This window comes from Candidatus Yanofskybacteria bacterium, assembly GCA_003514055.1.
Classification (GTDB): Bacteria; Patescibacteriota; Minisyncoccia; order 2-02-FULL-40-12; family GWA2-44-9; genus UBA12115.
The window spans coordinates 55,667-110,461 of the sequence record DOSG01000008.1 but is presented as its reverse complement, the minus strand read 5'-3'; the positions used below and the strand labels follow the sequence as shown (position 1 = coordinate 110,461).

Genomic DNA, 54,795 nt, shown 5'->3' with positions numbered 1-54,795 from the left:
CAATCATAAAGCCAGCGTGCTGCAGCTTATATATGACAAGTCCGATTTGGGCCGAGCTGCTTCTTGGTATTTTTTGGAACTAAAGACTGGTCTTATCGGTAGATTAACTGAACAAAAAAATAATCCGTCGGCTGATCAGATAAAATTATTGCTGACCGACACGAGAACGGCGTTGAATGGCGTCAAATCTGCCATGGATTCCATATATTCGAGAATGAATGGCGTCTCTACTACTGATAGTGAAAAAAATAAAATTATTTCTGCGAGGAGTAATGTCATATCGCAAATTTCTTCCATAACTGCCCAAGAGCAAGCAGTTGTGAGCGCTGAGAGCGTTTTCAATAATGCCAAAGCCCAACTAGACCTTAAAAAAGCTCCAACTACCACATATGACGTGGAGATAGTTAGGGCTCAACTTAAGCAGGCTGAAGCTAGCTTAGCCATGGTCAATGCTCAGATATCTAGAAATATAATTTATTCTCCGATTAATGGCATAGTCTCGCTGGTGGACATTCAGAGAGGCGAGATAGTATCGCCAGGCAAGACATCGATTTCAGTTCTAGGCAACTCAAATTATGAAATAACCTCTAATATACCAGAGGCTGACATATCTAAGGTTAATGTAGGTAATACAGCCAAGGTGACCTTAGATGCTTTTGGTCAAGATTTTTCTTGGGAGGCTAAGGTTACAAGCATATACCCAGCCGAAAAGATGATTGATGGAGTTCCGACATATGAGACTAAGTTGCAGTTTGTCGAAAGCGATGAGAGGATTCGTTCGGGCTTAACTGCTAATATGGACATACTCAATGATATGAGAGACGGGGTTCTAGTAATTCCGACCAGAGCTATTTATCAAAGAGATGGCCAGAAATATGTAAAAATCGTGGTGGCTAATCAAGACGATGCTTCCAACACAAGATTTGCTAATTTATCAGTAGCTACAAGAGATGACGTCGCTGTTGTATATGAAATGCCAATTACGACAGGACTGAAGGGGTCAGACGGAAAAACGGAGATCGTTAGTGGCCTCGTGGCCGGAGATAAAATTCTAATCCAATAGAAGGTGCGTCGAGAGGTCGCAGATATTAACTTTTCGAGCACGGGTTGTATTTCTCTGCTGAGAAATCACCCTCTCGCTCGAGCCCAGTCGGCTCTGCGCGGGTCTCTCAAAATTAACATCTGCGCCCTTAACTCGATAATTATTTATGGCTCTTATTGAAGTTAAATCACTAGAGAAGATATATGTGGATGGTGACGTAAGAACGCCCGGATTGAATGGCGTTGATTTGGCTATCAACGAAGGCGAGTTTGTCGCCATCATCGGTCCATCTGGTTCCGGAAAATCTACTCTTCTTCAAATTCTCGGAGTGCTTGATAGGCCATCAGGTGGCGAATATATATTTAATGGGCACAATATAACCGAGTATTCAGACGACCAGTTGGCGCATATTAGAAACAAAGAGATGGGCTTCGTGTTTCAGGCTTTTAATCTTCTACCCAAATTGACGGTATTGGAAAATGTTAAATTGCCCTTAATCTATGCTAGGTTATCCGAGGAAGAAAGAGACAAGCGAGCGAGAGACATGGTCAGCTTGGTGGACCTAAATGACAGGGTAGATTTCAAGACTACGAAGCTATCTGGAGGCCAAAAGCAAAGAGTAGCTATCGCCCGTGCTCTAGTTAATAATCCTAAGGTTATTTTCGCTGATGAGCCAACGGGAAGCTTGGATTCTAAGTCTGGTGAGATTATTATGTCATTTTTGCAAGATTTACATTCCCAGGGAAATACAATAATTTTGGTAACTCACGAATCGTATGTCGCTGAATGCGCTGAAAGGATATTACATATCAAAGATGGGTTAATTGATAGAGACGAGAAGGTTCAGAATCGTCGATTAATCGCTAAGCAGGGATTCTTTAAATAATCGGAATGAAGATTAGAGATACCGTACAAATGGCGATAACAGGATTATCCACGAACAAGACTCGTTCAGCTTTAACTATTCTCGGGATTGTTATCGGTATATCTTCTATCATTCTGGTTATGTCCATAGGTCAGAGCGCTCAAAAACTTATCGTCGATCAGGTCCAGGGATTGGGCTCAACTAATGTCTTCATCATACCTGGTCGTCAGCCCGAAGGATTCTCTGATGGTTCTAGCACTTTGCTAGCCGACTCGCTGAAAGAAAGGGATCTAAAGGATTTAACCAAGAAGAGTAATGTCCCGAATGCAGCCAAGATTACGGGAATGGTCTTTACTCCGGCGAGCGTTAATTATGATTCTGAGACTTACAACGCTACTGTTCTGGGCGCTGATCCGAGGCTTTTCGATTTATTCCAAGTTGATATCGCAAGGGGAACAAATATAACTGACGAAGATGTCGCTCAAAAAAGCGATGTAATAGTTATTGGGACGACGGTGGCTGAAAAATTATTTGGCCTTGCTGATCCAATTGGTGAGAAGATAAAAATAAAAGATAAATATTTTAGAGTTGTTGGTCTTATGGCGGAAAAAGGACAAGCCGTATTTGTTAACTTTGACGAGGCAGTCGTGGCCCCAGTTTCTACTATTCAGCAGTATGTCTTGGGTATAAAATATTATCACCGCGTAGTTGTAGTTGCCGATACGGTTGAGAATATCCCAGATGTGGTCAGCGATATTAAGGCCGTATTGAGATCGAATCATAATATTACTGATCCAGACAAGGACGACTTTTTTATACAGACCCAGGCCGATTTAGTAGACACGGTAAGCTTAATCACGAACATTCTCACTATACTATTGAGCTCTGTTGCGGCGATTTCATTGGTTGTAGGAGGTATCGGAATTATGAATATTATGTTCGTCTCTGTTACCGAAAGAACTAGGGAAATAGGTCTGAGAAAAGCTCTAGGAGCTACCAACAAAGATATTCTTACTCAATTCTTAGTCGAGGCAATCATATTTACGGTCAGCGGGGGATTGGTTGGAATATTTTTAGGGACAGCGTTGGCTTATGCGGCCACCTTCTCTATCAATCATCTGACAACGACTAACTTCCCATTTGCTTTTTCTTATCTTGGAGCGTTCTTGGGAGTATTCGTTTCTAGTGCGATAGGATTTATTTTCGGCATATTCCCGGCACGAAAAGCGGCGCAAAAGAGTCCGATTGAGGCGTTGAGATATGAATAGCCGCTTCGCTCAGCTAGTTTTCTCATCGTGTCCTCGCCTGTATCATGTATTCTCGGGATAGATAGTAAAGAATACAACCAAAAAGACAGGTAACCCTCGCACTATTATTTAAAGAAGGCCTCCGCAAAGCGGAGGCCTTCTTTCTTAGTGATTGTATCGCCCTCGACCTATCTTTTTGGATTCTTTATCTACCTACCCTCTAATACATGACTTGTCTGTGAATGATGAGAAAACTAGCCGAGCTTCGCTTGAATTGAGCTAACTGATCGAAGCGAAGGCCCAAGCCTAGACTTTTTGCTAGATGGGTTTTTTTCGAGCCGTTGAGACATGATGCTCTACTTGACATATGCCGCTTGGGCGTGGTATATTCACCTCAGTTCTCTTGAAAGGAAGCGTGTCATGTGCGACTTCATCTCTTGGAAGAAGGATATTAAAGGGAATATCTACTTTCTGACGGACAAAGATGTATTTTCTCCTCATGGGAGAGAGACTCTACGAGGTACGATGCATAACGACATATTGGGGCACAGTGCTATTGATGCTTTCTATGGCCCAGTGACAGAAAGTTTGCCTCAATTCGAAAACAGGGATTTTTGGGATAAAACTCAATTCCCACCTGAAATTGCCATTCATCTTGAATCCCCCGAAACTCTTTTTGATACTTGGAGCAAAATGCTCAAACGATCTCTTCAGCCAGACGATGCCAGTTACATTCTCATAAGAGCTCCCGAGCTCTGGAGATCGGCCTTCATGGATATCTGTATTCCTCGTGTAGCTGAAGACGTGACCGATGCGTCTTCTGTCCTTTGCGAGGTAGGCGATCTGCCCGAGACTCAAAAAGATATCTTGATTGAGGGCGTGGCCAAGAGTGCAGAATATGCATCTGACGTTCTTCGTGACGTGAAGAACCTGACCAACACTCAGAAAGGCATTCTAGTCAGGGGTTTGGCCAAAAACCCAGAACATGCGCATGACGTTCTTTACGAGGTAGGCGGCCTGACCAGAATTCAGAAAGATGTCTTAATTAAAGTAGTGACCAAAGAAGTAAGATATGCATATCGTACTCTTCGCGACATGAAGGGTCTAACCAGAGTTCAGAAAGATGTTCTGGTTAAGGCAGTAGCCAAGAATGCAGAATATTCAAATTACGCTCTTTACGACGTGAAGAACCTGACCAAGACTCAGCAGGCCTTGTTGAGGAGGAGTCAGTAATATATAGCCGAGCAACGCTCGGCTTTTTCTTATGCTTCGTTTGTGCCGAGCCAATTGATCGAAGCGAAGGCCCAAGCTTTATTTCAATTTATGGATCGCAGACCATTTTACACTGAGGCGGTATGTAGGTAGTCTCTGGCGGGTTATTGTTCGTTGTCGCGTTATTGATACTCGATGTGCCGATTCCAATTACTTTATCAACTATTTTGCTGACTAATCCTTGGCTTTCTTCGCTTTTGAGTTTTGTCTCTATCTTCGCATTTAGGTCTTTTGATTCGACGAAAGCCTGGATGGATTTTTTGAGCGCCTCTTTATCTTCAGTTGATACGTCTTTCGCCGAAAGAATTTGATTCGCAGAATTATTAAAGAAATCTTCCAAGGTTCGGCTGGTCGAATTTATACTTTCTATTATTATCTCATTTTCACTCTTCGGTATCAGATCTTTGAATCCCTCGCCAATATTGCTTATTAATCCATCTTTAAGTGTATTGGAAAGGCCAGGACCAGCGTAGGTTCCTAATATTATAGTGGCTATGACTAATATAATGGCCGCGTATCCCATAGGTACTGATTATTCTAAAAGTGTAATCTATTAGAAATTTACGTGGATATTCCCTCCGGTAGCATTGGCAGGAATACATGCTGGCACGTATTCATCTAGAAAAGATACCACGCTAGCTTCTTTTGCTGCCTGGTAGAAGAATTTATAACAAGAACCGTGCGGAGATACGTTGAAGTCGGCACATGTCCCAGCATTGGCAGATCCTGGCTTGTGGCATCCAGATATACTCGGTCCGCCTGGGCCTTGGATTGTCGAAGATATTCGTAGAGAACAACTACCACCTGACAGGGCATTGAATCGTGAAACGAGAGTCTGTATCTTTTGGGCTGCCTGAGATGATGCGTAACATTTGCCACCATTACTTTCGCAGCCATGGGTAGGGGTGTAGTTAGATATGTCGACGCAGGTTGCTTGAGTACAGCCAGAAGATGCTGTCCCGCCTACATTTTGTTTGCAAGCTTCGGGTGGAGTTCCGGACGATGTTGGTGTAGGCGGTGTCGATGGGCTAGTGCTTGGACTTGCTGTTGGTGCCGTATTCCCTCCTGTTATGCCTGGCAGTTCGAATGTGCCTTGAACTAAGTCGGGATTGATAGTGTATAGAATAAGATAGGCTGATAAAAGCATAATGGCTCCGATGATGGCATTTTGTATCTTAGTCTTAACTCCAGTCCACATCGATGGATTGCCTTGATTAAAGAACCATTCTGCGCCAGCTAAGAAGACCACAATAAATATGGATATGCCTAATAATCTAATAGACCATGTTAATATCATGCCCAACAGGCCACCCATTTCTGGATATCCAGTCGGAGTGGCTGGCAATGTGCGGCCGGCGAAGTCTGGGCCGCCAGCTGTGATGACCAGCTTTTGATTGGCTGTAGCGCTTCCATTTATTCCAACTACTGAAAGAGTGTATGATCCATCTTCTACTGATGGATCAACTGTAAATGTCGTTCCCGTGAAAGTCGAATTAACGTGGCTAGCGAGGGTGTATTTTTGCGAGGAAGACTGAAGCTCAATCTTGTCTGGCAGGTGAGTGCCTTCGATGTACACTTCTGTACCGATCGTTGCCTTTGTCGGAGTGAAAGAGGTAATCGTGGGTGGGCCTATCTCTCCCATAAACATCGCGCATGAATTATTTTCTCCATCTTCTGCTGTTTGGCAGACACAGCTAATTCCTTTTCTATCGGGCAAACAAGAACTCCAGACTACCTCAAGGGCTGCTAATATCTTATCGGCGTTTGCCACGTTGTCTCCATCACAGGCCCTAACGACTTTCTCAATTTGGTTTTCGCTCCATGTCTTCCACTGATTTGCGGGTGTCCCTCTAAATATAAAGTCTGACGAACAGGACAATGCTATATTGGTATTTCTTTGGAACCAGACGGCACTGCGGCATTCTGCTCCGATGGCAATTGGATCTTTTGCTCTAGCGCCAGCCTGATAAACATCAACAGCACACTGTCTGGATGCATTTTGTTCGGAGGTACCGCAACTACATTCCTTGCCTCCTCCGCTACTTGTACAATTAAGAGGTATTAAGCCGACGAATTGAGTGGTTACTGCGGATTCTATCGTTCTATCTCCCGCACCAACGGCCGCTATCACGTCGTAGCGCTCCATCTTAGCATCCCCCTTTTTCCATATTGCTAATAGATCTCCACTATTAGGATTGCCGTTTCCATTTAAGACCTGATCTGTTACATTGAATCCCGTCGGCGGCTTTTTTGCTACCAAGCTTATGAAGTCGAAACTATTTTCTTCTGTATTGGTTGAATTGGCAAGACTCGGATTTGCTTTTAGAATGGCATCCATGGCGCCTCTTAGCTTGTCTGCATAATTTCCACTTGCTGGACATTCTTCTGCTTTAGCTGAAGATGTAAATAATCCAAAGCCGACCGTAAAGGCGAGAATAAATAATGATATCTTTTTGATCATTAATATTAGTATATAGGATTTATCGTCTCAAGTCAGGCAGAATATCCACTTATTAGTTTTGAGCGTGTTGGGCATGGGCAGTGTTTAAATTATGCTATAATGGACTAAGATGATAAGACTACGCGATCACAACAAGTTAAGGTTGGGACTAGTCATTTTAATCGCGATTACTGCCATGTTTTTTGCCAATGGCGTTTTTGCCGCCAGCACACAAGACGATATAAACCTGAAACAAAAGCAGATAGACGAAATCCAAGCCCAAATTAATGAATATCAGAAGCAAATAGATCAAAATCGTTCTAAGTCAGCTACCTTGCAGGGCGAGATCTCAAGATTAAATGGCCAGATGAACCAAATTCAATTAGAAATACGAAGCATAGAGCTTCAGATCAATAAGGCCGCCCTACAGATAGGTGATACTGAGATACAAATATCTAATGCTCTTGACGATATAGGCAAACATAAGAATGCCTTGGTTCAATATCTAAAGATTGCCTATGAGAACGATCAGAAAACTCTAACCGAAATACTTCTTAAAAATGGGGCTTTGTCAGATTTTTTTAATGAGCTGAATAATGTTAGAACTACTCAGGAAAATCTTCAAAATACGATTGATAGCATAAGATCTATCAAATCTGGCTTGGAAATTAAAAAGATTGACCTTGAAGACAAAAAAGATGAGATGCTTCAGCTTAAGACAATCCAAGAATTAGAGAAAAAAAATCTGGTGCAGAATAAGAGCACTAAAGACAAAATATTGCGAGATACGAAGGGCCAGGAGTCAAAATTCCAAGAGTTGGTTAAAAAGTCCCAGAAAGATATCCAGATGATTAAAGAACAGATCACCTATCTAGAGCAGAACGGTGTTTCTGTGGAGGATGCCATTAAATTTGGACAATTGGCCGCCATTGCGGCAGGTATCAGGCCGGCTTTTCTAATAGCTATTCTAGAGATAGAATCAAGGCTTGGTAAAAATGTTGGCACGGGAACATGGATTGACGATATGTATGGTTGCTATAAGCGTTTGGGCAAGCCTCAGCGAGCAGAACAGGAAAAGGCAGCTTTCATGAAGATAGTAAATAGCCTAGGTATGAATCCGGATACGGTCAAAGTATCCAGAGAGCCAAATTATGGTTGCGGAGGAGCTCTAGGGCCAGCTCAATTTTTGCCAACTACTTGGCTGGGATATGTCGATAAGGTAGCCGCTTTAACGGGCCATAATCCTCCTAATCCTTGGAATATCGAAGATGCATTTATGGCCTCGGCTATCAAGTTAGCCGCAGGCGGCGCCAATAGTAAAACTCAAGCAGGAGAGATAAGAGCAGCAAAGGCTTATGTGAGTGGCAATCCAAATTGTACTCAGGCAATTTGCTATTCGTATTCAAGCATGGTTATTAGAAAGGCTGCTGAGATAGAGCCAAATCTATGATAAATACGAAAAAAGTCCAATGGGCACTTGGTATTGTAATAGTCGTATCACTGTTTTTGACTTGGACTTACGTTTCAGCCAAGATAACGTTGAAGAAGAACAATATAGAGATTGGGCCGACCATGATCGTCGAGCAGTCGCCAACTCCCTCTACGTGGAATTTTTCTAGTAAAATTTCAGAGGCGCGTTTGTTGCTAAAAGATATTGAGCTCAAGGTGGGCACGAAAGATATTCCCTACACAGAGAAAAGAATTTCAATCAATGGTGGTCAGATTAAAATATCTGATAAATCATTAAAAGATCCGGAAAGAGAAATCGCCTTGGTAGTCATGGATAAAATCTCTGGCGCATTGGAGGTTGTGAAAATAATTAAAAGAGGAGGAGATTTAATTGCTCCACTTGGTTATCAGATAGAGGTTGTAGAGAGGTCCAATGGCATACGCTGGAATTATTGGGCAACTCAGTATAAGGTAACTCAGCCGGCAAATGCCATGGTCTTATTCAATAAATGGCCCGAGCCCGAGAATGTGAAGATAAAGAAGCCGGTGACTTTGAAAAATGGTAAAAAAAGTTTCGTATATGAGAATAAGGTTAACATAAAATATGTAACTTATGCTCCGTATAGTGAGGATTACCACACTCAAGAGATGATAGCCTTGGGTAACCAATACGTCAGAGATATGGTTGATCAGGCCTATGCTACGTTAAAATCTAAGGGCGTATTATCTAGGGCTTATCCCAAGATTTTGGTATCCGATGTATCGGTTTTAAGAAAAGATTACTTTATCAAAATTCCCATAACTGAGCACAGCGATTTAGGAGAATTTACTCTTGATCCAACTAAAACTTCCGAAAGAGTTAAGATTATAATAGGAGCTAATGGAGCTGGGGCTTACGCTGATAATTGTAATTATGCGGCGGCGTGTGGCTGGGTGCAATTTACGCCGAGAACTTATAAAGAGCTAGCAAAAATATATTCCAAAGCCGGACTAATTAGTGACTTTGAAAAAGGCGCGGCTAACCATCTGAATTCTATGATGGCAGCTGTGCTTTTGTATGATTATAATTTAGCAGGCCTAATGAAAGTCCATGGAAGTAGAATAGTTGACGACCCTAAACTCGAAGAATATCTAGCAGCTGGATACAACGGCTCACCGGCGCGAGTTAATAGCTCGTTGAAGGCCGCCATAGCCGGCGGTTTCAGTGATTGGCTTGGCAAGTTACTCCCAGAAACAAAGGGCTACCTAGCCAAGATTCGTTTTTTACAGAAATACGATTAGTACTGAGTATCTATGGACGAGCTCAAAAAACTAAAGCAAAACGAGCCTTTTAGCAGTTTGTCCCATTTTCTGGGGACTATTTTGTCCTTGGTCGGACTCATTCTGCTCGTAGTTTTGGCTGCTATTAAGGGTAATGCTTGGAAGGTCGTCGGCTTCTCAATCTATGGTATAAGCTTAGTTCTATTATATGGCGCAAGTGCACTTTATCATTTCATCTCTTCGGAGAATAACAGAAAAAAACTTTTTCAAAAATTCGATCACGCTTTAATCTACGTACTTATAGCTGGCACTTATACGCCTATTTGCCTTATCGTGTTGAGGGGTGGTTGGGGCTGGAGCATATTTGGCATAGTTTGGAGTCTAGCTATCGCTGGAATATTAATAAAATTCTTAGAGTTAAAGATCAAGTCGTGGCTTTCTACGGTGTTGTATATATTAATGGGCTGGGTTGCAGTCGTGGCCATCTCTCCGCTTTCTAAATCTTTGCCAGATGGGGGATTGGTGTGGCTTTTTACTGGTGGGCTATTTTACACTGTCGGCACGATATTTTTTGGTCTAGAAAGATACATACCTCGAAAACGTTGGTTTGGAATGCATGAAATATTTCATATCTTTGTTTTGGCGGGTAGTTTTTGCCATTTTTGGCTGATGTTGAAATACGTGCTTTAGTTGAGCGCAAGGCCTCCCTCCTATATATTTATTTTATTGAAGTTTATCGCTACAATGTGTACATGAAAGTCTTAATGCAACTCTTATAAAAACATGATTAAGCATGCAGTAGTAGGATTAATATCAAAAAAAGAAGACGGTATCGAAAAATTTCTACTCGTTAGATCTGACTTTTACGAGGATTTTAAAGACTGCTACTACCCACCCGGAGGTCACCTTGAAGAAGGCGAAGATGAGGCGACCGCACTAAAGAGGGAAATAAAAGAAGAGTTGGGAATAGAGGTGTTTCCTTTGAAGGAAGTCGCGTCTGGCTTCGGCGATGTGAAGGATAGATTTATACACTACTGGACTTGTGATTACAATGACCAGCCTTTTATTATACAAGAGAGCGAGATTGTCGATGCTGGATTTTTTAGTCAGGAGGAAATGAGTAGGATGAGGCTATGGCCGGCAACAAAGAAATTTTTTGATAAATATGTTTTCAATAGTACGCCGATCAAGTAATCTCAATGATTTTGTTGCGAGAGGTGGCACCGAAGACGATTCTTATACGTATTGCTGAAATATCAAAATATTTCGCCAATGTTTCGATTATGGCCTTATTGGCTCGGCCCTGAATGGGCGGCTCTTTTACTGAAACAATAAAATTGGTTTCATCAATTTTCTCAACCTTTTCTTCGCGACTGGCCGGTTTAGCTTTTACGTTTATTCTCATCTCGAAAGTATAAAACAAAAGACTCGCATATGCGAGTCCGTATTATTTTTTCCACATTTTACCGAGGAATAGATATCCTATTGCCCTTCCAAAGAAATTAATTACGTGTCTGAAGAGAGCAATGGAGCGCATGGCTTCAAACAATTTTGCGAAAATCCACACTAATGCGTATATTATGGCAATGATGGCGATGAATAATATGGCGAAGGGCCACATTAGCGCCCACGCATATCTCATGTCTTCTTCAAAAAAAGCTCCGGAAGGCCAATTTCTAAATACTAAACTTCCAAATTTCCTGATGCCGAACCCCATATTTAGGTAGAAAGATGAAACAAGGACGCATAGCAATACCACCACGAGCAAGTTCATGATGACCCACCCCTCTTGTAAAACGGCTGCCAAGATAATATAATTATTTGACTATTATGTCAAGATTAGCAGAGAACAACAAAAAGCTGGTTTATGTGGCCATGAGCGGTGGAGTGGATAGTTCTGTGGCTGCGGCACTGCTCAAGCAAGAAGGCCATAAAGTGGTCGGAGTTTTTATGAAACAATGGCAACCCGATGTCGGTGATTTTTGTATATGGAAAGAAGAACGCGAAGAAGCCGCGAAGGCCGCGGCTAGTCTGAATATACCATTTAAGACCTGGGATTTTACTAAGGAATATAAAAAACAAGTTGCCGATTACATGATCAGAGAATATAAGCTTGGTCGGACTCCGAATCCTGACGTAATGTGCAACAAGGAGATTAAATTCGGCTTATTCTTGAAAAGAGCATTGAGTGAGGGCGCGGATTTCATCGCTACCGGACACTATGTAAGAAAAATCACAAAGGGCGCCTTTGGGGCCAAAAAGGCGCCCTTTGTTTCTTGCGGTTCTTATCTTTATCAGGGCAAAGATAAGAACAAGGACCAGTCTTATTTTTTATGGACTCTGAAAGAAAAAGAGATAGAAAGGTGCTTATTCCCGGTGGGAGGATATACTAAGCCAGAAATAAGGAAACTAGCCAAAAAATTTAAATTGCCGAATGCGGGGAAGAAGGATAGCCAAGGAGTCTGTTTCATCGGACCATTAAACGTGAAAGATTTCTTGCTGAAAAGAATAAAATCGAAAAAAGGCGAGATAATAAAAGATGGCCAAGCCATTGGAACTCACGATGGTGTTTTCTACTATACTATCGGCCAGCGTCATGGGTTAGATATTAAATCTGGAGATGGTCCATTTTATGTAATCGGAAAAGACGTAGAGAAAAATATTATTTACGTTGGAAGCGAGAAAGATCTCAAGTCAACGAAGACGGTCGTGAGCAATCTCAGCTGGGTCAATGGTCCAATTAAATTACCAGCACGAATTGACGTTAAAATAAGATACAGAACTAAATCGGAAAAAGCCATTTTATCTGATGATGGTAATTTAGAATTCGATAAACCAGTTAGAGCTATAACTTCGGGCCAGTCGGCAGTTTTTTACAGGGGACAACTTCTTCTTGGCGGAGGAGTAATAAAGTGATATTTTAAATTTACGTTCTTTGAGTGGTTAGTCGGAAGGGGTCTCGGACATGCAGAGCAACCTAAGTAAAAAGGCTCGCGAAGAGATTGCCTTTTTCTTGGCGTATGAGCAAAAGATCAAGATGAGGAGATCTCGTCTCCTTAATCTTCTGAGGGCCGTTAGGATATTAATCGAAGAGGGTCGCCTTGTTTCCTTGGAGCCGGTCAATAATCTATGGCCGCTTCTGCATCGAGCCGAGAATCCATTAGATAGAAAAGAGACTATCGATCACACCGTTGCCCTAAACTGCTTTGCCGATCTATTTAGGGAAGGGGTGATAGCTAATAGCCATAAGATTAGCGATTTGCGAACGATGCTGATTGATGAGCTAAGGGAGATAGAATTGAAATCTTTGCTTGAGAGGAGAGTTGAAGAGGACGCACCTGGCATAGATTAATTGAGCAGTGTTTCTAGTAGGCTATCGCCGGTCATCTCGACCGGCTTTTGAATGCCTAAAAGATCTATCACGGTCGGAGCTATGTCCGAAAGAAAGCCACCTGGACTAGACTCTGATCGAATGATTTCCTCTGGGGTTCGAGCTCTCTCGTACTCCCTGGCTATCAAATATAGCGGGATTGGATTCGGGTTGTGCTTTGTTTCGGAATCCCCAGTGCCTTTGTATGTTAATGATTCGGCATTGCCATGGTCTGATGCGATAATTAAATATCCATTTTTAGCCAAGACGACTTCTCTTAGCTTTCCTAGTAGTCTATCTAGCGTTTCTACGCCCTCAACAACTTGATTGAATTCACCCATGTGAGACAGCATATCGGCGTTAGCAAAATTGACCAGTATGAATGAATTTATATCATTCTCTAGATCTTTAATAACTGCTTCACATATTTCGTTAGCCTTCATGGCCGAATCTTCTGTGGCCACTCTGTCTGACTTGATCAAAGTATCAGTTTCGCCATCAAATGGCTGTCGCCTGAGAGCATTAAAAAAGAAAGTCACATGAGCGTACTTTTCCGTCTCAGCGATGTGCAATTGCCTAAGTCCATTTGTACTGATTACTTCGGATAAGCAGTTGTTAATTTGTGTCGCCGGAAAGGCAACATGGAGGTTAGAATTTTCGAAGTACTGAGTCATACATATAGTCAGGAGATTTGGCATCTCAATCGTCTCAAATTTATCAAACTTCTCTTGAGTGAAGGCTTGGGCTATTTGCTTCATGCGATCTTCTCTAAAATTGAAGAAAATTAGAGCATCTCCGTCCCTGATCGTGCCATCCGCATCGAATAACATAGGAGGCATATTTATGTCGGTTAGTCCTTTTTCGTAACGACTATTCAATGCCTCATATGGGTCTGTAGCCGATTCGGCCTCGCCCTTAACCATGAGTTGATACGTTTGATCAGTGAGATCCCAGTTCTCATTTCGATCCATAGCTATATCTCTGCCTATCATAGAAGCTAATTTCCCAACACCAGAAGTTTTCATAAACTCATCGATCTTCTTATATATAGATGGAGCTTCTTTTAAGCCAGAGTCTTTGCCATCCGTGTAAAGGTGGAGATAAACATTATTTATGCCGTTTCGTTTTGCTAAATCAATGAGAGCTAGAATGTGATCGGTATAGGCATGCACCGAATTGGAGGTTAATAGCCCAGCCAAGTGCAGAGAGGAGTGGTTGTTTTTCGCATGATCAATGGCTTGCATCAGCTCGGGGTTAGTAAAAAAACTGCCATTTTCTATAGCCTTATTTATCCGACTGAGATATTGAAAGATTATCCTGCCTGCACCAATAGTCAGGTGGCCAACTTCGCTATTGCCCGATTCACCCCAAGATAAGCCGACGGCAACGCCGGAAGCCTGAAGCAAAAGGGATGGGTAGTTATTTTTTATGAAGTCGATGTTTGGAGTTTCGGCGGTCGAAATAGCGTTGCCGAGCTTTTGCTTGGAAAATCCCCAGCCATCGAGTATGCACAGTACGACGGGTCTCATGAGATTAATTATATCAGACTATCAATGAAATGCATTTCTGATGAGCGTAATTGGGCCGCCACCTTAGGGCTATTGTTGCTAATTTGGGCCTTGGGTGATATAATAATATGGTAATTACTTAACATTTGAGTTTTGGAATCTGTAAGTTTACGTCATCTAAAGATGATTATGACCACAGACATAACTTCACAATCGCATGATATTAGGAATGAATCCGCTTTTAGCGGCATTTTTGGCTTTAGTCTTAGGTACTATCGTTGGTTACGTTCTTCGTCAGATCTTAGCTAGTGCTAGGATTAGCTCGGCCGAATCTAGGGCCCACACAGTCCTGAACGAGGCAAAATCTAAATCTCAAGATATCCTCCTTGAAGCTAAAAACAAGGCTATTAAGCTTTTGGAAGATGCCAAAAAAGAGGAGAAAGACAGGAATGCTCAGCTGACTAGAATCGAAAATCTTCTTACTAAAAAGGAAGACGAACTGGACCAAAAAAGCAAGGAGCTTCTGGCTGAGAGAGATTTCCTTAAATCTAGGGCCGCTGAACTTACTCTAATCAAGGCCGACCTTGAGCAGGGGAAAGAGAGACAGATGAAAGAATTGGAAAGGATAACCGATCTTACACGTGATGCGGCTAAAATCGAATTAATCGCAAAGATTGAGCAGGAGTATAAGGATGAGCTTTATACTAAGATAAGAAAGCTTGAGCTTGAGGGTAAAGAAGAGGTAGACAAGAGAGCTAGGGAATTAATGATTATGACTATCCAGAGATATGCCTCATCTCAGATCGCCGATGCTACGACTACGGTAGTTAACCTGCCTTCCGATGAAGTCAAGGGTAAGATCATAGGCAAAGAAGGCAGAAACATTAAGACTATCGAAAGATTGACTGGCGTCGATATTATTATTGACGATACGCCGGAGGCATTGGTTGTCTCAGGTTTCGATCCGGTCCGAAGACAGGTAGCTAGATTAGCCATCGAGAAGTTGATTGCTGACGGCAGGATACATCCGGCTAAGATCGAAGAGATGGTAGACAAAGCCAAAGCCGAGATAAATGACAAAATTAAAGAAGCTGGCGAAGCGGCTCTATTTGAGGTAGGTGTCGGCCCAATTGACCCTAAGCTCACATACTTATTAGGTAGATTAGCTTTTAGAACTAGCTTCGGTCAAAACGTATTGCTGCACTCTATCGAGATGTCCCATATTGCGGCCATGCTAGCCTCAGAATTAGGCGCAGACGTAAGCGTTGCCAGGAAGGCGGCATTGTTCCATGACATAGGTAAGGCCGTTGATCACGAGGTTCAGGGCACTCACGTCGAAATTGGAAGAAAGATTTTGGCTAAATTCGGAATAGATAAGAAAGTAATCGAAGGCATGGAGGCTCATCATGAGGAATATCCATATTCTTCGATTGAGTCTAGAATTGTTCAAGCTGCTGATGCCATATCTGGCGCCAGACCTGGGGCCAGAAAAGATACTGTTGAGATATATCTCAAGAGATTAGAAGAGTTAGAAAAAATTGCTACGTCATTTGAGGGCGTTGAGAAATCATATGCCGTTCAGGCCGGTAGGGAATTGAGGATATTCGTAATGCCCACGAAAATTGATGACCTAGGAGCTATTAAGCTAGCTAAGGATGTTGCTAAAAAAGTTGAAGAAGACATGAAATATCCTGGAGAAATCAGGGTTAATGTAATAAGGGAAACTAGAGCCGTAGAATACGCGAGATAGGCAGTTGTTCCAAAAATCTAGTATTTATGCTAGTATTTTGATTGAGTACTATACAAGTACAATAATTAAAACAGAAAGGGGGTGTGCGTATGCCAGTCAAAAAGAGTCAATTAGCTCAAAATTTAGCTGAGAAAATGAATGTTTCTAAGAAGCAGTCATTAGAGTGGATCGATGCTTTTACAGATGAGATCACGAAAGTATTGAAAACCGGCGATAAGGTCAACATAACCGGTTTCGGTATCTTCAAGGTTTCAGATAGAAAAGCTAGAGAAGGAGTCAACCCGAGAACAGGAGAGAAAATCCAAATCAAAGCTTCCAAAAAGCCAAGATTTACACCGGGTAAACTTTTGAAAGAAGCTATTCTATAATCTAGGTATTTTGGATCCAAAATACTTTTTAGCAAAACCGCCCCATTGGGGCGGTTTTGCTAATGGACTATTTCAATAGTTATCTAATGTTTTAACGAAAACCTATGTCGTCTAGTCTAGGCTCATCATTGACCGGCAATCTATTCTTCTTCGTCTTCGGTAGCCAGATGAACGGTCGTAATGCTCTTAGTATAGGGTAACTATATTTTTTTGTATTTCTTCACAAATGCATAGTGACGCTAATGGTTGAAAATAGACTATATTTTTGATACTATGCTTTTATCAAGACGCAGCTCTTATGTAGACGTATTTAAGTAATCTGCAAGATATTGCGGGTATCGTATAATGGTTATTACGACAGTTTTCCAAACTGTGAATAGGGGTTCGATTCCCCTTACCCGCTCAAATTGTGATGACATGAACTCATTCAATCCAATAAAACAACCCCGCCTAGGCGGGGTTGTTTTATTGCGAGCAAATGATTTAATAGAGTTAACGTGGTCTTTGAAAAGAGGCGAGAATGCTAGACTGGCGAATAATTCAAGGAGGCATGGGGGCTTACATATCCCATCCTTTCCTTGCTAAAGAAGTCTCACTCGTATCTAAGGGCTCGGCCCTTGGCACTATATCTGGTATCGCCGCTGACAGGATTCTATCTCGTATTCTGCAAAAAGGCGATCCTGGCGGGCACTATCGAAGGGCTCTGGCCCACTTTCCATTCCAAGAAGCAGTTAAAGATATTGTAGATTATTACTTTGTTGAAGGTGGTATCCCAGAGGGAGCAGAATATAAGACCGTAATTCCACTTAGCTTTAAGCCGTCGTGGAGAACTATCAATCTCTTTGTGTGTGCGAGTTTCGCTTTTGTCTGGCTTGCCAAAGAGGGTCACGATTATCCGATTAGCATTAACTATCTTGAGAAAATACAAATGCCTCACGTTTATAGTCTCGCCGGTGCTATGATAGCCGGAGTTGATTGCGTGACCATGGGTGCAGGGATTCCTACTCAAATTCCTGGAGTCATGGACGCGTTGTCTCGCGGCGAGGATGCGATCTATAAGGTTAGCGTGACAAATGCTATCGGTGGGCACAAGGCTATATTATTCAACTTCGGGAAGCATTTTGGCGCTGATCTGGGAACATTAAAGCGTCCAGTCTTCTTGCCCATTATCTCTTCTAATCTTATGGCTAAGATAATGTTGACTAGGTCGTCGGGGAGTATCGAAGGCTTTGTTATTGAAACGCCTACCGCTGGCGGGCATAATGCTCCGCCGCGAGAAAAGCACTCCGAAGAGTATGGCGGAAAAGATAGAGTGGATTTTGAGAAAATCGTTGAGCTGGGATTACCATTTTGGATTGGCGGGTCATATGCTTCACCGGCTGGATTAGCCGAGGCGATATCGGCTGGTGCAAAGGGTATACAAGTTGGATCTATATTTGCCCTAAGCCAACAATCAGGTATGAAAGATAGCTTGAGGCGAGAGATTCGAAGAAGAGGATTCCTGAAAGCTACTGGAGTCGACACCAATTTTAGCATTAGAACTGATTTTAGAGTATCTCCAACGGGCTTCCCATTTAAAGTTGTCGAATTACCAGGAACTCTTTCTGATTCTGCAGTTTATGATAATCGAACAAGATATTGTGCCTTGCGTTATTTGGCCACGCCAGTAGAAAAAGATGGAAAGATTATTTATCTTTGCGCGTCTGAAGATGTCGATCAGTATGTCCGCAAAGGCGGGAAGATTGAGGATACGGTAGGCAGGGCTTGTCTTTGCCAAGGCTTGCTTGCCACGGCCGATCTAGGCACCCCTGGTGAGCCTGAAATTGCTACTCTGGGAGATGACGTCAACTTCTTGGAGCATCTGATGGGTGGGCCAGATGATACTTATACAGTAGCCGACGTTATCGGCTATCTTCTGTCGGCATAGGCACGCCCCAAGGGGCGTGCTTTTTTGATTGCCTTGAGACGTTCTCGGGCCTTCTTATTTTTATTGACACTGCTATCACGAAGTGGTTCACTAGCCTTAGGTTCCGTTCGTTCAAAAAAGGAGACCCTTGTGACATACAAACGCTTACGTCATGGTAAGCATGGCTTATCGCTAGTCGAAGTGACCATAATATTGGCTACATTGATGCTTTTGGCTGGTGTATTGGCTCCTTCGATCATGGATTTCGTCCGAGATGCTCGTTTTGTAAAGGTTAAAGAAGATTGTGAGGCAATTGGAGTGTCGTTGTCTAGGATGTTGGTGGATACGGGTCCATGTATTAGATTAGACGGTCGTCTCCCATGCTCGAGAAACAATCGTGTGAATCTGCTTGTTAGCGAAGGTAACGCCATTAGAACTCGTGGCTTGGGTGCTCAGCTCTTTGATTATGGATCATATTCATATGAAGCAAACTACACGCGAATGTCATCTCGTGAGTCAATCAGCTACTCTCAACGAATCGTAGCAACGAATATGACTTGGATAAATGCGACGCATTTAGGAGGCGCTACCGCATTTACATCAGAAATCAAATCAGACATTGATTTGAGATCGGCGGCAGAGAAACATGCGGCAGATTTCCGCGAGCTATTAGTTAAGGCCGAGATTGATTCCCCAGAGATTGTAATTAGTAGGATCTCTAACGCTAAAGAGGTGAAGGGCTCTATGACGTCTTGTAGCGAGGTAATATTGCCTCAAAGTGGCATAGTTAAATGTAGAATGAATCCTGGGATAAGAATGCTGTGGATGGCGTATCGTCCAAAGGCAGCAGTTAACGATCGCGCCGTCGATCTGCTGAAAAATGTTCAGTGGTCCGGAGAGTCACTTAATGCCTTCATGTTCCAGGTCGAGACTCCTAAGGCCAGATATATATTTCTAGTTCCAGAAGCTTGTGGAAATCTGGCGCTATTTAGCGTCTCAGATCGTCAGTCATCATTTATTGTCGAGAGTAAGCTTGAGAGACAGATGTTGGTGAAGCGCAAGACGATTGGGTGGGCCTATGAATCGGAGAATAGTCTGGTGGTTGATATAATGGAAAATCACTTGGTTCAGAATCTGCCGAGAGGCAGAATTGAAAACGCATATCTATATCCAGATGTAATGCGACTAAGCTATAGCTCATCGATTGGTATGGGCTGGAGAGGAGCTTATCTATCTGCTATCGGCCCAGATCCCTGGGGGAATAGGTACATGGTTAACAGTATATTCTTCTTTGATGATGAGCTCAGGTGGCCGTACAATTCAATGTGTTTATCGGCTGGACCTGATGGAGTCGTAGAAACGCCCTTTGCTAGGGCCGGCGTTAGAAGAGAAGGGGATGATTTCACATATGTCATCTCGGGAGGATCGCGCTAGATCGAAAGCGTATGCTATCGATAATGTTCTTTTATTAGCACGGGCACGTCACTTAGGGGCGTGCTTTTTTCATAGTGTTTAAGATATATCTTGGGATAATGCCTAGTTTTAGGTATCTATCGAGGATTTTCTTAGGTAGTTTGTCGATGCTTCTTATAATTTTACGACACTCCTTCTCTCCGCAGTTACATTTCATGGTCCAGGCGTCATCGGCACCAATTATGGTTGAGTAATCGATAAGTGTTTCTTGGCCACGTTTAATGTCATTTATGGCTATCCAGAATAATTTGCCTTTATTTTTTATAACTCCTGAATTTGGATTGCATGAATGATTTGAATAATCTCCAAGCTCTCCTTCTGGGCTTAGGTATCTTGTCCCACAATAACGAAATAAGTTTTCGGCTTTTCTGGCATTCTCATCCCAAAGCTTGCTCGCCCTTTCGTGATGTACGAGTTTCCCGCTGATAGTCTCAATTATTTCTCCTTGCTTGAATGCTTTTGCGGCGAAAATGCCCTTGCCGTTTCTAGCCATTTTTATGATTAATTTTTTAGGCATAATTTTAATAGATTGATGCGTCTTAATTACAGTCAATCTTTTTATTAGTCAATTAGAACATTTTTGCCTGAGATTTCAAAGTATGCTTGCATTATCCTCGGCAAAGAGCATGCTTGAGGGGGTCGACTATTAACTAGTAATATCAGTGATATACCTATGACAGACGAAAAAAAATGTTTGAAATGTATGCATGAGCACACAAAGGAGGATGGTACCTGCACGTGTGGATGCGAGGATGGTAAGAAGGAAGAGGTTGCAAAGGAAGAGGCCCTGAAGCAAGAATAAATATGATTACCATATATTAAAACCCGTCAGCCATTGGCTGACGGGTTTTAAGTTGGGACGACTTAAGGTACGAAAAAGCCCCATGCTACTGGGGCAACGCAATGTATCGCCTTCTAGTTAGAACGTTGAGATTAGAAGACATTCTAAGAGTTTGCCTAGTTTAGGCAGTGACTCCAGATTCTCTCGTTCTCCCTGCGTGCTTGCTAACCCATTTTTGATCTTGAATTGGGAGTTGTCGCATGTATTTTCCCCACATAAGACATCTACCAAAAACACTATTCAAGAGCGCGATATTCCTGTCTCTCGCTGCCTGAAGAAATAATTTCCCCAATGGCTCGGGAGCGTCGGGCATTGTTTGGCACATTGACCTCTCCTCAAAGAACGTGAACTTAGAATACCATGCGGGCGATATTTGTCAACTTCGGCGTATCAAAAAAGCCGACGTCAGTCGGCGAATGATCTATGCGGCATTGCTGGAGCCTGGAGTGCCATCGTCTGGCGGTTCTTGATCTCCATAGCCCGTACCATCACAATGTGGGCATTGCTCTAGCACCAGTCTTGAAGTATTTAGTAAAAAGTTATGTCCATTACAAAACTTGCAGATATTAGAATAATGCGCCCATCTCCTCTTTCTAATCTTCTGCTCTGACATGATTAACCTCCGTAATCCAGAACGAACTGAGAGTAAAATATCACTTGTATGGCACTTGTCAATGCTGAATATGGGTACTAACGAAATTTTAGAAAAAGTATAAGTATACTAAAACGCGCCAAGTAGGCGCGTTTTAGTATACTTTGTTGGTACCCCCGGCAGGAATCGAACCCACATCAAAGCCTTAGAAGAGCTCTGCTCTATCCATTGAGCTACGGGGGCGTATTTATTTACCTCCTTTTAATTGTAAATACGTTTTCTTGCGATGACAATTTGCACACCTTACTTCGCATTTATGTATTTCCACCTGTAACGATTCCCAGGAATAATGACCTGAGCGCATTCTTGATATCGATTTGAGCTTATTCTTCTGATCGATATGATCAAAATCTAATACTCTAAAATCTTTTTCGCCACAATCGGTGCAGGCTCTCGTCTTTAGAAAGTCTAATAGATTTTTTCGTATCTTGACCCTATGCCGTTTTTGAGCCTTGTATAAATCCTCTTTATGTTTGTAGGGCATACAGGGATTATACTACAAACTTCTAACCCTGGACAATCCTAGGCTCTGTAACCCTTAGTAATTATAGATCAAAAATACCAAAAAGTAAAGAAAAAAGCGGCCTCCGGCCGCTTGGAAATTAACGTATTTCTCTGATGGACATGTCCCAATGAGAGTAGCGAATAATCTTGAACAGATCTCGCGCCCATCGGAGAATTACCAGTCGACCACTATCGATTAGTGGCGTAATCTCGTATCTATTATCTATGGGTATCGTGTCGGTGGCGTAGATTCTATCTATGGGACAGTTGACGTCTGCGAGAGCACTAACGCAATTTCCGCAGCCGATAAAGTGAATGACTGTGGCCCAAAAGGCCTTGATATCGCTAAAGCTTCTGAAGGCCTTGGCGGTTTTGATATTTGTATTTCCAGTTGCTATCTCGTCATCTACGGATATGACGATTGACCCATCCAGTTTATCCAGATCGCCAGAGAATCCAGCTAACGTTATGTCATCGCTGCTTTTCCTTCTTTTTCTACCGCATATGATGTGGAAAGTCCGAGACATTTCCCTCTCTATCTCTACGATCTCGCGTTCGACTCTCTTTAAAGCACTCTCGTCTGGGAATAGCAGGCAGATATTTCTATCGGGAAATTGTTTGATTGCGTCTTTGATAGCTTTTTTAATAACCCTTCTCGCTAGAGATATTTCGGTGATCAGCCCAGGTCGTCCAGCGGCAACTCCGCCCGGGGAATGTAGATTCGCGACTATCATGCGTTCAAGCTTCTGGTATGATGCCGCCCAAAACATATCAATAATAATGCGATTAAGCGCTAAAACTTTAAGTCCGTCATCCTTATCTGACCTAGAAAGGGGACTATACCCAGATACTAAGGTTATGCGTTTAGCTTTTCTGCCTACGAGGTAGGCCAGGGCTATCTGGGTTTGAGCCAGCATGAGTTCTGTGCCTGGACCGCTCGTGAGTAGGAAACAATCGTGTCCGCCAATATGATCTTTTGGTAATTCAATAAACGGTTCACCGCTTTTATGATGATCAACTCTCGGCGTGGCAATGTCAACTTTATCGGGATAGTTCTTCTCAATTAAAGTTTTTGTCTCTAGGGCTAGGCTCTCAAATCCTGGCATGGGAATTAAAGCTAGGCCACCATTTTGATTTCTTTCGACTCGTGCATTGTTCTGGGCATCCATGGGGCGCTCCTTTTTTCAAGGATCTTTATTGCCATTCTGCCACAATTACCCTTATTGTCAATTGCCATTATTTGATAAAATATGTTTTTTTCGATATGATAATTTAGAAATAACGGGCTGTAGTGTAACGGTAGCACGAGACGTTTGGGACGTTTTAGTCCGGGTTCAAATCCCGGCAGCCCGACATCGGAAATTAAAACAGGGTTAAAAACCCTGTTTTAATTTACCGTATATGAGGGCAAGAGGCAGTGACCGAGCGTGAGCGAGGAAATACTGAGCGCACCAGCGCGAATGTGCCCGACCATTTGAAGGAAAAGGCCGTTTGGCAATTAAGTCGAACGGCCTTTTCCATGTAATGATTAGATTCTCTTCATTGAGTTCGAGGTTTGCCACCATAGAAATGATAAGTCTGTGTTTGTTGATCGGATCTGCAATCTCATCACAATTAGGTCATGAATTTAGGCAACCTGATTGTTGTTTTTATTATGACTCCTTTGGCTTGAAAAACCAATGGAATAGAGCATAATGAATCAAATAAAGAATCTCTAATATGGAATATTGGTATTATACATTAAGTGCCATACCTCAGACCCTAGCTACTATGATAGCGCTAGTAGCAACATTTGGTGCTGTTAATCTTAATATGCTATCCAGTAAGATTACAGAGATAAGAAAAGATCCTAGAATTAGAAGATTCATACTTCTAGGCACATCTCAACTTGACAAAGAAATTCATGCAACGGAGATTCATCAGATTGATGCATTAACAAACAACGATTACCTAAGCTTATTTCAGAAATGCCTAGATCGCCTGGATCCTAGAAGTGAAACATTAGGATTAGAAGGCAAGATCTTTGAAAAATATAAAGCAGAGATGCTTGAGGTTATACATTCTGAATGGCATAGTTTTTATGGACCCGACCCAGATAGAATCTACGGCTATTTATCAATGAAGAGGGATGTCCTAAAAATGTCGGTATTGGATAAGAAAAAAATTATTAATAATTTAGGATTAAGTCTAAGTTTAGCCGTATTGACTATTGTAATTTCCTTATTAGCATTACCAAATTATGATTATTTTTGTGGGTCAACCTTATTGGTTAGCAGTGTTGTAATTCTAGCTGTATTAAGTGTTGCTTTGACAGGATGGGGAGTCTGGATTGTTGCAAACCTAGAATCAAGAAATTAATAACGTTAGCTCAATGTAAGTAATGGATTTCTCATCAAATACTGGCATGATTCAATCATAAGAGTATGCCCCTCCTTCGCTAAAGCTACGGAAGAGCAGGGCAGTTGTTTCTGCGCACTCAACAAATATAATGAAAATATATGGATACTCAAGAACCAATACAATCGACTGGATGTTGCGAACCGTTTAATCCTGAGCTCTGGCAGAATAAGGAGATAATTTGGAAAGATAAACTTTTTGTGAAAGATCATATTACTAGTTTTTTACATATGCCGATTAATATGGGAGCTAGAGTTATTAAAAACTTGGATCTCATTGAAAAGGCGGGCGCTAAGGCGTCTCACCAATTAATGTTAACGGATGAGAAATCTCTTTGGGGCGCAGATATTTATGTCGACGTTTCTAAAGATGTGCCGGGAGCGCAGATGGCTACGCTTTCAGGAACATTTCTAACGAAAGTTTTCGAGGGGCCATATCAAAATGCTGGTAAGTGGGCCAAGGAGATGAGGGACTACATCAAATCTAAGGGTTCCGACATAATGAATTTATATTTCTCGTATACCACTTGTCCGAAATGTGCCAAGGCATATGGTAAAAACTACGTGGTATTATTCGCACAAATAGATCGATAATTTACATAAGGAAGCATGGTGGAGCAAAATACTATTAATAACCAAGAATCTATTACTAATCCTGAAGGATATGAGAGGATGCGTTTTTTACTTACAGAGGTTGGCCTAGATATAGCGAAGATAAGGCCGGATATTGTTAGTCGCTTGATCTTATTAGCGGAATTAACTAAAACCGTCGAAGACGAGCATAACGCCATTCACTTAGCCAGGGCTGTGTTCGCTTGGTATGAGAATAATAGACCAGAGGAACGGTGGACCGAACGAGAGCAAAAAACAGTAATTATCGGTACGACTTTTTCGGACGTCGGTAAAACTGGACCAAGGGTAGCAAATTTCGAGCAGCAAAAGATGATCGCGACTATATACTCAATCGACAGTAAGGATTGGGGTGGTGGCGAAGATAAGCTTTCTGTGGCAAAATATCTAGAAAAATATTTTCCAGATGATCATACAGAGAGAGTTGGTGTCTACGTGAGTATGGGATTAGATCCAGAAATGGTGATGAGAAAATTCTGGGATATGCATGCCGAGTGGACACTCCAGATAATAAGCGGCGATGGGGTTCCGGCAGAAGCAGTCGTCGCCGCAGCAAGTCATCACTTTATTCAGGGTATTAATCCCGAAGGTATTATCGCCGCCGACGGAAGATTTACAAAATATTTTGGCGAAAATTTATCATTCGATAGGCCCGAGAAATTAATTTGCGTATTGGATGTATACGATGCTTTTAGAAGGAGAGGCCATATGACCCATGAGCAGGCGATTGTAGCTCTCAGAAAAAAGATAGACTCGAGCACGTCTTTCTCTGGAGATAAAGGATTTCATGAGCTTATTGACGCGGTTGATTTTACGAATCGGCAGTAATCGTGGTATAATTTTCGGGTTGTTATGGCGCCTGTAGTTCAATGGTAGAACGCCGCTCTGTGGAAGCGGTCACGAGGGTTCGATTCCCTTCAGGCGCCCAGAATGATTTAAATTGGAATCGAACGCCGGAGCGTTGTCTTGCGAGCAATGGGCGAGCGAGATCACGAGGTGGTGGCTAGACCGAGTCGTCGGAAGGCGACGAGAGTCGAAGCCGATTCCCTTCAGGCGCCCCCCAGATGTTAGAAATATTAATACCCCTAGCTATATTTGTTTTGTTTTTCGTTGCGGAGTCTATTAATAAGCTGAGCGAAATCCAGTTTACCGTATTCGCCATATTTTCGGTTGTTCTCATATGGTTATTTAAATATAACTCTGGAGAGTTTTATTTGTATTTTGTGGGAGTTATATTGGGAGTAGTTATCGAGATAGGTATGCGCACATTAGGTTATCAGCAGATTTGGCCTAAGGCGCATCTTTTCGGTGTGCCTTACTGGCTCCCACTTATTTGGGGAGTAGGATTTGTTGTTATAGCTAGAATAGGAATATTTTTAAGAACCATATAAATTTATGATAATGCCCGGGCACTTAGCGGCTGGATATTTGATGACTGTCGGAATAATCAAATTCTTTAAGCCGGAGCTTGATGCTAGTCAACTTAATTGGTTGCTCATTTGGGGAACTTTTTTTGGTATGATCCCAGACCTGGATGCTTTCTACGTATTTTTCAAGAATAGGGAGATGACGTTCAAGAGAGAGGAAGTTGACCATAGAATGTTCATCTCTCACGCGCCGCTTCTTTGGTTGGTTCTGTGTGGGCTGGTAATATTTATTAGCCAAGATCTATTTATACGATATTTAGGCATCGTTCTTCTTGCTGGGGTGTTCTCCCACTTCATTCTAGATTCCTTACAATATGGAGTTATGTGGCTATGGCCATTTAAAAAAGATCACTACTCGATTAAGAATACAGATCTAAAACTGGGGCTAGTCAATGATAGATTTTTTAATTACTGGTTTAGATTTATTAGATGTTATTACGATAAATTTACTTTAACTTTTTGGTGCGAGATTGTGGTGACCGCTGTTGGCATGATTGTGTTTCTGAAGACATATTTATTTTAGCATGCCTTAAGAAAGCCGCCCTTCCTGGGCGGCTTTCTTTGTATTAGTAAATGTATTCCCAGCTGTGCATCTTGTCTCGATCTTCGGCCCAAGTAGCGCCGATGTCTGTGCGGTAGAACATGTTTAGAATCATAATGTTGTCGATCCTGTTGTAGGTCATACGGCGAGCATCTTCCATCGTCGTGCCCGATCCCGTAACAACCAAATCGTATCCGCAAGTGCCATCTATCTTCCAATCACCATCGACTATTTTTACATCGCCTAGATGGACGCCTTCATAATTGGGCTTTTTAAATAGAATAGATGTGTCGTTGTAAATCGCCAACTCGGACTTATCGTCATACGGAAATGGTGGAGTGGCAACCACGACGCCGACTTGGAATCCTTTTCTTGTGCGCAATTCATAGGATTTATGGTTGGCAATGGCATGAAAAAATTCTCCCCAATCGTTCAGTATCCCTTCTTGCTGAATGGAGATCGTAGGGTAACCGAAACGGCAGGTGAACTCTAGCGGATAAATGCCACGAGCGTTTACTATGCAATTAATATCAATGTATCCGACATATCCAGAGGCGCGCAGAGGTTCGAGCATTTTTTCAAGAGTTGATCGGAAAAAATTATTTGGACCGCACCAGAACATCGAAGTACCCATTTCGCCAGTCATGGGGCCAATCTCTCCGGGGAAAAGTCTTTTGTGCTCAAAGGCGATGTTTAGGGGCATTATAAAATCTTGACCATTAAAAAACGCAGCACAACCGACCTCGACTCCAGAAGCATATTTCTGTAGCTGAAAAGATTTTATTTTTTTACCTAGTACGGTTTTATTGCTGGATAGAATTTGATGTAAATCCTTGCCATCTTCTTCTTTGCCTATAAATAGAAGGCCTTTCCAATCGGAAGAGACGTCAAGAGAAGGCTTGTAAACATAGCGGCCTGGGTTCTCGGAAATAAATTTCAGGGCCTCGTCGTAGTCACTAAAATCCCAATGCGGAAGAATATTCATGCCCATTCTTTTCATCTCTGATTGTCCGAACTCTCGATCGTCTTCTAATCTATCGGTATAGGAGCTGCCACCGATTACAGCTTTTCCTGCCTTTCTTAACTTGTCAGCTTGATCGCCAAACCAGATGTCATCAAAGACAATAACGTCAGCCCAATCTACGAAAGATTTCCAGTCGTCTACTTTTTCTAAGATACCATCGTAGACATTAGTTCCGCCGAGATCTTTTATGTAGCATTTGACTTCATGGCCTTCTTTCTTTATTTGCCAGGCCAAATCTCCACTCAAGCTTTCCCAGCTTATAAAAAGAAATTTATATTTGGGTTTTTCAGGATGCCCGTTTACTGTTTCGCCGCGAGGCGAGCCGTTGCCATTTCCATTTCCGTTCGATCCATTTTGTTTTACCTCTCCGTTGGACATGTTCTTAGTTTCTAATTTAGAAAAATTTTTGAAATAAAATTTTTAATTTCGAAAATTATTATTGAACAATTAAATATTATTCCTTTGAAAAAATATTACAAGAAAAATTGTGGTTAAAAAAATATTTTGTTACTCTTGGGACGTGAGGATAATAGATAACGTAGAAGAAGAAAGAGAACTTATCGAATCTTCGATAAGTAAATTTGGATATTCGCCTGATCACAATTTTGATTGGTTAAAGAGCTGTTCGAACGATGGTAGCCCCGCCTTCGTCGTCTGGAAAGACGGCGAAGGCGTTTGGTTTTATGTAAACAAAAAGACTAATCAGCACGTGATAGTAGCCGATCCCATCGCTCCAACGAATGTCCAGGACAAAATTTTGAAAGAATTGTGCGATTATGTTTTAGGTCAGAGTATGACGATATATTTTCTTGATGTTCGTGAGTCCGTGCAAGATTTCGCGATCAAAAATTACAGAGATAAGTTTAAACCAGACTATGAAATTGTTTGGCCGGTAGTAGATATGGCCACTTGGAATCCAGAATTACCGGGGAGTCATTTTAAAGAACTACGAAATGCTCTTAGCAAATTTAATCGTGAGCATGCGGTCAAAATCTCGGAAACGAGCGAGTTATCCAAAAAAGATTTGCACGACATAGTCGATCGATGGTTCGCTAGCCGTGCCAGAGTAGGCATAGCGGTTCTCCCTGAGCGTTATCATGACATGATAGATAATAATTTTGGCGGTACGAAAAGTTCGAGAGTTATGATCGTCGATAACAAGCCGGTAGGATTTAATGCTGGTTGGGAGACGTCGAATAACCCGAGCGAATGGTCAGCGAGTATCGGTATTCACGATTACTCAATTAAAGATTTGGGAGTGGCTCTTTTATATGAAGATTTAGTTTGGATAAAAAATGCCGGATACAAGAGTTGTGATCTTGAGGGTAGCGATTCTCAAGCGCTAAGATTTAAGACTCAATTTTTCAATAAATTCGAAACCTATAAAACTTATACTTTCTATATTAAATAAAAAAACAGCCACTAGGTGGCTGTTTTTTCTGCTTGGATTTCGTTGAGGATCTTGCGAACTGCCTCTAGACTGTCCCAATCGTGAATTGAGAGGGGAAGTATATTTTTATTTAATTTTTTGAGCTTTGTGATTATCTTTTTTAATTCAATTGGTTTGATTAGGTCTGATTTTGAGATGAAGACGTATTCCTTCTTGTTTAGTAGTTCCTCTTTGTAGGCTCCAAGTTCTGCGCGCATTACCTCATAATCGGTAACTGGGGTCTCTGACTCGGCTGAGACGAGGTGGAATAGAACCTTAGTTCTCTCTACGTGTTTTAAAAATCTTATGCCAAGACCCTTGCCTTCATGGGCACCTTCAATAATTCCAGGAATGTCAGCTAAGATCAATCCGTAATAAGAACCAAGATGCGCTTCGAGAGTTGTGAATGGATAATTAGCGACCTTACTCTTGGCTTTTGTGAGTTCATTAATCAGAGATGATTTACCAACATTGGGCATGCCAACTAGGCCGACATCGGCAATAAGTTTTAATTCTAGTCTAAAATTATATTTCTCACCTTTTGTTCCGGGCTGAGATTGCTGTGGGCTAGTATTGGTCGAAGATCTAAAATGGAAATTACCTCTACCGCCACGGCCACCTTGCGCGATTAAAACTCTTTCGCCGATTTTAGTGACTTCAATCTCTCTCTTGGTCGTTAGATTCTTAGCTACTGTACCAACCGGAACCTTAATGGTTATGTCTGCTCCGTCGGGGCCATCGTTTAGATGGTGGCCACCATTCTTGCCATCAATGGCTTCAAAAGTCTTGGCAAACTTAAGTTTAGTTAGGCCACCGATATCGGCAATTCCTTCTAGCCAAACACTGCCACCTTTGCCGCCACGACCTCCGGTTGGCCCAAGGGCCATTTTTATTTTGCTAAAAGCGACGGTGCCATGACCGCCATTTCCGGCTCTAACGCGTATTTTTAGTTCATCGACTAACATAGTAGAAACAGTATACACTATTTACTAAACTATGGAAATATGTTGGAATAGAACTAGTATTTTGAAAAGGGAAATCAATATGGCCCACGACATTATTGAAGATCTTCTTGGTGGCAATAGTATGCTGGGTGTCGTTAATCAATATGCTAGTCCTTGTCGTTGTCTCTGCCATCAACCTGGCTGGAAAGGCAACAAGGCCGGCGAATGTCCTAATTGTCGCTGTGCTCAATGTCCTACCTGTGAAAATTATTTTGACATCTTAGCTATTGATCTCCATGCTTTATGTGCTCATCCGGAGAATACTACTGTCAGCGTGAAGGGCAGAGCTTCAAACAATACCCCGAGCGAAGATATTTTTTAGAACTTCGCATTCCTAGCCGCCTTGCAGGCGGCTTTTGATTGACTTTAATGTTTATAGTGATAATTTATCTTCGTGCTCATTGAAAGGATGACTTATGGCGGCTCTATCTAACATTGTCTCGGTTGGACAAGAATTGGAATATCCTCTCAAGCATCATCGTATGTGGCAGCTTTTTGAGTTTGGTCAGAATATCCCGAATTACATCGCTTTTCCTCCAGGAGGGATTGATTTCGATCAATTGAGAAAGTTTTTCGATGAGCGTGGTGGATTAATCTCCTGTCGAACATTTAGAGCAGATGATAAGGGTCGCGGACCATTTAAGCCAGAGCAGAAAGATTGGGATGCGATAGTCGGCTTCGTTAAAGAAACTAACCCTAATTATTTTTCTTTATTCAATGAAACGTTGCCGCGAGCCGATAATATTTATCAGGGGACGATAAGGATCTCTCAGGCATTCCAGCATGTGGAGATGCAGTTAGAATATTTGACTGGATCTGGCTATGGTAGAGACATAGAGCATGGAGATATCGATACTCTCAAGACGGCCCAAAGAAGGTTGCAGCAGCCGTGGCCAGAATGGGTGCCTGAGATTTTGAGAAACCGCGCTTTCGAATTGACGAGATTCCACTGGATTAGACCACTGATCGTGGAGTTCTCATATTATCCCTATCCAGTTGGCATGCGTAAAAGCCGATTCTTGTGTTGGGAGTGGCGTAAAGGCTAGCCTAGCCGCCTTGCAGGCGGCTTTTGATTTTTATAGGTCGTCATTTCCAGACACTATTTTTTAAGCAGGTTTTTACTTCTAAGTGCCCTTGTTCATAAATTTCAATTATTCTAAGCTAGAGACATGAATAAATTTGAAAGAAAATCCGGGATATCTAAAGTACTAAGGACTGACGCTGAAGTTTTTCAGGACTTGTACGGTGATATATTAAATAGCAACGTAACTAAGTCTTATGAAGTAGCTAAAAGTCCCGAATGGATCGAAGCTCTGGGACAGATTAATTCTTTTCTAAGAGAATTTGTCTCCGAATATGGAGGAGAGCCTATCGATGTGCCTGCCAAGAATATCCATGTGATTGATAGGCACAATCTTCCTAAAAGTGCCAGCGACAAGACCCAAGAATTTAATGGACTCTACAGCCCTGAGTCTCAGGCCATTTTTATCTTCGTAGATTCAAGTTACAGCGATCTCAAAGCCGCGATACGCGTGGTGCATGAGCTATTACATTTTAATTCCTTCCAATCTATCCAGAATGCAAGCAGAGGGAAAAAATTTCGCTTCGAGAAAGACGAAGACGACGGAGGAGAATTGGTAATTCTCGGGCCTAGAAGAATTGGTTTCGAAATTTTTTCTGAGAAAAAGAATAAAATATTTTTTCATAATTTAAACGAAGCGATAACGGAGGAATTGATGAAAAGATTTGATAAAAGATACTTCGGTAGACTGGCTCTTACTAAAAAAGAATACGAAGAAAGGGAATTAAAAAGATCAGAAATTGCCAAAAAATCTGCAGAAGATGGGAATCGTGAGATTGCGGCAGACGACTTGGCCGTGGTCAGAGATTTCAAAACAAAAGATGGCCCATCTATCAAGCTAAGAGAAGGCTACGCCTACAGCGAGGAGAGAAAAGAACTAGGTAGTCTGGTTAGAGAAATTTATGTAAAAAATTCAGATGAATTCTCTTCAGAGGAAGATGTGTTTAAATTATTTGCAGAAGCTGTAATGACGGGCCGATTATTGAGAATAGCAAGAATAATTGAAAGAACATTTGGGGAAGGTAGTTTTAAACAATTCGGAGTGGATACGTCTATTAATATGACCGAATAGCAAGTCCATATATAACGGGGATCTGTTTAAAAAATGTATAATCTAATCATGGCGAAGTTCGAGGAGCTATATAAAAAACTCAATAAGGCTCAGAAGGAGGCCGTGGATGCGGTTGATGGGCCTGTGATGGTGGTGGCTGGACCCGGAACTGGCAAGACCCAGATTTTGACTTTGCGCATCGCTAATATACTAAAGAAGACCGATACTGAACCGGAAAATATTTTAGCGCTTACATTCACAGAATCTGGCGTATCTTCAATGCGCAGACGATTAGTCGAGATTATTGGCACTCCAGGATATTCGGTGGTGATAAGTACTTTTCATGGTTTTTGCAATGACGTGATTAAAAATTACCCCGAAGAATTTCCGGCAATCATTGGGTCGCAGAATATTACTGAAGTTGATCAGATAAATATCATCGAAAAAGCCATCGATGGCCTACCTCTTAAGGATCTCAAGCCATTCGGTGATCCGCTTTATTACACGCGAGAAATTTTGAAATCTTTAAACGATCTTAAGCGCGAAGGTCTTAGCCCGGAAGGATTTAAGCTGCTAGTAGAGAAAGAGGAGAAAGACTTTACATCGATTGACGATCTTTATCATGAGAAAGGTGCACACAAGGGTAAGATGAAGGGTGAATATCAGAAAATTGAAAAGCAGATTCGAAAAAATAAGGAGTTGGCCGTGGTCTACGGATTTTATCAGAAGCAGTTGGCTGAGAATAAGATGTATGACTATAGCGATATGATTATGGAGGTTCTGCGAGAACTCAGTCAGAATCAGAATCTTTTATTGATATTGCAGGAGCAACACCAGTACATGCTAGTAGACGAACACCAGGATACAAATAATGCCCAGAATAAGGTTCTGGAGCTACTCTGTAATTTCCATCCTAATCCAAACATATTCGTGGTTGGCGACGAGAAACAGGCCATATTCAGATTCCAGGGTGCATCTATAGAGAATTTTCTATATTTCAAGAATTTGTATCCTAAGGCAAGACTAATTGTCTTGGAAGATAATTATCGCTCAACTCAAAATATTCTAGATTCGGCCCATAGTATCTTGGCCGGAGATAAGCAACTACAAGCTAATATGAGATACGAAGAGGAAAAGATAAGGCTTTTATCCTTTTCAAAGCCAAAAGTTGAGGCGTATTTCGTGGCTAAAAGCATAAAGAATTTAATTTCTAAGGGCGTTGTGCCGTCCGAGATTGCCATCCTGTATCGTGACAATAAAGATGTTTTTACTTTTGCGGATATGCTTGAAAGAGTTGACGTGCCTTTTGCTATAGAATCTGATCAGGATATTTTGTCTGATCCCGATATTAAGAAGCTTATGCTGATAATGCGCCTGGTGGATAATTTCGGATCTCAGGCTAGGATACTCGAATCTATGCATATTGATTTTCTAGGTATTGATCCGCTGGACGTATACAAAATCATAAACTATTCAAACAAAGAAAAGATTCCCGTACACGATATTGTAAAACATAAGAAGAATCTTGAGCGTATTGATCTCGAATCAGCCGATAAAATTCATGATTTCTATAAAAAAGTAGCGGGGTGGGCTACGATTCAGAAAAACCAGGGCTTATCGGAATTCTTCGAGTTGATGATAAACGAGTCTGGCTTTCTAGCTCACATAATGAAAGAAAAGGACGTAGCTGAGAAGATGCAAAAATTGGATGGATTATTCAACGAGATCAAGTCATTGTTGGAGAAACACAAAGATTACGATCTACGCGATTTTATAAAATATATAGACACCCTTCAGATACATAATCTACTTATTAAAAAGAGTTTAGGCCAATCGGGCACAAAGAATATAAGACTCATGACCGCCCACAGATCGAAAGGACAGGAGTTCGAATATGTATATATAGTGAATGCTTTTGACGGCCACTGGGGTAATAAGAGGCGAACTAACCTGTTGTCTTTGCCTGCCTCGGTCTATTCTCTTGGGTTACAAAGGGCGCCCCTCAGGGGCGCCCTTTGTAAGGATAAGGATCTTGCAGATGATGATGGAAATGATGACGAGAGGAGATTATTTTATGTGGCCATAACTCGAGCTAAGAAATTGGTGACAATTACATATGCCCAGGAAGCACTTTCCGGTAAGCAGCAGATACCATCTCAATTTATCCAGGAGATTAAATCCGATCTCATAGAAACCGTCGTTGCCGATGAGTATGAAGATGGATTTGAAAGAGACAGAACAATTATGTTTACGCCAAAAGTGAAATCTGGAACAAGTATAAAAGACAAAGAATTCATAAAAGACTTATTCACTAAGAATGGGTTATCAGTTACGGGCTTAAACAACTATCTAAGATGTCCGTGGCAGTATTTCTATACTAATCTGTTACGCATACCAAAAGCCAAAGATAAGCATCAAATGTATGGCACAGCTATTCACGGTGCGCTCAAAGATTTCTTCGATAAAATCAAGGAAGGCGAAGCTAATAAAGAGATGCTATTGAGTAAGTTTGTCACATATTTACAGAGAGAACCCCTTAAGGAGAGTGATTTTGAAGAAGTGCTTCAGAAAGGAGAGAAATCGCTTTCTGGTTATTACGATAATTACGTTGGTCACTGGAGGGCTAATCTTTTGAATGAATTCAACATACCAGGGATAGTCGTTGCCGCGGACGTTAGGATTACTGGTAAGATAGATAAAATTGAGATACTGAATGACTCGGGAGAGGTGAACGTGGTTGATTATAAAACTGGTAGGCAGAAAACTCGTGGCGAAATTGAGGGTACTACTCAAACATCTAATGGTGATATAAAAAGACAGCTGGTATTCTACAATTTGTTATTGAATAATTATGCTGAAGGCAAGAAATTTAAAATGATATCGGGTGACATTGATTTCATAGAGCCGGACGAGAAGGGGAGATATAAGAAAGAAAGTTTCTATGTCACGTCCGATGAGGTCGTAGAACTTAAAGAATTAGTCATTAAAACATCTCAAGAAATAATGAATCTGGATTTTTGGGATAAGGGATGCAAAGAAAAAGACTGCGAATATTGTGCGCTACGTAAAATGATGGAATAAAAAAAGCCCTGGCGAAGAGCAGCTGTCTGCTTGCTTCGCCAGGGAGGGTGATCGAGTAGCTACTACACGGTAGCCCCGAGCCAGAAGATGATCGCCAGAATGAACGAGAGCCATCCCCACAGAGCCAAGAAGCCGTTGTGGGGGTATCGGCTAATGCCGGCAGGAGCCGTGACGCTGGTGCTCTGACCGGAATCCAGAAGGGTCTCTCTGAGCTTCATGAGAGCGTTCGTCTTCTCGAGTCGTGAGGCGTCAGGGCTGGTCGACTGGAGCTCTTTCAGTGACTCCTTGAGGTTGTCGTACCAGAAGCCCACGTCTTCGTCTGGAGTCCGATACACGATCGACGTGTAGCCGGAGGTCAGCCCATTGTCCTTGGCGTACTTGACCGCGATCTCGAGGTTCTCGGTCGCCAGCTTGGTCGTGTTGGCGTCGGCGGCCCGTTTGAGGTAGCCTCCACACCCTCGATTGAACATGATCGAGTTGAAGGTCATTGCGACGCCCCAGGCGATGAAGAGGAGCGTGAAGATGATCGCCAGAAGAGTTTTCATTTTTCCTCTGCTATTTTTGAGCATAAGCTCGTGGCATAGCTGCCTTCTTGGGTTGTGAACGAACCAGACTTATTCATATATTATAGCATGTCCAACCAGCGACTGTCAAGCGTAGTCTTTGACAAAAAATGGCACGATTGTATAATGTTGGCAGTTCTCAAACATGGAGTATGTATGGCAAAAATCATGCCACTGAATTCGGCGATACCGGAAGTAATTCGTATCGCTCTGGCTGGTTCGATCGCCGCCAGAGATATGTGGGAGTTTTGGGTTGAACCAAGCGATTTGCTCGGGGGCCTGACTCCGCAGCAGTACTGTGAGCAAATGGGTAAGACCAATTTGATAATCGCAATACAGAATGGACTTGCCGAAGAATATTCCTCTGACGATAACTCAGAAGAATAGGGCACGTATGACGAATGTGGCTTTCTTTTTGACTGGTTGGCTGTGGAACGTATTCTCAATCCTACTATCGCCAATAGTCTTGATTTATGAACTAGTAAAGGCGGGTAGACAGGGACCTATCTTTATTCTGGGCATACTCATGATCTGTCTGGCGATAACCTTTTCTGAGTTGGCTTATCTGACTAACTCAGAGCTACTTGCCTTTGGGATTATATACTTCTCTTGTGCGGTCGTGATTGGCGGAATAAAGTTATGGCTAGAGATTCACGGGTAGCTGATAAGCTACCCGTTTTTGTTTCTCTAGCAAGCGGCGTCTATTTGACTTGATTCGATATGATTAATATTATTACACAATCTTTGACAATGGAGGTTTGGATGAAATTAAGGCTAGTCTTAATCTTGTTCATTCTAGCCAATATAGCCGATTTCGCCTGGACGTTTTTCTATTTAAGCATAGGCATCCCAGAATTGAATCCTTTTCTGAAGCTGTTAATGCAAAAGATTGGCGTCTTGCCGGCGATGATATTACTAAAACTTGTTGCTCTCATCGGCGCCTTATTCATATATGGCGTGGCCGAAGAGAGATTACCTACTAAAGGAGAGTCAAGACATGCTAGGTTGGCTTTTCTGGCATTAACCGCCATCTCATTAATTGTAGTAATGTGGCATTTGTGGGGGTTCTCAAGGCTTGTTTGTTGACACAATCTAATTGTACGTGTAAAATAAACCAAGCACTTCGGTTCTTTCATGTGGGAGGTTACTGTGGTAACTGAAACAGTTCTGTTTGGAGCTTTTTTATTTATTCGGAGGAGGCTTCGAGAGATGAAAAAGTTCTGGATAAATTATAGGGAGTTCAGGCGTATAATTAAGGACAACGAACGATTGTCCAGGGAAGTTCAACTTCTGACCGATAAGAAGAATTCTTTGACGGCGTACGTTTTGTTTTTGGAAAGAAAGCATTTTCCCGATACTTGGCGTACTGAACGCATTGATTTTCTGATGAAGATAAAGGCGGGGAGAGTCGGCCAATCGGTGGTTAGCCCTGAGCAAGATATATCCGAAGGAGATATTACTGAATCCGCGACACCATAGGTGTCGCTTTTTTTATTGTAAAAAACAGTGATAACTGATAAATTATCATCATAATCAAGAAGCAATGAATAAAACATTTTCTTATCTGCTGCTACTAATTGGCTTAGTTCTGATAGTTTATTTCTGGTCACTGAATTCTTGGATTTTAATGGATTCCAATATTTCTCTCGCCATGGGCCGGCTGGCTGGTTTAGTCCTAGTCTATTCGTTGTTGTTGCAACTGGTACTTATTGGCCGAACTGGTTGGCTGGAAAAGATCTTTGGCATGGATAAACTAGCTCGCTTCCATCATTGGAATGGAGTTGGGACTCTTGTCATGCTCTTAGCCCACCCAATCTTGCTGACCGTAGCTAAGTCTGGAGATTCTGGATTTGTAGCAACTTTCATTAGATTGAATGGCGGCGATGACGTTTTAAATGGAACGATAGCGGCTATTATAATCATTGCTGTTGGAATATTAATCCCAATATTGTTAGAAAAATTAAAATATGAGATCTGGTATTATCTGCATTTACTACTCTACGTAGCTATCCTCCTCGCTTTTGGGCATCAATTAGAACTCGGCGGAGATTTTAGGGATAACGGTTTATTCGTAGTTTTTTGGTGGGTGTTATATGTATTTGCCTTTGGTAATTTGATTTTGTATAGATTCGCTAGGCCAATTTATTATTTTTGGAGACATAGTTTTGAAATCCAAAAAGTAGAAAAAGATACCGAGGAGTCCCATTCCATATATATTCAAGGCAAAGATCTCAAGCGATTTGAGTTTAAAGGTGGACAGTTTGCGATATTCAGATTTCTTCAGGAAGGGTTCTGGTATGAAGCTCATCCGTATTCGTTTTCGAGTATTCATAATGACAAATTTTTAAGAATAACCGTTAAAAATCTAGGTGATTATTCAAATAAAATTAGAGAGCTAAAAGTTGGTACTAAAGTCATTATTGATGGTCCAAATGGTGTTTTTACGACTGCTAGAGCTGGAAATCGCAAGATTCTTTTAATTGCTGGTGGAGTTGGCATTACTCCGGTTAAGGCCGTGGCCGAAGAGATGATCAAAGATAATATGGACGTGGCCTTGATATATAGCAATCGCCAGGAAGGCAATATCGTATTAGAGAAAGAGGTTGATCTATTGGCTGCAGAATACAAGAATCTGAGACTAATTAAATTTTTATCACAAAAGATGGGGCAACTTGATCCTGAGAAAATCAAGGCATTAGTTCAAGACTATAAAGAAAGGACGGTTTATATCTGCGGCCCGATACCAATGATTGAGTCATTAGTATCGGGACTCAAGGCGGCCGGATTAAGAGGTTCAAATATCATATTTGAGAAGTTCTCCTTGAGATAACGCCCGAGCATATTTATTGCTAAGGTTGGCTAATACTGATAAATTAATGTAGACATGACTCACAAAGAAATAAGAGACAAGTTTATAAAATTTTTCCAAGAGAGGGGACACAAACTTGTGCCCTCGGCCTCACTTATGCCAACTGATCCGTCGGTGTTGTTTACTACGGCTGGCATGCAGCAATTTAAATATTATTATACTGGTCAGGCCGATGCAACCAAAGATTTTGGTTCTTTAAATACGGTTACTATTCAAAAATGTGTACGTACTTCAGACATCGATGAAGTCGGCGATGAATCTCATCTGACATTTTTTGAGATGCTGGGAAACTTTTCATTTGGCGGATATTTTAAAAAAGAAGCCATTCAATATGGCTACGACTTTATCGTTAAGGAAATGGGACTAAAGATCGATTATGTCTCTGTATTTGAAGGTAGTGATGGCGTACCGGCTGATGACGAATCTGAAAAATATTGGAAAGAACTAGATCCAAACATTGTGGTTAAGAGATTTGGCAGGAAAGATAATTTCTGGGGACCGACTGGCGCCGAAGGGCCTTGTGGCCCAACCACGGAAATATATGTAAACGGGCTAGAAGTCTGGAATATCGTTTTCAATCAATATTATCAGTACGCGGACAAGAAGCTAGAGTCGCTCAAAACGCCGGGTATCGATACGGGTATGGGCCTAGAAAGGCTCGTTATGGTAAGCCAAGGCGTCTCGACTATATTTGATACTGATTTACTCCGGCCGATCATGGAATTGATTCCTAGTATGGAAGAAAGAAAGAAAAGAATCGTTACTGATCATGCTCGTGCCGTAGCGTTTATGTTGTCAGATGGCTTCAGGCCTTCCAATAAAGAAGCCGGATATGTATTAAGAAGAATAATGCGCCGTCTAATCGTTTATGCTTTTCAGTTTAAGATTGAGAAGCAGATAATTTCGAATTTATTTAGAATGGTTCAGGAAATATACGACGGTTATTATCCGGAATTGGATATTAACTTGATCATCAGTGAATTTTCGACGGAGAAAGATAAGTTCGATAACACTTTAGAGCGAGGCATGAGAGAGCTCGATAAGATTGATGACTTGAATGCGGTTAATGCCTTTCATCTTTATGAAAGTTTTGGGTTACCCTACGAAATTATCAAAGAAGTTGGTGGCGATAAGGCCAAGAGCTTGAATCGCGATAACTTTGACGAAGAATTTAAAAAGCATCAGGAACTATCGCGGGCGGGTGCGGAGAAAAAGTTTGGTGGCCACGGCATTGCCAAGGGTGACTTAACCGCCGCTAACGAGGAGGAATTAGTTATCAAAATCAAATATCATACTACCACGCATTTACTCCAATCTGCCTTGAGAAAAGTCTTGGGCAATGATGTCCATCAATCTGGCTCTGATATTAATGCCGAAAGGTTGAGGTTTGATTTTAGTTTTGATCGTAAGATGACATCCGAAGAGATAAGGCAAGTCGAGGACACAATTAATCAAGCTATATCCGATGACCTGGCTGTATCTTTTGAAGATATGAGATATCAGGATGCGATTGATTCTGGGGCGTTAGCATTTTTTAAGCTTAAATATCCAGAGATGGTGACAGTCTATACGATTGGCGATCCTGGTGATTATTTTTCGAAAGAAGTTTGCGGTGGTCCGCATGTTAGACGCACCGGCGAGATAGGCCACATTAAAATCGCAAAAGAGGAGGCCGTTTCGGCTGGTATCAGACGTATTAGGATCGTATTACAATAACTCGCAGTTGTTTCATGTCCTCGCGGGCGCATCGGGTGCGCCCGCTCTTTTTATTTGACGATCTAGGTAAATGTGCTATTGTCTTGGTAGTTTCTTGAGAGGCCAAAAACATGTCGAGACTTAGGCTCTATCTGCCCATACTGATGGTTATTTTGGCCACGATGATGTTGCTCTATTCGTGGCCAAGGACGTTGTTAGATTTCTCAATGGCGTCATTTGTGGTTTCATTTGTTTATCTTATGATGACCGGTACCGTCGGGATCCTAGCCATAAAAGGAAGAGATGAGACGATTAACGCAGACGAATTCTGGGCTAAAGTAAATAAACGCACAGCTATCCTTAGTTATTTTTTCGGCACTATTTGGCTAGCCTTATGTATCGCTTGGATATGGGTGGATACTACTTGGGGTCAGCGATTGAGAACTTTTCTGTTCGACTTCTCGAAATTCATGTTTCCATAGACGCATTTGCGTCTTTTTTTGTAACAAAAAAAGGGCCTAGGCCCTATGGAAATAATTTATTGAAAAACTCTTCAAAATTCTTCGCATATTCTGGCTTATAAATGAACATTACGATAGTCAGCCAAGCGATTCCAAACATTGCGACACTACCTTTTATGCTCGAGATAGAAGTGAGCTTGCCGAACAACAACATCATCAATAACCATACCAAGGACCATCCAATAGAGCCGAATAGGCCAAATACTGGATATGCTAGAACTATCAGAACAGTAGACCAGAACAACATGAGATTAAGACCTACAAAACGCATGTCCGCCTCCGAGTAAAACAGCTGATCGGATTGTATAGGCTTTGACATAGACCGTCAAGGCGTAAGAAAAGACCGCCGTTAGGCGGTATCGATAGATTTCGTTCGAATTATCTTAGTCATAAACGTGGCGCTTAAGATGCTAAGACCCAGGAATAACAGGGCAAAAATTGAGAAACCTATACTTGTGGAAATCGGAAGTTCGGTTTGGCATACTTGCCAAACGAGAAGGCTAGACAGTCCAAGACACATGATGATCATTAACGAGTAAGAAACGATGAGGGCTGTTTTTACCTGCATCTTATGAAGTACGTTACATGACATCTAGATTTCCCTTCAAGTAGCTGGGCAAATATTAAAACAGATGGTATAATCTGTCAACATGAACTTCTGGCAGAAATTAGTGAAAAAGAAGAAGCCATTTTTTGCATTGGCGCCGATGGCCGATGTGACCGACCCTGTTTTTAGGCAGGTGATTTTAAAATGTGGCAAGCCGGATGTTCTTTGGACAGAGTTTGTCTCGGTTGATGGCCTGTCTTCGAATAAGGGTTATAAAAAGCTCATTAGGCATTTGAAATTCTCAAAGAAAGAAAAGCCAATCGTGGTTCAGTTCTTTGGGACTAAACCAGAAAATTTTTATAAATGTGCTCAGCTGGCAGTTAAGCTTGGTTTTGATGGTATTGATATTAATATGGGCTGTCCAGTTAAGAAGGTGGCGAAGCAGGGCGCAGGTGCTAAGCTGATTTCAAATTCTGAATTGGCCAAAGAGATTATAATCGCGACTAAGCGTGGAGCTGGCTCCGGCAGTAGCCGGATACCAGTTTCGGTTAAGACTCGAATCGGATTTAATAAAATCGATACTAAAAATTGGATATCGGAGATAATAAGGGCTAAGCCTGATGCAATTACGGTGCATGGCCGGACAAGCAAGGAATTGTCGATGGTGCCAGCGCATTGGGACGAAATTGCCAAAGCGACTAAGTTAATAAAAAAAGCGGGAATTGTAGCAATTGGCAACGGTGATGTTCTGAGTGTGGGAGAAGGGATGGATAAAGCCAAGAGATATGGCGTAGATGGAATTATGATCGGGCGAGGAATTTTCCAGAATCCGTGGGTGTTTAGTGAAGGCAATTTTCCGAAGGGCATCTTTGATCCGGCATTGTCGGACGAAAAGGCGCCCTTCTCTTCTGAACGAAACAAGAGAATTAAATTGGCACTATATCATTTGAAGCTGCATGAGAAGTTTTGGGGTAAAGAGAGAAATTACGATAACATGAAAAAATTCTTTAAAATGTATATTTCGGGCTGGGAGGGCGCGAAAGAATTACGTATGGAGCTTATGATTACTAAGTCTGCGACCGAAGCCTTTACAATATTGACACGAACGAAATAAGCTGTATTATATCGGTAGCTCATTGAATGGAGTATCCATGCCTGAAAGCAAAACGCTAAGAGAAGGGCTTGCTATCTCAATTTTGGATGATATCCAAGGAGAGTCTGTGGTGGTTAAATCCGCCTTGGAGAACCTAAGAATAGCTGAAGAAGTCGTACGCAGACATGAAGCAGAATTAGCCACCCAGAAAGCCATCGTTCTTGAGCAAAAAGCATGGGTCGCAGATTCTATGGCAAAACTTAGAAAGTTAGTTATGGACAGGAAGCCTTATTATGCCGGAGCATACTGTGCTTGCGTCATTAACACTATTGGTTCGAGTGCAATATCTACGATATTGGCTACTTATGAAACGAATAGTGAGAGGACAGATTTTATGATGGGCATGATAGACTGCCTAGCTGGAGCCTCAGACAATGGATTGACATAGCCACACATAGACGCGAAAGCGTCTTTTTCTTTTGATAAAATATCAACTATCCTGGCCTTGATTCTCAGATTTTGTGGTATAATTCAGTTAATATGTCATCGACAAAGATTATAAACGTACTCAAAGATGATAAGTTCGAGGAAATATTAAATTTGTTTAAGCAAGCTTCCGCCAAGGAAGTTATTTTTATAGTTCCAAAAAAGGCCAAAGCCTTCAGTAGGCCAGAGAATTTTGCTACCTTGAGCCAAGAAGCTAACGAGAATGGTAAATCCATATCTTTATTAAGCTCAAATCCAGAAATGAATGAGATGGCTAAGAGCTACAAATTCGATATCTTGCTGTCACCGGTATCTGGGTCAAAAAAACCGTCGGCGATTCTAGCCGTCAATCAGGTTGATGATAGCTCTATTAATGATGATGATCCAGAAAATCCCGAAGTATATCATGACGAAGATTTCGTTTCTGAGAATTTAGGTGATCGTGGGTTACACGAAGAAGATGAAGACTTAGACGAAGATTTGGTAGATGTCGAAGAAGATAAAGGCGTGAAAAAAGGCAAAAAGCTTGACATCGAAGAAGATGCGCTGGAAGAGGATGATCTAGAGAAGGAAGTCGAAGAAGAAATTGAAGAAGAGGAAGACCTTGAAGAGTTGGAAGAGGAATTCGACGATAAAGATCTAAAGACTGACGATGATGAAGAGGCCGAAGAAATATCTTTTTCTGGAAGTGACCATGATTATAAAGTCGTCACAGCTATGGCTAGAAAGAATCTGGATGACATAATATCTCAATCCGATACAGATATAAAAAATTTAAAGATAAAAAGTGGCAGTTATAAGCCGATAAAGCTTGAGGTAAGAAAAGAATCGGATAGTAAGAAAGGCGGTAACGTGGACGAGATAACGGAAGTTTGGGAAAGCGAGCACCTTTGGGATAAGAGAAAGCCCGAATCAAAATTTAGCTGGTCTGGGATTTTTAGATCTAGTAATAAGTCTGCTGGCTCGTACACAAAACACAGGAACCCTTCTGGTAAAAGAATGTCAAAAGCAATAGTGGGCATTGGTGTTTTTGCGGTGGGAGTGCTTTTAGTGACTATATATATTGTTAGCGGTGCCGCCAATATTAAGATCGTACCAGCCAAAGATCCACTAAAATTAGAGTTGAAAATTTCAGCTTCTGATAAATATTCATCTGTTGATCCGAACTCCAACAAAATACCTGGGCAATTATTTAATATTGAGAAGAGTGCCTCAAAGTCTTTTCCCGCTACTGGAGAAAAAGATGTAGCCCAAAAAGCTAGAGGCAAGATTGTGGTATATAATGATTTGGCCGTCACTCAACAATTAATAGCTACTACCAGGTTCGAGACCAAGGAGGGTCTAGTTTTTAGGACTCTTAAGTCTATAACTGTTCCGGCTGCCAAATCTAGTTCTGGGACTATGGAAGTTGAAGTAATAGCTGATAAGCCGGGTATCGAATACAACATAGCCGCATCTGATTTCATCGTATCAGCTTTCAAGGAGAAGAATGACCAAGAGAAATTAAAGAAAGTATATGGTAAGTCAGTCCAGCCCATGAAGGGTGGTACGAGCGGTAAGGCTAAGGTGGTTACTGATCAGGATTATCAAGCGGCTAAAGATGTTTTGATGGAAGAGCTTAAAAGAGTCGTGGCCGAGGCGTTGAAATCTCAATCGGCCAATCTAAAGATTATTAATTCGGCCAATGTCGTGATTAAAGACACACAATCTACGGCTCAGGTAGATGAGGCAGCCGATACCTTTACTATGACTCTAACGGGCCTTATTAAAACTATTGGCTTCAGAGAGGAAGATATAGACGAATTAGCAGTTAAATATGTAGAGAAGGGCGGTACCTCTACGGTGCAGGCGGATAAACTTGATAAGAGTTACATTAATATAGCTTACGATGACGCAACCAGCACCTTAACGTTTACGACTATGGTCCGTGGCATGCAATATAAGAAGATTGATGCTGATAAGATCCTTGTCGATTTGCTGGGCAAAAAGGATTCACAAGTTAGAGATTACTTGCAGGAGCTCAAGGCCGATAAGGTTATCGATTCAGCCAAAGTAAGTCTCTCGCCTTTTTGGGTGAAAACTGTACCTAAAGACAAAGCCAAGGTTAAGATGGAGGTAGTATTTGAATAGAGTTGTAACTGTTATTTAAACAAAAAAATCGGCGCATACGCGCCGATTTGTATTCTACCAGGCGGGAAATGCTACATCTCTGGCATCAATTAATGGTTGATCCTCAAATGAGATGGAATACCCTAGGGGTTCAAAAGAAATCGCGATAACGTCGGACTCCATCGTCAGATATGGATAGAAATTTTTAAGATCAGCGAGAGCTTCTTCATGATTTGCATAGCCATCCCGCTCGAGTGTGTCCTGGCTTAGCATCTTAAGGGGAGTCTTGTCGGGCGTATTGGTGACCCGAATGAGAAGTCCTAAACCGCACGGGAACTCGGCACGAAGTATTTGTGCAAACGTAACGTCGTGGGAACCTTCCCGGTACTTCCTAATGGTTATGCGTTTTTTACCGAGAATAATTGGAATAAGGGCCTCATCCACGAAATTCAGTCTTTTCATGACTTTCTCCGTTTAAGAGCTTTGCCAAGGATATATTGGTAATTCCGACGAGTCAAGGCGTGTGGATATGGAATTTGACATTATTTAGCCTCTTTGCTAATATAAATGAGCTAAAAGTAATCTCGTCAACTGAATAAATACTCAGGGCTAGATCTCATGATTTCTAAATGGGGATCTAATCCGACATTTTATAAATGTAATATTGAGACTAATTGCCTTTCCAGTAGGTAAGGTTAATTTGTCTCGAGATTATTTAGCAAAGGATCATTGAACGAAAACCCCAAAAATAGAGTAAACGGTCAGGTTATAGAGGCTTTGCCAGGTACTACCTTCAAAGTTAAGCTTGACGATGGCAAAGAGGTTTTGGCATACTTGGCGGGCAAGATGCGCCTTAACTACATTAAAGTAATGATAGGGGACAAGGTTTCTTTAGAATTGAGCCCAGACGGTGCCAGGGGCAGGATAGTCTATAGATTTTAATAATAAAGACCATGAAAGTACGAGCGTCAGTGAAAAAAATGTGTACTAGCTGCAAATTAGTAAGACGCAAGGGGCGCCTGTATTGCATTTGCAAGATAGCCAAGCATAAGCAAAGACAAGGGTAGTAAACAGTTACCAGTTAACGATTACCAATAAAAATGGAAATTGATAACTGATAATTGATAATTCATTTAATGCCAAGAATTCTAGGTATAGTCATTCCTGATAAAAAGAAGATTGTTTACTCATTACCGTATGTTTATGGTTTAGGTTTTAGCACTAGCAGGATAATTTTAAGAACCGTAGGTATCGATGAGAATAAGCTAGCCAAAGATTTAACGACTGAGGAACTAAATAAAATCCAAAAGATAATTGAATTGAGCTATAAGGTAGAAGGAGACTTAAGAAAAGAAGTCACTGGAAACATAAAAAGATTGAAGGAAATTGGGGCCTGGAGAGGACTCAGACACGCGCACAGGTTGCCGCTGCATGGCCGTTCTAAGACAAATTCAAGAACTACCAGGGGCAACGTAAGAAGAACCATGGGCTCTGGCAGAAAACCGTCATCCGAGAAGACATAAAGAATATTAGTTAGGCCCAGACACAAGTTTTTCGAGTACGGGTTTATTTCTTACTAGAAATCACCCTCTCTCTCGCGCCAGTCGCGCTCCGAGAGCCTCTCAGAACTTATGTCTGAGTCTAACGTCTTAGTAGATTCGAGAATTTAAATAAAATGGGAAAAAAGAAAATCATCACAAAAACCGAGACTTCTGGAGCAACAGAAAGCAACGCTCCCGCAGCTCCTAAGAAAAGTAGTAAGAAACAAGTTATAAATGGTATAGCCCACATTAACGTTTCGTATAATAATACTTCTATTGCTATCAGCGATCAGAAAGGCGATATTATTGCTTGGTCATCGGCTGGTGGCTTGGGTTTTAAGGGTACCAAGAAGTCTACTCCTTATGCCGCAAATATGGTTGCTAAGGATTGTGTAGAGAAAGCTAAAAAGTTTAATCTGACCAATATCAAGATTATCGCTAAGGGAATTGGACCCGGCCGAGAATCGGCGATCAGAGGCATAGCTGGAACGGGTTTGAATGTTTTATCGATCCAGGACAATACCCCGGTTGCGCATAATGGCGTTAGGAGTAAGAAACCGAGGAGAGTCTAGCAATTAATTATCATTTTATAAAATAAGATCATGGCACGATATCTAGGACCAAGAGAAAAAGTTGAGCGAAGAGTTGGCGAGCGTCTTTTTTTGAAAGGCGATCGTTCGTATTCTCCGAAAGCTGCCGTAACTCGAAGACCATATCCGCCAGGTCAGCACACCCGAAGAAACAACAAGATATCTGAATTCGGGCAACAGTTGATGGCCAAGCAGAAAGTCAGAGCTACATACAGAATGCTTGAGAAGCAGTTCAAGAATGGCATTAAGCATGCGCTTGAATCAAGAGAAGAGCCTTACACCGAGATCATCGGAAAGCTTGAGAACAGACTAGATAATACGGTTTTCAGATCAGGATTTGCTCAATCAAGAGATCAGGCAAGACAGTTAGTATCTCATGGCCATATCTTAGTAAATGGTAAGAAAGTGAATATTCCCTCATATACGGTAAAAAGGAATGACATCATATCGGTTAGAGAGGGTAGCAAGAAGACCAAGTATTTTACAACTTTACTTCCAGTATGGTTCCCTGCATATCAGGGTCCAGGGTGGATAGAAATAAATAAAGAGAAAGTTGAGGCTAAGGTTAAGGGGCAAGCAACGCTAGAAGAAAGCGGATTAAAGATGGAAGACCTTCAGGCCGTAGTCGAATATTATTCAAGATAGTTTTATAAATAACTTGTGGGTATGTGGAGATTACTAATCTGCATGCTCATACAAAACAAATGCTTACGCTACCGGAACAAGTTAAGACAATTTCGAAGGATGGTAATACGACCGTTTTCGAGATATCACCGTTGATGCCAGGATATGGAGCAACGATAGCTAACCCATTGAGGAGGGTGCTTTTGTCATCTCTCGAGGGTGCCGCCGTAACTGCTATAAAGATTAAGGGCGTAGATCACGAGTTCTCAACTCTAGCAAATATGCAGGAGGATATCATTGAAATCATCCTAAACGTTAAGAAGCTTAGATTTAAATTATTGGGCGATGGTCCGGTTAAAGTCACGTTGAGTGTTAAGGGCGATAAAGTCGTGACTGGAGCTGACATAGATCTCACGTCAGATGTAGAGCTTATCAACGAAGATCAGCACATAGCAACTTTGACTGATAAAAAAGCAGAGCTGAACATGGAACTTGATATTGAAAAGGGAGTTGGCTATGTTCCAGTTGAACAGAGAAAGAAAGAGAAGCTAGCTATTGGAGCAATCGCCGTTGATGCCGTATTCTCACCCGTTCAGTTAGTTAATTTTTCAATTGAGAATATTCGCGTTGGCGACAGGATCGATTTCAATAAAGTTGTTTTGACTATCGAAACCGACGGATCAATTGAACCAGAAGAGGCGCTACAAAAAGCCGCCGTTATATTGAACGATCACTTTAGAGGTATATCAGAGATAAAGATAGAAGTATCAGAAGAGAAGAAATCAACTAAGAAAAAGAAGTCAAAATAAGATATGCGAAGAGGTAAACACCGAAAATTTGGAAGAGAATCAATCCAGAGACATGCACTATATAAGGCGCTAGCTACTGCTTTGATTGATCATGGCCGGATTAAGACAACGGTTGCTAAGGCGAAGACCATCTCTTCGTACGTTTCTAAGCTGGTTACTAAGGCTAAGTCTAATAGCGTAGCTGCTAAGAGGGAAATGGCTAAAGATTTAGGCGCGAAGGCTATCTTCAAGCTTTTTACCGAGATTGCTCCTAAATTCAAGGATCACAAGGGCGGATATACAAGGATTACCAAATTAGGCGATAGAAAAAGCGATGCCGCCTCGATGGTTTTTATAGAATTTACTTTTAAAGAGGCCGAAAAACCTGCGAAATAAATATGACTACCTACGAAATCAATGCGACAAATAGAGCGTTAGGAAGAGTAGCGACTGAAGCTGCCACGGCTTTACGTGGAAAACATTTAGTTTCGTTTGAGCCAAGTAAATTGCCAGAGGTTGAAGTCATTATTAATAATATCGATAAGATCAAATTTACAGGTCAGAAGATGGATCAGAAGATTTATTATCATTATTCTGGCTATCACAGCGGTATGAAGGAAAAAAAACTATCTGAACTTTGGAAATCAAAACCTAAAGAGGTTGTTAGAATGGCGATTTATAGAATGCTGCCTAAGAACAAATCAAGAGATAAAATAATTAGAAATCTAAAGTTCAAGTAATTTTATGGCAACTACTAAGAAAACAATTAAAAAGACCGCACCAGTCGATAAGCCAGCCGAAAAGGTTGAAAGCGTAAAGATTGAGATTAAGAGACCAGAAATTTTGGTGGAGGTTTTCGATAGTCCAGAAGATAAAGAAGTATTAAAGGCGGTTGATGAAAAGATAGACGAAGAGCAAAAGTCTGGCAAAGAGAAGTACTATGAGACGGTTGGTAGAAGGAAGAATGCCACAGCACGAGTTAGGCTGTATACTAAAAAATCTACTGACACCATTAAAGACGAGAAGGCCCTGATTATAATTAATGGCAAAGATTACACAGAATATTTTTTGGATGGTAATTTACAGCTAGTCGTTGAATCTCCATTAAAGAGACTGAAATCAATTGGAAGGTTTAAAGCGACAGTAATGGTTAATGGTGGCGGATTGTCGGGACAAGCTGGAGCCGTTCGACACGGATTGGCTAGAGCTCTAACTTTATTTGACGCTAATTTTAGGAAGAAGCTCAAAAAGGCTAATTTCCTAAAGAGAGATCCAAGGGCCAAGGAAAGAAGAAAGTATGGATTGAAGAAGGCTCGTAAATCGCCGCAGTGGAGCAAGCGTTAGTTTGAACAACGAAGGCGTCAGAAAGATTAATTTATTTAATATAAAATCAAAACCCCTCGAAATAACGAGGGGTTTTGATTTTAGTTCGCCAGCTTGACAGTATCTAATGATGGCGTAAAGTTAATGAGTCGAGCGCTACATCATGGAGGTGACTTATGCGCCGCAAACGAACAGTTCTTTCGATTCTACTGCTGCTGATCTTTGGATCGGCGGCACTCTTGGCTAGCCAGGAAAGGGAAAAGGCCAAGCCAAGATCAACTCGAGACCCGCAAGCTCAAGAAAGGCCACGGCAACAGCCGCCGCCACGTCAGGCTCCACCGCCTCGGGCCGAACCAAGACAGCAACCGCCACAACGGCAGGGGCCACCTTCAGGCTCGGGTCAAGGCATGGGCCGTGATCCTCAGCGGAGTCGGCCACGGCAAGATCCAGGTACTCAACGTGGTCAAGGTCAAGGCATGGGTCGTGGTGACCAGCAAGGCCGTGGACAAGGTCAAGGCATGGGTCGCGGGCCGGGCGCGATGATGCGGCCGCCTGGCATCTATTCGAACGAGTTGCCTCGTGGTGGCCAAGGAACGCATCAGCGATTCCCTCTGAGGGATCTTCCGCGCTATGCCATTCCAAGGACTCGACCTACGCCGCTGCCACATCCGCAGTTCGGTGATTACGGGCGTGGAGAGTATTCCTCCGGCTGGTGGTTCGGAGCGAATAAGTACTACTTCTTCTGGAGGCCATTCCATGACCTCTGGGGAGATAGATACATGCACGTTCCAGGACACTGGGAATGGGATGAATGGTGTCAATGCTGGGTCTGGATCAGAGGTTTCTGCAATATCCCAGGCCACTACCATCCGCCTGACTCCGGTTTCTACTTCTGGTTCGATCTCGAACGGCGCTATTAAACGCAAAAACCCCGCATACGCGGGGCTTTTTTATCTTTAGTAAATCTCTTAGATGGAGATAATATTCAATCCGCCTCTTGAGTCAATCTCGATGACCTTAAACCCAATGGACTCTACAACAATATGCTCACTATCCCTAAACCAATCAAGCTTACTTATGGGCGCGTCGAATGTCTTGATCAATTCGATATCTCCTTTGATGTGTATGGGCTGATAATTAGTTTTGTTTACCCAATATAACCACAATTCACCTTTATTCCACCAAGCTATTTTATTTTTGTCGGGAGATATTTTAAATCCAGTTGCTTCGTCTGCTACGGGGACTAATGTTATCTGATCGTCATCGGTCTTAGCCTGGTATAGTATTCTATTTTGTATGACGAATGGGAGGCTTGGTAGTTCCGGGGTTTTTATTGGGGAGGGGCTGGGTGAGCCCTTAGGCTGGCTAGCCTTTGATCCACTGGGGGTCGGTGATGGACTTGGGCCATCTAATATTAGGCTGATCTCCTCTAGAAGTTTATCTTTCTCTACCCCAGCTTGAGGTAGAAGCATGATTGAAGTAAATTCAGTAACTAAGCCTTCTTCAACTTGTATGTTTTTCTGCCAAGTGGAGTAATCATTCTTTTGAACTTTAGTCTGGTAGGTTCCTGGTAGTAATCTTTCGTGACTGAACGATGTTCCAAGAAAGGAAGTGGTGCCCATATATTCTCCATCTACGAATACTTCGGCGTCTTCGTTAACTTTTAAGTGGAACGTCCCAGTTTTGAAAAAATTGTTTTCTGCAAAATCGTATTTATAGCCTTGAGCGTACATAATGGCTACATAGCTACCGAAAAGGAAGAATAGTACTGCACAATAGAATAATAATCTTTTTTGCCTCTTAGTCATGAATACATATTATCAGAAAGGTAGTAATTATCAATCTTTAGAAAGATCTGTCAAATGTTTGTATTGTGAATAATTAGTTAGTATAATTTAGGCGCTTAAATGATCGCTTATTATCAATTTTTCCTAACTCCCTCCGCAGATTAACGTCGGATTATTCGAAAATTGCTAATTCCACGATTTACGGGTAGATTCCTTATATAAGATGAAAAAGATTGGTATAGACCTGGGTACAACTAATACAGTAGTTTTCTTGCCCAAGAAGGGTATCGTCATAAATGAACCGTCGGTGGTGGCGATTTCGGTTTTGGATAATAAGGTTATAGCCGTGGGGAATTTGGCAAAAGAAATGATCGGCCGAACGCCGGATAGTATTATAGTTTCAAAACCGCTTGTCGACGGAGCTATCGCCGATTATAGAATTACTACGGCGATGCTAAGATATTTCATAAAAAAAGCTGGTGGATTTATGAATTTTGTTAAGCCAGAAGTGTTGATATCAGTACCGGCTGGCATAACTTCAACCGAGAAGAGAGCTGTTATCGAATCGGCTCTAAATGCTGGTGCGAAGGCCGTATACTTGGTCAAAGAACCAGTGCTAGCCGCGATTGGTGCCAAGATCCCTATAAACAACCCTTCGGGCAACATGATTTTAAATATTGGCGGTGGTACCACGGAATTGGCAGTTATTTCGTTGGGCGGCATCGTGAGTTGCTCTTCAGTGAGAGTGGCTGGCAATAAATTGGACGCGGCTATTGTTGAATTTATCAAGAAAAAGCACGGCTTGGCTATCGGCGAAAGGACAGCCGAGTTGATCAAGATAAACATCGGAAGCGCTGCTAAGCAGGCCGTCGAAGAAAAGATAAACATAAAAGGTAGAGACTTGGCTACAGGCTATCCTAAAACGGTGGAGTTAAGCTCTAACGAGATAACCGACGCCATGTCTGAACAATTGCGTGAAATAATTCAAATTATCAAAAGCGTGTTAGAAGTTACGCCTCCAGAGCTATGTTCAGATATCATGGATCGGGGGATCATCGTCTCCGGTGGAGGAGCCTTGTTAAAGAATATAAGCACGCTCATCACTCGAGTTACAGGCGTACCGGCGTCGATAGCTGACGATCCTTTATTTTGTGTCGCCCGTGGTACGGGTATAGTCCTTGAGAATTTGGATGTTTACAAGAGAAATGTGATAGCTAAGAGATAGCGCTTTGCCTCATCCATAAGTTAATATAATGAAAATAGCGCTGGTACATGATTGGGTTCTAAATTTGGGGGGTGCCGAACGCACCCTTATTGCTTTGCATGAAATATTTCCCAATGCGCCGATTTATACCTTATTTCACAAGAAAAAGCTGACTAGTAGATATTTGCCTAATACTAAAATTGTAGCTAGCAGATTGCAGAGACTTCCCTTCGTGATGACCGCTTACCCATATTTAGCATTTATAATGCCTAGCATTATCGAGTCATTTGATTTGTCTGAATTTGACCTAGTAATCTCATCATCTGTAATTTTCTCAAAGGGATTAGTTCTAAAACCAAAAACTAGGCATATTTGTTATTGCTATAGCCCAACAAGATTTTTATGGGATAGAAATTCAGACTACGAAAGATCGGGATTAATTAGCAAAGTCGCCAGACACTATTTAAGAATATGGGATCGCTTGGCCTCGGATAGAGTCGATGAATTTATCGCCATATCGAAGAATGTTCAAGATAGGATAAAAAAATACTACCACAGAGATTCAAAGATTATATTCCCACCAGTGAATACCTACAACATAGAATCAGATTTTGTGCCGACTATTGAGAATTATTATCTGATTGTTTCGAGGCTTTATGACTATAAAAATATTGCCTTGGTTATTGATACTTTTAATAAGCTAAAATTACCCTTGATCATAATCGGCGATGGGCCGACCAAGAGGAGATTAAAAAGGATGGCTGGCGATAATGTTGATTTGCTGGGATTCGTTTCTGATGAGTTTTTGGCTGGCTATTACAAGAATTGTCGGGCATTCATTATGCCGCAAGAAGAAGATTTCGGGATTGCTCCGGTTGAGGCTATGGCTTATGGCAAGCCAGTAGTGGCACTACGTAGGGGCGGTGCCATGGAGATCATCGAAGAGGGGGTTACTGGAGAATTTTTTGACGATCCGATACCAGAAGCTTTGGCAGATGGCATTAGAAGGCTCAATGATAATTATCACAAATATAGCCCAAATCTTATCAAAGAATCAGCCAAGAGATTCTCTCTCGAAAATTTTAGAAATGCTATATTGGAGATAATCGAGTAAAATAGGGGGAAAACTTTCGTTCCTGCGAGAGCCTCTCGAAAGTTCCTCCCGCTATTTTTAAACACCTTGAGTTAATTGACGCATGCCGGGATTTGTGAGATTATCGGCTCAGTTTCTAAGCAGGGGAGGCTTACATGTTCATTGTCATCGCAACGCACGATACTGGCCATGGAGAAGTATCTGATCCAGTTCTCATGACTGAAGACCTAATATCGGCCGTTCAGATTGCTAAGAACCCAGAGCAACTTGGGTATCAATTTTACGGCAATGAAATCGGTTGTACTGTTTATAAAATGGAACATGAGAAAATTTACAGTAAGTCTGATTTTA

General features: G+C 41.8%; 65 protein-coding genes, 4 tRNA genes and 1 pseudogene (2 of these 70 only partly in view). 50 read left to right on the top strand and 20 right to left on the bottom strand.

What is annotated here, in order from left to right; translation table 11 throughout:
• The 4 genes from DEG18_02845 to DEG18_02830 form a co-directional block, all read left to right on the top strand.
• Window positions 1-1,063: the 3' portion of a hypothetical protein gene (locus DEG18_02845; protein ID HBX58519.1), read on the top strand. The gene continues 602 nt to the left of window position 1, outside the view; the window shows 1,063 of its 1,665 coding nt (coding positions 603-1,665); its start codon lies beyond the left edge, outside the window; its stop codon occupies window positions 1,061-1,063.
• A gap of 145 nt (window positions 1,064-1,208) precedes the next feature.
• Window positions 1,209-1,928 carry a macrolide ABC transporter ATP-binding protein gene (locus DEG18_02840; protein ID HBX58518.1) on the top strand — a complete coding sequence of 240 codons (720 nt, stop codon included), beginning with the start codon at window positions 1,209-1,211 and terminating at the stop codon, window positions 1,926-1,928.
• Window positions 1,929-1,933: 5 nt separating this feature from the next.
• Window positions 1,934-3,175, top strand: a complete 1,242-nt coding sequence (locus tag DEG18_02835) for a hypothetical protein (GenBank protein HBX58517.1) — start codon at window positions 1,934-1,936, stop codon at window positions 3,173-3,175.
• Between the two features lie 399 nt (window positions 3,176-3,574).
• Window positions 3,575-4,387: a hypothetical protein gene (locus DEG18_02830; protein ID HBX58516.1), complete on the top strand. Its 813-nt coding sequence runs from the start codon at window positions 3,575-3,577 to the stop codon at window positions 4,385-4,387.
• A gap of 88 nt (window positions 4,388-4,475) precedes the next feature.
• Here DEG18_02830 and DEG18_02825 read toward each other — a convergent pair whose 3' ends face one another.
• Both DEG18_02825 and DEG18_02820 read right to left on the bottom strand, forming a co-directional pair.
• Window positions 4,476-4,949, bottom strand: coding sequence for a hypothetical protein (locus DEG18_02825; GenBank protein HBX58515.1), 474 nt, complete (start codon window positions 4,947-4,949; stop codon window positions 4,476-4,478).
• 30 nt (window positions 4,950-4,979) lie between these two features.
• A complete protein-coding gene (locus DEG18_02820; GenBank protein ID HBX58514.1) occupies window positions 4,980-6,887 on the bottom strand; it encodes a hypothetical protein in 1,908 nt (635 codons plus the stop codon).
• A gap of 109 nt (window positions 6,888-6,996) precedes the next feature.
• On the opposite strand from DEG18_02820, the gene DEG18_02815 reads away from it, so the two are divergent.
• Genes DEG18_02815 through DEG18_02795 form a run of 5 tightly spaced genes read left to right on the top strand, consistent with a single transcriptional unit; the run spans window position 6,997 to window position 10,769 of the window.
• Entirely contained in the window at window positions 6,997-8,316 is a 1,320-nt protein-coding gene (locus DEG18_02815; protein HBX58513.1) for a hypothetical protein, read from the top strand.
• Window positions 8,313-9,596: a hypothetical protein gene (locus DEG18_02810; protein ID HBX58512.1), complete on the top strand. Its 1,284-nt coding sequence runs from the start codon at window positions 8,313-8,315 to the stop codon at window positions 9,594-9,596. The genes DEG18_02815 and DEG18_02810 overlap by 4 nt, the downstream gene beginning before the upstream one ends.
• A 12-nt stretch (window positions 9,597-9,608) precedes the next feature.
• Window positions 9,609-10,265 carry a hemolysin gene (locus tag DEG18_02805; protein HBX58511.1) on the top strand — a complete coding sequence of 219 codons (657 nt, stop codon included), beginning with the start codon at window positions 9,609-9,611 and terminating at the stop codon, window positions 10,263-10,265.
• Window positions 10,266-10,331 carry a hypothetical protein gene (locus DEG18_02800; protein HBX58510.1) on the top strand — a complete coding sequence of 22 codons (66 nt, stop codon included), beginning with the start codon at window positions 10,266-10,268 and terminating at the stop codon, window positions 10,329-10,331.
• A gap of 27 nt (window positions 10,332-10,358) precedes the next feature.
• Window positions 10,359-10,769 (top strand): hypothetical protein, encoded by a 411-nt coding sequence (locus DEG18_02795; GenBank protein HBX58509.1) that lies wholly within the window; start codon window positions 10,359-10,361, stop codon window positions 10,767-10,769.
• On the opposite strand, the gene DEG18_02790 is transcribed toward DEG18_02795, so the two are convergent.
• Window positions 10,762-10,980: a hypothetical protein gene (locus DEG18_02790; GenBank protein ID HBX58508.1), complete on the bottom strand. Its 219-nt coding sequence runs from the start codon at window positions 10,978-10,980 to the stop codon at window positions 10,762-10,764. The two genes, DEG18_02795 and DEG18_02790, sit on opposite strands and share 8 nt — an antisense overlap.
• 42 nt (window positions 10,981-11,022) lie before the next feature.
• Entirely contained in the window at window positions 11,023-11,349 is a 327-nt protein-coding gene (locus DEG18_02785) for a hypothetical protein (protein ID HBX58507.1), read from the bottom strand.
• A gap of 56 nt (window positions 11,350-11,405) precedes the next feature.
• On the opposite strand from DEG18_02785, the gene DEG18_02780 reads away from it, so the two are divergent.
• Both DEG18_02780 and DEG18_02775 read left to right on the top strand, forming a co-directional pair.
• Window positions 11,406-12,491 carry a tRNA 2-thiouridine(34) synthase MnmA gene (locus DEG18_02780; protein HBX58506.1) on the top strand — a complete coding sequence of 362 codons (1,086 nt, stop codon included), beginning with the start codon at window positions 11,406-11,408 and terminating at the stop codon, window positions 12,489-12,491.
• Window positions 12,492-12,540: 49 nt separating this feature from the next.
• Window positions 12,541-12,927 carry a hypothetical protein gene (locus tag DEG18_02775; GenBank protein HBX58505.1) on the top strand — a complete coding sequence of 129 codons (387 nt, stop codon included), beginning with the start codon at window positions 12,541-12,543 and terminating at the stop codon, window positions 12,925-12,927.
• On the opposite strand, the gene DEG18_02770 is transcribed toward DEG18_02775, so the two are convergent.
• On the bottom strand, window positions 12,924-14,474 hold the full coding sequence (locus tag DEG18_02770) for a 2,3-bisphosphoglycerate-independent phosphoglycerate mutase (protein ID HBX58504.1): 1,551 nt from the start codon (window positions 14,472-14,474) through the stop codon (window positions 12,924-12,926). The genes DEG18_02775 and DEG18_02770 overlap by 4 nt on opposite strands.
• 208 nt (window positions 14,475-14,682) lie before the next feature.
• Between DEG18_02770 and rny the strand changes: the two genes are divergently transcribed.
• From rny to DEG18_02745, 5 genes are all read left to right on the top strand, one after another.
• Window positions 14,683-16,203, top strand: a complete 1,521-nt coding sequence (rny, locus tag DEG18_02765) for a ribonuclease Y (protein ID HBX58503.1) — start codon at window positions 14,683-14,685, stop codon at window positions 16,201-16,203.
• An 89-nt stretch (window positions 16,204-16,292) separates the two neighbouring features.
• Complete coding sequence (locus tag DEG18_02760) at window positions 16,293-16,571, top strand: hypothetical protein (protein ID HBX58502.1); 279 nt, start codon at window positions 16,293-16,295, stop codon at window positions 16,569-16,571.
• A gap of 331 nt (window positions 16,572-16,902) precedes the next feature.
• A tRNA-Gly gene (locus DEG18_02755) sits at window positions 16,903-16,977 on the top strand.
• A gap of 114 nt (window positions 16,978-17,091) precedes the next feature.
• Window positions 17,092-18,498, top strand: a complete 1,407-nt coding sequence (locus DEG18_02750) for a 2-nitropropane dioxygenase (GenBank protein ID HBX58501.1) — start codon at window positions 17,092-17,094, stop codon at window positions 18,496-18,498.
• Between the two features lie 204 nt (window positions 18,499-18,702).
• Entirely contained in the window at window positions 18,703-19,911 is a 1,209-nt protein-coding gene (locus DEG18_02745; protein HBX58500.1) for a hypothetical protein, read from the top strand.
• Between the two features lie 52 nt (window positions 19,912-19,963).
• Here DEG18_02745 and DEG18_02740 read toward each other — a convergent pair whose 3' ends face one another.
• The 6 genes from DEG18_02740 to DEG18_02715 form a co-directional block, all read right to left on the bottom strand.
• Entirely contained in the window at window positions 19,964-20,467 is a 504-nt protein-coding gene (locus tag DEG18_02740; protein ID HBX58499.1) for a hypothetical protein, read from the bottom strand.
• Between the two features lie 445 nt (window positions 20,468-20,912).
• Window positions 20,913-21,104 carry a hypothetical protein gene (locus DEG18_02735; GenBank protein HBX58498.1) on the bottom strand — a complete coding sequence of 64 codons (192 nt, stop codon included), beginning with the start codon at window positions 21,102-21,104 and terminating at the stop codon, window positions 20,913-20,915.
• Window positions 21,105-21,212: 108 nt separating this feature from the next.
• Entirely contained in the window at window positions 21,213-21,404 is a 192-nt protein-coding gene (locus DEG18_02730; GenBank protein ID HBX58497.1) for a hypothetical protein, read from the bottom strand.
• Window positions 21,405-21,551: 147 nt separating this feature from the next.
• Window positions 21,552-21,626, bottom strand: a tRNA-Arg gene (locus tag DEG18_02725).
• 4 nt (window positions 21,627-21,630) lie between these two features.
• Window positions 21,631-21,927: a hypothetical protein gene (locus DEG18_02720; protein ID HBX58496.1), complete on the bottom strand. Its 297-nt coding sequence runs from the start codon at window positions 21,925-21,927 to the stop codon at window positions 21,631-21,633.
• Between the two features lie 118 nt (window positions 21,928-22,045).
• Entirely contained in the window at window positions 22,046-23,116 is a 1,071-nt protein-coding gene (locus tag DEG18_02715; protein HBX58495.1) for a hypothetical protein, read from the bottom strand.
• A 113-nt stretch (window positions 23,117-23,229) separates the two neighbouring features.
• Between DEG18_02715 and DEG18_02710 the strand changes: the two genes are divergently transcribed.
• A tRNA-Pro gene (locus tag DEG18_02710) sits at window positions 23,230-23,300 on the top strand.
• A 20-nt stretch (window positions 23,301-23,320) separates the two neighbouring features.
• Here the strand turns inward: DEG18_02710 and DEG18_02705 are convergent.
• Complete coding sequence (locus tag DEG18_02705) at window positions 23,321-23,512, bottom strand: hypothetical protein (protein ID HBX58494.1); 192 nt, start codon at window positions 23,510-23,512, stop codon at window positions 23,321-23,323.
• 154 nt (window positions 23,513-23,666) lie between these two features.
• Between DEG18_02705 and DEG18_02700 the strand changes: the two genes are divergently transcribed.
• The 6 genes from DEG18_02700 (at window position 23,667) to DEG18_02675 (ending at window position 26,923) form a co-directional block, all read left to right on the top strand.
• A complete protein-coding gene (locus tag DEG18_02700; GenBank protein HBX58493.1) occupies window positions 23,667-24,305 on the top strand; it encodes a hypothetical protein in 639 nt (212 codons plus the stop codon).
• A gap of 140 nt (window positions 24,306-24,445) precedes the next feature.
• Complete coding sequence (locus DEG18_02695; protein HBX58492.1) at window positions 24,446-24,937, top strand: hypothetical protein; 492 nt, start codon at window positions 24,446-24,448, stop codon at window positions 24,935-24,937.
• Window positions 24,938-24,952: 15 nt separating this feature from the next.
• Window positions 24,953-25,801, top strand: a complete 849-nt coding sequence (locus tag DEG18_02690) for a hypothetical protein (GenBank protein HBX58491.1) — start codon at window positions 24,953-24,955, stop codon at window positions 25,799-25,801.
• Window positions 25,802-25,828: 27 nt separating this feature from the next.
• Window positions 25,829-25,901 (top strand) — tRNA-His (locus DEG18_02685).
• A gap of 136 nt (window positions 25,902-26,037) precedes the next feature.
• The gene (locus DEG18_02680) at window positions 26,038-26,364 is read left to right on the top strand and encodes a hypothetical protein (GenBank protein ID HBX58490.1); all 327 of its coding nucleotides are present in this window, start codon (window positions 26,038-26,040) and stop codon (window positions 26,362-26,364) included.
• Between the two features lie 4 nt (window positions 26,365-26,368).
• Window positions 26,369-26,923: a hypothetical protein gene (locus tag DEG18_02675; protein HBX58489.1), complete on the top strand. Its 555-nt coding sequence runs from the start codon at window positions 26,369-26,371 to the stop codon at window positions 26,921-26,923.
• A gap of 43 nt (window positions 26,924-26,966) precedes the next feature.
• Here the strand turns inward: DEG18_02675 and DEG18_02670 are convergent, their stop codons facing one another.
• Window positions 26,967-28,343, bottom strand: coding sequence for a phosphoribosylamine--glycine ligase (locus DEG18_02670; GenBank protein HBX58488.1), 1,377 nt, complete (start codon window positions 28,341-28,343; stop codon window positions 26,967-26,969).
• Between the two features lie 94 nt (window positions 28,344-28,437).
• On the opposite strand from DEG18_02670, the gene DEG18_02665 reads away from it, so the two are divergent.
• Window positions 28,438-29,376, top strand: coding sequence for a hypothetical protein (locus DEG18_02665; GenBank protein HBX58487.1), 939 nt, complete (start codon window positions 28,438-28,440; stop codon window positions 29,374-29,376).
• Between the two features lie 11 nt (window positions 29,377-29,387).
• Here the strand turns inward: DEG18_02665 and DEG18_02660 are convergent, their stop codons facing one another.
• Window positions 29,388-30,359, bottom strand: coding sequence for a GTPase ObgE (locus tag DEG18_02660; protein ID HBX58486.1), 972 nt, complete (start codon window positions 30,357-30,359; stop codon window positions 29,388-29,390).
• A gap of 31 nt (window positions 30,360-30,390) precedes the next feature.
• Here DEG18_02660 and DEG18_02655 point away from each other — a divergent pair, with 31 nt between their 5' ends.
• The 4 genes from DEG18_02655 to DEG18_02640 all read left to right on the top strand — a co-directional run bounded on the left by DEG18_02655 (window position 30,391) and on the right by DEG18_02640 (window position 35,611).
• Window positions 30,391-30,720: a hypothetical protein gene (locus DEG18_02655; protein ID HBX58485.1), complete on the top strand. Its 330-nt coding sequence runs from the start codon at window positions 30,391-30,393 to the stop codon at window positions 30,718-30,720.
• Between the two features lie 94 nt (window positions 30,721-30,814).
• Window positions 30,815-31,444, top strand: a complete 630-nt coding sequence (locus tag DEG18_02650) for a hypothetical protein (GenBank protein ID HBX58484.1) — start codon at window positions 30,815-30,817, stop codon at window positions 31,442-31,444.
• 123 nt (window positions 31,445-31,567) lie between these two features.
• Window positions 31,568-32,551, top strand: coding sequence for a hypothetical protein (locus DEG18_02645; protein HBX58483.1), 984 nt, complete (start codon window positions 31,568-31,570; stop codon window positions 32,549-32,551).
• Window positions 32,552-32,584: 33 nt separating this feature from the next.
• Window positions 32,585-35,611 (top strand): hypothetical protein, encoded by a 3,027-nt coding sequence (locus tag DEG18_02640; protein ID HBX58482.1) that lies wholly within the window; start codon window positions 32,585-32,587, stop codon window positions 35,609-35,611.
• A 62-nt stretch (window positions 35,612-35,673) separates the two neighbouring features.
• Here the strand turns inward: DEG18_02640 and DEG18_02635 are convergent, their stop codons facing one another.
• Window positions 35,674-36,156, bottom strand: coding sequence for a hypothetical protein (locus DEG18_02635; protein HBX58481.1), 483 nt, complete (start codon window positions 36,154-36,156; stop codon window positions 35,674-35,676).
• A 174-nt stretch (window positions 36,157-36,330) separates the two neighbouring features.
• On the opposite strand from DEG18_02635, the gene DEG18_02630 reads away from it, so the two are divergent.
• From DEG18_02630 to DEG18_02600, 7 genes are all read left to right on the top strand, one after another.
• On the top strand, window positions 36,331-36,561 hold the full coding sequence (locus tag DEG18_02630) for a hypothetical protein (protein HBX58480.1): 231 nt from the start codon (window positions 36,331-36,333) through the stop codon (window positions 36,559-36,561).
• Window positions 36,562-36,568: 7 nt separating this feature from the next.
• Window positions 36,569-36,835 (top strand): hypothetical protein, encoded by a 267-nt coding sequence (locus tag DEG18_02625; protein ID HBX58479.1) that lies wholly within the window; start codon window positions 36,569-36,571, stop codon window positions 36,833-36,835.
• Between the two features lie 89 nt (window positions 36,836-36,924).
• Window positions 36,925-37,260 (top strand): hypothetical protein, encoded by a 336-nt coding sequence (locus DEG18_02620; GenBank protein HBX58478.1) that lies wholly within the window; start codon window positions 36,925-36,927, stop codon window positions 37,258-37,260.
• A gap of 48 nt (window positions 37,261-37,308) precedes the next feature.
• The gene (locus DEG18_02615; GenBank protein HBX58477.1) at window positions 37,309-37,653 is read left to right on the top strand and encodes a hypothetical protein; all 345 of its coding nucleotides are present in this window, start codon (window positions 37,309-37,311) and stop codon (window positions 37,651-37,653) included.
• Window positions 37,654-37,717: 64 nt separating this feature from the next.
• Window positions 37,718-39,004, top strand: coding sequence for a hypothetical protein (locus DEG18_02610; protein HBX58476.1), 1,287 nt, complete (start codon window positions 37,718-37,720; stop codon window positions 39,002-39,004).
• A 54-nt stretch (window positions 39,005-39,058) separates the two neighbouring features.
• Complete coding sequence (locus tag DEG18_02605; GenBank protein HBX58475.1) at window positions 39,059-40,759, top strand: alanine--tRNA ligase; 1,701 nt, start codon at window positions 39,059-39,061, stop codon at window positions 40,757-40,759.
• Between the two features lie 110 nt (window positions 40,760-40,869).
• The gene (locus DEG18_02600) at window positions 40,870-41,220 is read left to right on the top strand and encodes a hypothetical protein (GenBank protein ID HBX58474.1); all 351 of its coding nucleotides are present in this window, start codon (window positions 40,870-40,872) and stop codon (window positions 41,218-41,220) included.
• Window positions 41,221-41,263: 43 nt separating this feature from the next.
• On the opposite strand, the gene DEG18_02595 is transcribed toward DEG18_02600, so the two are convergent.
• Complete coding sequence (locus DEG18_02595) at window positions 41,264-41,530, bottom strand: hypothetical protein (protein HBX58473.1); 267 nt, start codon at window positions 41,528-41,530, stop codon at window positions 41,264-41,266.
• A gap of 379 nt (window positions 41,531-41,909) precedes the next feature.
• Between DEG18_02595 and DEG18_02590 the strand changes: the two genes are divergently transcribed.
• Both DEG18_02590 and DEG18_02585 read left to right on the top strand, forming a co-directional pair.
• Window positions 41,910-42,920: a dihydrouridine synthase gene (locus DEG18_02590; protein HBX58472.1), complete on the top strand. Its 1,011-nt coding sequence runs from the start codon at window positions 41,910-41,912 to the stop codon at window positions 42,918-42,920.
• A gap of 37 nt (window positions 42,921-42,957) precedes the next feature.
• Window positions 42,958-43,347, top strand: coding sequence for a hypothetical protein (locus DEG18_02585; protein HBX58471.1), 390 nt, complete (start codon window positions 42,958-42,960; stop codon window positions 43,345-43,347).
• A gap of 64 nt (window positions 43,348-43,411) precedes the next feature.
• Here the strand turns inward: DEG18_02585 and DEG18_02580 are convergent, their stop codons facing one another.
• The 3 genes and pseudogenes from DEG18_02580 to DEG18_02570 form a co-directional block, all read right to left on the bottom strand.
• Complete coding sequence (locus DEG18_02580; protein HBX58470.1) at window positions 43,412-43,621, bottom strand: hypothetical protein; 210 nt, start codon at window positions 43,619-43,621, stop codon at window positions 43,412-43,414.
• Window positions 43,622-43,837: 216 nt separating this feature from the next.
• A pseudogene (locus DEG18_02575) lies at window positions 43,838-44,056 on the bottom strand (hypothetical protein).
• Between the two features lie 1,513 nt (window positions 44,057-45,569).
• The gene (locus DEG18_02570) at window positions 45,570-45,956 is read right to left on the bottom strand and encodes a hypothetical protein (GenBank protein HBX58469.1); all 387 of its coding nucleotides are present in this window, start codon (window positions 45,954-45,956) and stop codon (window positions 45,570-45,572) included.
• A gap of 267 nt (window positions 45,957-46,223) precedes the next feature.
• Between DEG18_02570 and DEG18_02565 the strand changes: the two genes are divergently transcribed.
• The 10 genes from DEG18_02565 to DEG18_02520 all read left to right on the top strand — a co-directional run bounded on the left by DEG18_02565 (window position 46,224) and on the right by DEG18_02520 (window position 51,280).
• Complete coding sequence (locus DEG18_02565; protein ID HBX58468.1) at window positions 46,224-46,436, top strand: translation initiation factor IF-1; 213 nt, start codon at window positions 46,224-46,226, stop codon at window positions 46,434-46,436.
• Between the two features lie 11 nt (window positions 46,437-46,447).
• The gene (gene rpmJ / locus DEG18_02560; GenBank protein ID HBX58467.1) at window positions 46,448-46,561 is read left to right on the top strand and encodes a 50S ribosomal protein L36; all 114 of its coding nucleotides are present in this window, start codon (window positions 46,448-46,450) and stop codon (window positions 46,559-46,561) included.
• 69 nt (window positions 46,562-46,630) lie between these two features.
• Window positions 46,631-47,017, top strand: a complete 387-nt coding sequence (rpsM, locus tag DEG18_02555; GenBank protein HBX58466.1) for a 30S ribosomal protein S13 — start codon at window positions 46,631-46,633, stop codon at window positions 47,015-47,017.
• A 152-nt stretch (window positions 47,018-47,169) separates the two neighbouring features.
• Window positions 47,170-47,607, top strand: a complete 438-nt coding sequence (locus DEG18_02550; GenBank protein ID HBX58465.1) for a 30S ribosomal protein S11 — start codon at window positions 47,170-47,172, stop codon at window positions 47,605-47,607.
• 30 nt (window positions 47,608-47,637) lie between these two features.
• Entirely contained in the window at window positions 47,638-48,270 is a 633-nt protein-coding gene (locus DEG18_02545) for a 30S ribosomal protein S4 (GenBank protein HBX58464.1), read from the top strand.
• Window positions 48,271-48,329: 59 nt separating this feature from the next.
• Window positions 48,330-49,058 (top strand): DNA-directed RNA polymerase subunit alpha, encoded by a 729-nt coding sequence (gene rpoA, locus DEG18_02540; GenBank protein HBX58463.1) that lies wholly within the window; start codon window positions 48,330-48,332, stop codon window positions 49,056-49,058.
• 3 nt (window positions 49,059-49,061) lie between these two features.
• Window positions 49,062-49,433, top strand: a complete 372-nt coding sequence (locus tag DEG18_02535; protein ID HBX58462.1) for a 50S ribosomal protein L17 — start codon at window positions 49,062-49,064, stop codon at window positions 49,431-49,433.
• Between the two features lie 2 nt (window positions 49,434-49,435).
• Window positions 49,436-49,777, top strand: a complete 342-nt coding sequence (rplM, locus tag DEG18_02530; protein HBX58461.1) for a 50S ribosomal protein L13 — start codon at window positions 49,436-49,438, stop codon at window positions 49,775-49,777.
• A gap of 4 nt (window positions 49,778-49,781) precedes the next feature.
• Window positions 49,782-50,381 carry a 30S ribosomal protein S9 gene (locus DEG18_02525; GenBank protein HBX58460.1) on the top strand — a complete coding sequence of 200 codons (600 nt, stop codon included), beginning with the start codon at window positions 49,782-49,784 and terminating at the stop codon, window positions 50,379-50,381.
• A 155-nt stretch (window positions 50,382-50,536) separates the two neighbouring features.
• On the top strand, window positions 50,537-51,280 hold the full coding sequence (locus DEG18_02520) for a hypothetical protein (GenBank protein ID HBX58459.1): 744 nt from the start codon (window positions 50,537-50,539) through the stop codon (window positions 51,278-51,280).
• Between the two features lie 48 nt (window positions 51,281-51,328).
• On the opposite strand, the gene DEG18_02515 is transcribed toward DEG18_02520, so the two are convergent.
• Window positions 51,329-52,168, bottom strand: a complete 840-nt coding sequence (locus DEG18_02515) for a hypothetical protein (protein ID HBX58458.1) — start codon at window positions 52,166-52,168, stop codon at window positions 51,329-51,331.
• Window positions 52,169-52,370: 202 nt separating this feature from the next.
• On the opposite strand from DEG18_02515, the gene DEG18_02510 reads away from it, so the two are divergent.
• The 3 genes from DEG18_02510 to DEG18_02500 form a co-directional block, all read left to right on the top strand.
• Window positions 52,371-53,372 carry a rod shape-determining protein gene (locus DEG18_02510; protein HBX58457.1) on the top strand — a complete coding sequence of 334 codons (1,002 nt, stop codon included), beginning with the start codon at window positions 52,371-52,373 and terminating at the stop codon, window positions 53,370-53,372.
• Between the two features lie 28 nt (window positions 53,373-53,400).
• Window positions 53,401-54,465, top strand: a complete 1,065-nt coding sequence (locus tag DEG18_02505) for a glycosyltransferase family 4 protein (protein ID HBX58456.1) — start codon at window positions 53,401-53,403, stop codon at window positions 54,463-54,465.
• A 134-nt stretch (window positions 54,466-54,599) separates the two neighbouring features.
• Window positions 54,600-54,795, top strand: partial view of a hypothetical protein gene (locus tag DEG18_02500; GenBank protein ID HBX58455.1) — the 5' portion only. The gene runs 125 nt beyond the window's last position; the window shows 196 of its 321 coding nt (coding positions 1-196); the start codon lies at window positions 54,600-54,602; its stop codon lies beyond the right edge, outside the window.

What these genes read in the sequence shown, in the direction of transcription:
- DEG18_02720 (HBX58496.1), bottom strand. Translation starts at nt 21,927, where the DNA reads ATGCCCTACAAACATAAAGAGGATTTATACAAGGCTCAAAAACGGCAT.
- DEG18_02750 (HBX58501.1), top strand. Translation starts at nt 17,092, where the DNA reads ATGCTAGACTGGCGAATAATTCAAGGAGGCATGGGGGCTTACATATCC.
- DEG18_02650 (HBX58484.1), top strand. Translation starts at nt 30,815, where the DNA reads ATGGCGGCTCTATCTAACATTGTCTCGGTTGGACAAGAATTGGAATAT.
- DEG18_02625 (HBX58479.1), top strand. Translation starts at nt 36,569, where the DNA reads ATGACGAATGTGGCTTTCTTTTTGACTGGTTGGCTGTGGAACGTATTC.
- DEG18_02660 (HBX58486.1), bottom strand. Translation starts at nt 30,359, where the DNA reads ATGTTAGTCGATGAACTAAAAATACGCGTTAGAGCCGGAAATGGCGGT.
- DEG18_02795 (HBX58509.1), top strand. Translation starts at nt 10,359, where the DNA reads ATGATTAAGCATGCAGTAGTAGGATTAATATCAAAAAAAGAAGACGGT.
- DEG18_02700 (HBX58493.1), top strand. Translation starts at nt 23,667, where the DNA reads ATGGAATATTGGTATTATACATTAAGTGCCATACCTCAGACCCTAGCT.
- DEG18_02830 (HBX58516.1), top strand. Translation starts at nt 3,575, where the DNA reads ATGTGCGACTTCATCTCTTGGAAGAAGGATATTAAAGGGAATATCTAC.
- DEG18_02515 (HBX58458.1), bottom strand. Translation starts at nt 52,168, where the DNA reads ATGACTAAGAGGCAAAAAAGATTATTATTCTATTGTGCAGTACTATTC.
- DEG18_02570 (HBX58469.1), bottom strand. Translation starts at nt 45,956, where the DNA reads ATGAAAAGACTGAATTTCGTGGATGAGGCCCTTATTCCAATTATTCTC.
- DEG18_02510 (HBX58457.1), top strand. Translation starts at nt 52,371, where the DNA reads ATGAAAAAGATTGGTATAGACCTGGGTACAACTAATACAGTAGTTTTC.
- DEG18_02695 (HBX58492.1), top strand. Translation starts at nt 24,446, where the DNA reads ATGGATACTCAAGAACCAATACAATCGACTGGATGTTGCGAACCGTTT.
- DEG18_02595 (HBX58473.1), bottom strand. Translation starts at nt 41,530, where the DNA reads ATGCGTTTTGTAGGTCTTAATCTCATGTTGTTCTGGTCTACTGTTCTG.
- DEG18_02770 (HBX58504.1), bottom strand. Translation starts at nt 14,474, where the DNA reads ATGAGACCCGTCGTACTGTGCATACTCGATGGCTGGGGATTTTCCAAG.
- rpsM (HBX58466.1), top strand. Translation starts at nt 46,631, where the DNA reads ATGCCAAGAATTCTAGGTATAGTCATTCCTGATAAAAAGAAGATTGTT.
- DEG18_02730 (HBX58497.1), bottom strand. Translation starts at nt 21,404, where the DNA reads ATGTCAGAGCAGAAGATTAGAAAGAGGAGATGGGCGCATTATTCTAAT.
- DEG18_02640 (HBX58482.1), top strand. Translation starts at nt 32,585, where the DNA reads ATGTATAATCTAATCATGGCGAAGTTCGAGGAGCTATATAAAAAACTC.
- DEG18_02545 (HBX58464.1), top strand. Translation starts at nt 47,638, where the DNA reads ATGGCACGATATCTAGGACCAAGAGAAAAAGTTGAGCGAAGAGTTGGC.
- DEG18_02655 (HBX58485.1), top strand. Translation starts at nt 30,391, where the DNA reads ATGGAAATATGTTGGAATAGAACTAGTATTTTGAAAAGGGAAATCAAT.
- DEG18_02600 (HBX58474.1), top strand. Translation starts at nt 40,870, where the DNA reads ATGTCGAGACTTAGGCTCTATCTGCCCATACTGATGGTTATTTTGGCC.
- DEG18_02785 (HBX58507.1), bottom strand. Translation starts at nt 11,349, where the DNA reads ATGAACTTGCTCGTGGTGGTATTGCTATGCGTCCTTGTTTCATCTTTC.
- DEG18_02675 (HBX58489.1), top strand. Translation starts at nt 26,369, where the DNA reads ATGATAATGCCCGGGCACTTAGCGGCTGGATATTTGATGACTGTCGGA.
- DEG18_02840 (HBX58518.1), top strand. Translation starts at nt 1,209, where the DNA reads ATGGCTCTTATTGAAGTTAAATCACTAGAGAAGATATATGTGGATGGT.
- DEG18_02615 (HBX58477.1), top strand. Translation starts at nt 37,309, where the DNA reads ATGTGGGAGGTTACTGTGGTAACTGAAACAGTTCTGTTTGGAGCTTTT.
- DEG18_02670 (HBX58488.1), bottom strand. Translation starts at nt 28,343, where the DNA reads ATGTCCAACGGAGAGGTAAAACAAAATGGATCGAACGGAAATGGAAAT.
- DEG18_02815 (HBX58513.1), top strand. Translation starts at nt 6,997, where the DNA reads ATGATAAGACTACGCGATCACAACAAGTTAAGGTTGGGACTAGTCATT.
- DEG18_02605 (HBX58475.1), top strand. Translation starts at nt 39,059, where the DNA reads ATGACTCACAAAGAAATAAGAGACAAGTTTATAAAATTTTTCCAAGAG.
- DEG18_02825 (HBX58515.1), bottom strand. Translation starts at nt 4,949, where the DNA reads ATGGGATACGCGGCCATTATATTAGTCATAGCCACTATAATATTAGGA.
- DEG18_02705 (HBX58494.1), bottom strand. Translation starts at nt 23,512, where the DNA reads ATGGTGGCAAACCTCGAACTCAATGAAGAGAATCTAATCATTACATGG.
- DEG18_02590 (HBX58472.1), top strand. Translation starts at nt 41,910, where the DNA reads ATGAACTTCTGGCAGAAATTAGTGAAAAAGAAGAAGCCATTTTTTGCA.
- DEG18_02790 (HBX58508.1), bottom strand. Translation starts at nt 10,980, where the DNA reads ATGAGAATAAACGTAAAAGCTAAACCGGCCAGTCGCGAAGAAAAGGTT.
- DEG18_02690 (HBX58491.1), top strand. Translation starts at nt 24,953, where the DNA reads ATGGTGGAGCAAAATACTATTAATAACCAAGAATCTATTACTAATCCT.
- DEG18_02635 (HBX58481.1), bottom strand. Translation starts at nt 36,156, where the DNA reads ATGAAAACTCTTCTGGCGATCATCTTCACGCTCCTCTTCATCGCCTGG.
- DEG18_02520 (HBX58459.1), top strand. Translation starts at nt 50,537, where the DNA reads ATGCGCCGCAAACGAACAGTTCTTTCGATTCTACTGCTGCTGATCTTT.
- DEG18_02835 (HBX58517.1), top strand. Translation starts at nt 1,934, where the DNA reads ATGAAGATTAGAGATACCGTACAAATGGCGATAACAGGATTATCCACG.
- DEG18_02745 (HBX58500.1), top strand. Translation starts at nt 18,703, where the DNA reads ATGCTTTTGGCTGGTGTATTGGCTCCTTCGATCATGGATTTCGTCCGA.
- DEG18_02735 (HBX58498.1), bottom strand. Translation starts at nt 21,104, where the DNA reads ATGCCCGACGCTCCCGAGCCATTGGGGAAATTATTTCTTCAGGCAGCG.
- DEG18_02740 (HBX58499.1), bottom strand. Translation starts at nt 20,467, where the DNA reads ATGCCTAAAAAATTAATCATAAAAATGGCTAGAAACGGCAAGGGCATT.
- DEG18_02760 (HBX58502.1), top strand. Translation starts at nt 16,293, where the DNA reads ATGCCAGTCAAAAAGAGTCAATTAGCTCAAAATTTAGCTGAGAAAATG.
- DEG18_02810 (HBX58512.1), top strand. Translation starts at nt 8,313, where the DNA reads ATGATAAATACGAAAAAAGTCCAATGGGCACTTGGTATTGTAATAGTC.
- DEG18_02535 (HBX58462.1), top strand. Translation starts at nt 49,062, where the DNA reads ATGCGAAGAGGTAAACACCGAAAATTTGGAAGAGAATCAATCCAGAGA.
- DEG18_02805 (HBX58511.1), top strand. Translation starts at nt 9,609, where the DNA reads ATGGACGAGCTCAAAAAACTAAAGCAAAACGAGCCTTTTAGCAGTTTG.
- DEG18_02775 (HBX58505.1), top strand. Translation starts at nt 12,541, where the DNA reads ATGCAGAGCAACCTAAGTAAAAAGGCTCGCGAAGAGATTGCCTTTTTC.
- rplM (HBX58461.1), top strand. Translation starts at nt 49,436, where the DNA reads ATGACTACCTACGAAATCAATGCGACAAATAGAGCGTTAGGAAGAGTA.
- rpoA (HBX58463.1), top strand. Translation starts at nt 48,330, where the DNA reads ATGCTTACGCTACCGGAACAAGTTAAGACAATTTCGAAGGATGGTAAT.
- DEG18_02585 (HBX58471.1), top strand. Translation starts at nt 42,958, where the DNA reads ATGCCTGAAAGCAAAACGCTAAGAGAAGGGCTTGCTATCTCAATTTTG.
- DEG18_02645 (HBX58483.1), top strand. Translation starts at nt 31,568, where the DNA reads ATGAATAAATTTGAAAGAAAATCCGGGATATCTAAAGTACTAAGGACT.
- DEG18_02620 (HBX58478.1), top strand. Translation starts at nt 36,925, where the DNA reads ATGGAGGTTTGGATGAAATTAAGGCTAGTCTTAATCTTGTTCATTCTA.
- DEG18_02715 (HBX58495.1), bottom strand. Translation starts at nt 23,116, where the DNA reads ATGGATGCCCAGAACAATGCACGAGTCGAAAGAAATCAAAATGGTGGC.
- DEG18_02525 (HBX58460.1), top strand. Translation starts at nt 49,782, where the DNA reads ATGGCAACTACTAAGAAAACAATTAAAAAGACCGCACCAGTCGATAAG.
- DEG18_02820 (HBX58514.1), bottom strand. Translation starts at nt 6,887, where the DNA reads ATGATCAAAAAGATATCATTATTTATTCTCGCCTTTACGGTCGGCTTT.
- rny (HBX58503.1), top strand. Translation starts at nt 14,683, where the DNA reads ATGAATCCGCTTTTAGCGGCATTTTTGGCTTTAGTCTTAGGTACTATC.
- DEG18_02610 (HBX58476.1), top strand. Translation starts at nt 37,718, where the DNA reads ATGAATAAAACATTTTCTTATCTGCTGCTACTAATTGGCTTAGTTCTG.
- DEG18_02780 (HBX58506.1), top strand. Translation starts at nt 11,406, where the DNA reads ATGTCAAGATTAGCAGAGAACAACAAAAAGCTGGTTTATGTGGCCATG.
- DEG18_02550 (HBX58465.1), top strand. Translation starts at nt 47,170, where the DNA reads ATGGGAAAAAAGAAAATCATCACAAAAACCGAGACTTCTGGAGCAACA.
- DEG18_02680 (HBX58490.1), top strand. Translation starts at nt 26,038, where the DNA reads ATGTTAGAAATATTAATACCCCTAGCTATATTTGTTTTGTTTTTCGTT.
- DEG18_02505 (HBX58456.1), top strand. Translation starts at nt 53,401, where the DNA reads ATGAAAATAGCGCTGGTACATGATTGGGTTCTAAATTTGGGGGGTGCC.
- DEG18_02580 (HBX58470.1), bottom strand. Translation starts at nt 43,621, where the DNA reads ATGGATTTACCATTCTCGTTAGCTTCTTGGCTCAAGGTAGCAAAATTC.
- DEG18_02630 (HBX58480.1), top strand. Translation starts at nt 36,331, where the DNA reads ATGGCAAAAATCATGCCACTGAATTCGGCGATACCGGAAGTAATTCGT.
- rpmJ (HBX58467.1), top strand. Translation starts at nt 46,448, where the DNA reads ATGAAAGTACGAGCGTCAGTGAAAAAAATGTGTACTAGCTGCAAATTA.